Origin of the sequence: Sphingobacterium athyrii (assembly GCF_003071065.1) — a bacterium.
In the GTDB taxonomy this organism is placed as follows: domain Bacteria; phylum Bacteroidota; class Bacteroidia; order Sphingobacteriales; family Sphingobacteriaceae; genus Sphingobacterium; species Sphingobacterium athyrii.
The window spans coordinates 230,686-288,356 of the sequence record NZ_QCXX01000003.1; the positions used below are offsets into that span (position 1 = coordinate 230,686).

The window sequence follows — 57,671 nt, forward strand, 5'->3', positions numbered from 1 at the left end:
CTTATACGGGTGCGATTCTAAAAGTTGATCATACTTATGCTTTCTTTAGATTATTGATAGGTATACATATCAATTTGCTTCTCGGTAATGTCGGGTCGCATATCGTCCAGATAGCTACCGTTATCTTTTTGTTTGAATTAATATCCGGATTGATCTGGTGGTGGCCTAAACGGTGGAATAAGTCGACGCTGACTAAAAGTTTTAAGATCAAACGGAATGCGAACTGGAAACGAATAAACTTGGATCTGCATAATGTATTAGGCTTTTATGTCATTCCTTTTGCTTTGGTTTTGACGGTTACAGCGTTAGTGATCAGTTATGCTCCTGTAAAAGAAGCGGTATTTAAGATCGCTGGCGGATCGGGAAAAGAGAAGCCTATTTATAGGCTTAAGCACCCTGTTGATAGTACTAAAAATCAATTGCCTATGGAAGATCTTATTGCTCCATGGCGACCGGAATTACAGCATTTAGAGCAGCTGACTTCGACCTTACCTTCGTCACGTACAGGAGCTATCTTAGTCCGTCTAGAGAAAACGGCGACTTTACTCACTTTTGAAGGCTACCAGCAATTTGTGAACTCGTATTCAGGAGAAAAAATACCGATTTCTGATGCAGTGAGCAAGGATGATCACCTGCTCAATACCACCATTTCTTTGCATATAGGCGCTTGGTGGGGTATCATAGGAAAAATACTCACCTTCATCGTTTGCCTGATTTGTACGAGTTTACCCATTACTGGATTTATCATCTGGTACAATAAAAAGTTCAAGAAAAAGAAGTTTAAAAGACTAGAATACACAGCGGAAGCCCTTGAGGCAAAAAATAAAAATTAATCATTTATGGAAATCAGAAAGGTCAATCTACTGTCTGAGGTAGATCAGTTAAAGGAGTTTTGGAAGTTGAAAAAAGTGGCCGATGTCAATGACCATGTGGTCAATATCATCAAAATAAAAGGCGAGTTTGAAATGCATACTCACGAGCTAGGCGATAAACTGTTTTATGTATTGAAGGGTACTTTATTTATTAAATTTATCGATGGTTATGTGTCTGAAGTAAACACTGGTGAATTTGTTGTCATCCCCAAAGGATCGCAACATAAACCCTATGCGTCGGAAGAAACAACTATTTTATTTTTTGAATCGAAGTAGAATCTAGCACCACTATAAGTAAAAAATGAAATGCCTCCTATTGCGACAACGATAGCAGGCGTTTCTAATCATGTAGATAATAATGATCCAAATTTCAAAAAAATGTCCTTTTTACCCCTATAAGCGCGTACTCGCCTTATCATTATTGGTATTTTGTCTACTTGTGGCCTCGTCTATCTCTTTAACGATCGGTGTAGAGTCTATAGCGTTAGAAAAAATATTTTACAGTGATTCCAAAGAAAACGAGCTATTTTTCATCAGTCGGATTCCAAGAACAGTAACCTTGGTATTAACAGGAGCCGGACTTTCCATTTCCGGAGTCATATTGCAGCGTCTTACGCAGAATAAATTTATCTCGCCAACAACCTCAGGTACATTGGACGCTGCCAAACTGGGCATTCTATGTGGACTTTTATTTCTTCCAGAAGCAGCCTTACCGACCAAACTGATTTGCGCTGTTCTTTTTTGTTTTGTATTATCGGGAATTTTTACGTTTTCAATCAGTCACATTGTCAAAAGAAATACGATCCTTATTCCTGTTTTTGGAGTCATGTTTGGCTATACATTAAATGCTTTGACAAATCTTATCGGTGTACAGTTTAATATTATACAAAACATGGAAGGATGGATGGTGGGCAATTTTTCCAAGAGTCTAAAGGGGCAATATGAAATTATTTATATCCTTATTCCACTCTTTACATGTTGTTATCTCTATGCCTATAAGTTTACCATTGTGGGCTTGGGACGTGATTTTACCAAGAATGTGGGAGTGAATTATCGGCTTATCGTAAATATAGGTCTCATGCTGACCGCAGTCATGGTAAGCACCACGATATTGGCGGTAGGATCTATTCCTTTTATTGATTTGGTGATCCCTAATGTCGTTTCCATGATACATGGAGACAATATTCGTCGCAATCTTCCCTTTACGGCTTGTTATGGCGCGATCACGCTGGTGGTCTGCGATCTGATTGGCAGGTTGATCATATTTCCGTATGAGATACCTAGTAGTATGATTGTGGGTTCATTGGGCGCCTTTGTTTTTTTGATCATGTTAATTAAAAAAGGCCGATGAAAAATCCGTTAGTTTTCCTGTTTCCAACAGTTGTCTTGCTGCTGCTGCTGTTTGTTTTCTTTGATGTACCGTTGACTAATATGTTTATTTTGACAAGCAGGCTGCAGCGGGTGTTGGCATTGGTGCTCATAAGTGCTGCGATCGCCTACGCTACACTGGTATTTCAAACAATAGCGAACAATAAAATACTCACGCCATCTTTAATGGGCTATGAGCATCTCTTTGTTTTATTGCAGCTCGCACTTTTAATCTTATTTGGTGGTAATAGCCAATTTTTCCAATCAAAAGTACTGAGTTTCTTATTATCAACAGCAGTAATGATTCTGTACTCTTTTGTGCTCTACTTCGGATTGTTCAGAAGCAGAAAAAAGCAGATTTACTATATCTTGTTAATCGGTCTGGTACTTGGCGTTTTTTTTAATACCAGTACGCAATTTTTACAAATGACGATCGACCCCAATAATTTTGCTTACGTACAAAACGCGATGTTCTCGTCTATAGGACGGATCTCTTTGGAAACCCTTATGCTCGCTTCGTTTCTGATGGTATTGGTCTTTATCTACCTAGCCCGCTATCGGAATGTTTTAGATATTTTGAGTTTAGGGAGGTCATATGCGTTAGGTCTAGGTGTCGAATATGATAAAGTAGTACAAAAACAATTGCTCGGAATATCGATTCTTGTTTCTATTTCCACAGCACTGATAGGCCCGATAACATTTGTTGGAATATTTGTCTCGGGTATCACTTATCAGATATCCAAGACGGAAAAACATCGGATCAATCTTATCATAGCTTTTGCTGTCTGCATGATCTTGATGATCAGTGCCCAGTTTTTAATTGAGCATGCCTTAAATTATAAACATAACCTGAGTGTTCTTATCAATTTGCTCGGTGGTTTGTACTTTTTAATACTAATCCTAAAACTGCTTCGAAAATAAGATGATTGAAATAAATGCACTAAACAAAACATATGGTCAGCGCACGATTCTTAAAGATATTAATCTGAAGATACCCAAGGGCAAATTGATTTCATTGATAGGTCCGAATGGAGCCGGAAAGTCAACCCTGCTCGCTATTATAGCTCGTTTGGAAAAAGCTAATCGAGGGACTGTCACGATTGACGGTAAGGAAATCATGCGGTATACATTAACAGATTTCTCCACTAAATTGGGGTTCCTAAAGCAGCACAATAATTTTGAACTGAAACTCCGTGTAACAGAGCTGATCGCTTTCGGTCGGTTTCCGCATAGTCATGGCCGACTTCAGGATACAGATTTCGAAATCATTGACCAAACGATTGAACAGATGAATCTTTCATCTATCAGAAATGCTTTTATTGATGAAATAAGTGGGGGAGAACGACAACGTGTTTTCTTGGCGATGGTCATGGTACAGGACACAGATTATATCCTGTTGGATGAACCACTTAATAATTTGGATATGAGGCATGCTGTTGAAATCATGCAAGTAGCCAGGCGCTTGGTAAATGAATATAATAAGACGGTGATTATGGTGGTGCACGATATTAATTTTGCAGCCAATTATGCAGATGTTATTATCGGGATGAAGGGTGGAGAGATCTCTTTTATGGATACAGCTCATATCATGATGCGGGAAGATATATTACAGACTCTATTTGACATTGAATTTAAAGTGATGAGAGACGACACTCATATCATCTGCAATTACTATAACCTATAAGCAACAATAAATATTGAAGACCATGAATAGAAAAAATATAACAACATTATGTACTGCAGTGCTTCTTGCGCTGAGTGGTTGCAATAATCCTTCGGAGGAACAAAAAAATATAACTGCTCTGGTTACGATGATGCATGAGCTTGGTCAAACAGAAGTTCCTTCAAGGCCTAAGAAGGTGTTTGTTTATGACATGGGGACATTGGAGAGCCTTCAGGAATTGGGAATTCCGATCGCTGGTATTCCCAAGGATTTTGTGCCCCCACATCTCCTTAAATATAAGGATGACCTGGAGGTAGCAGATGTGGGTTCTATACTGCAGCCCGATCTCGAAAAGGTAAGTTCTTTGAATCCAGATCTTATTATTATATCTGCTCTACATGCAAATGATTATAAACAGTTATCGTCCATTGCGCCAACTGTTTCTCTGGGAGTCGATAACAATAATTATAAACAGTCTGTTTTCAATAATCTGAATCAGATTGGTGAAATTTTTGATATAAAGGAGAAAACTGATCAGAAGATTAGTACGCTGGAAAAAGAGATTGAAAATGCAACAAAAATAATTACAGCTCAACAGAAGAAAATCATGATTCTGCTTTATAATGCCGGCACTTATAGTGCTTTTGGTTCGAAATCGAGATATGGATTTGTTTTTACAGAACTGAAAAGTGAACCTGCAGATGAGAATAAAGAAACAGATATCCATGGAACTGTGGTTTCAAGTGAGTATATCAGTAAGGTAAATCCAGATGTCTTATATATAATCGATAGAAATGCCATTATGCCAAATTATAAGTTTAATAAAAATGAAATAGAAAATGTACTTGTAAAGCAGACAAATGCGTACAAAAATAGGGATATCTATTATTTGGATCCCAATATTTGGTATTTGTCCGGAGGGGGTATTTTTTCGATGAAACATATGATCGACGATATTTTACAAGGTTATAAGTAGTGTACTAGAAAATCGCACCCTCGCTGGTACAGCTAAGTGCGGATTTTATGCTGTGTCGAATGTGTGGGATAATAGTTGTTATTGAGCCCCCATCAGTCTGGCACTAAAGTATTTTTCAGAAATCTGAAAATTTCTTCCACGTAAATATAAAAATATATAAACATTGGAAAAGATAGTTTTGACGACATCATTCGTCGGTCCTTAGAAATCAGGAAAAAATACCAAGAGCTGGATTTAATAAATCAATCTCCTTCAGCGCTTCCTCATGAGATAGTAACTTGGCTTTTTTTGGATTAGTTTTGTCCGTCTCCTTTCTGTCGAGCTGAAAGAAGGGGAGAAATGCGATGAAAACGGTGTCATAATAATTTGAACGTAAATTTTATTTAGGGCGATACTATCACAAAATTATAAAAATAATTTTGTGAGGATTTTTTTAATTAATAATTTGAATAATATGAAATTATTTTTATATTAAACCAACCAAAAAAACATATAAAATTATTATGAAAACATCTTTAACAGACGAAGAGTTTTATGCGGGCTTATTGCAATTGCCTAAACCTACATATCCTTTTACTAATTTTATTCATCCGGATTTCGAAAAGCTACGTCAGGAATATTATAATTGGATTGATACAGAATATATCATTCATAGCAAAGAAGCCCGTGAAAAACATAAAAAGCATCATTTATGTGATATTGCTGCACGTGGCTGTCCTTTTCTACACGCTATTGATGAATTGTTGCCTCTTGCGAATTATACGGCAAATGGGGCAATGATGGATGACTATTTTGATAAATGTTCCCATGAAAAAATGCATAGTGTAATGAATAGCGCTTATGCATTATTAACAGGGGATGATCCAAATGAGCCAAAAGAAAATGGAATATTACATTTATTTTGGGTGCTCAGACAAGATGCTCTTAAGGTTGAATTTCCGAAACATTTATACAAAAGGTTTATAAGTTCAGTTAGGGATACTATTAAAGGTTTTGCGGAAGAAAAAATATATTACAGAACCAACTCAATTCCTCCGCTTGCAGTTTACCTGCTCAACAGAGAGGGCACAAGCGGAGTTTTACCATACTGTGATTATGCGGCAATGCAAAAAGATTATCGTCAGCTTCCTGATGAAATCTTTGATCATCTTTATATTAAACGTTATCGAACACTTTGCTGTTTAATAATCGCCATTCATAATGATATTATTTCCTTGCCGAAAGAGCTTCACAGGGAAGGTGATACTTTAAATCTAGTCAAAGTATTAAAACAGGAATACGGAATATCAATTCATGAGGCTTACATGAAAGCTCTTGAACTTCATAATGATTATTTAAACGAATTTTTATTATTACAGAATCATTTGCCTCCATTTGACGGTTGGGACAATATGGTATTAGCATACATTCAGGATCTTGGCGTAATGATATCGGGGATTTATGCCTGGCACACGCATGATACTTCCCGTTACGTTAACGGTGGTTATGTGGAAGGTGAATATACAAATGGTGGCGGATGATCTTCACAATCCTCCAGGAACAGATTACTGCCATGATTTTGGCTTTATTAGCCAATTACAATGAATTGGTTCTAGTATTTTTTATCAAATAACGTTTTTATGAACATACCTCTCAGACGGCAGGAGTGGACGGCAATATAATTTTGATTCCACTTCCATTGCGCTTCTCGACCGCATTTTCAGGAATAGGAGTTTATTATCCTGATAAAAGGGAAACGCAACGAATAGATATTGTCCCCGATAAGATGATATATCCCACAATCGATGGAACCTGAAAGCATCAAGATGAGGCACTACAGGCAGGTATTGATTTGATATTTAAGAGATAAGTCTTTTATCAGTTTTTTGGATTGATATTATAATGTGTATGGTTCTCCCTAATTTCTTGGTAAGCAATTTTATGGTTGGTCTAGATACCCCCAAAGTCAGCTTGTTGACCTATCTTTATTGTATATTTGTAGTATACTTAAGTACTAAATGGTTAAGATAACGATTACCTATCCATGGATATCTATACTATAAATAATATTGTGCTATATCGTAAATTAGATTGGACCTTGTCAGATGATTTCTTCTATCTAACACACATACCTACAGCCTTCGAGCCCTTTACGATACATCCGAACTACTATTCATTTGGCATCATCCACCAGGGTTCGATGAAGATCGAGATAGATAGCCAACAGTACAACATCGTTCCGGGGTCGTTTCTGATCTATCGTCCCGAACAAACCCTGAAAATAGTAGAAATAGAAGTAGAAACAGAGGGGGCATTTATACTGTTTACCAGGCGATTCATTCAAAATTTTCAGCCTTCTTTTGATGCATTTTTTACCAAAACCTTTTTACACAAAAATTTCGATTCTCATTTTATGATCGATAAAAACGATCATGATCAGTTGTCTACCATGTTTGGCAAGATCTTCGATGTGCTGTCTTCAATATATACCGACCGTTGGGAGATATCTGCCAGAAGTGTTATCTATGCTTTGATTAATGAAACCGATCTCATTCTAAAAAAGTATAAAAATTTTCTAAATCCCACTTCCAAAAAAGAAAGTTTAGTCATAAATAAGTTTAAACTCCTTGCGAAAGAAAATTTTTCAAATCGACTTCCAATCACATTTTATGTTGACAAGCTTAATTTAAGTGCGAGTCAATTGTATAAAATTTTTAAAAGAAAGGGACATATATCCCCATCTTCGTACCTTAATGAACTGTTGCTTCAGGAAGCAAAATTCCTTCTTTCCGATTCCGAGAATAATATTGGTGAAATAGCCGATAAATTGTCTTTTAGCGACATACATACGTTCAGCACATATTTTAAGAAGCAGACAGGCCTTTCTCCATCAGCATTTCGTTCTAGAGAATTCGATCGTACACAAAAAGACAAAAAATAAGTAGGTTTGAACAAACATTTTACAGCTGCGACTATCTAACTTTAATTATTAAATTGAAAAACAAAGATAGATATGAGCAGACTAAAAGGAAAAATTGCCATTATTACTGGTGCTTCTCAAGGTATGGGAGAGTCCCACGCTAGGGAATTTATAAGAGAAGGAGCCAAGGTCGTGTTGACAGATCTTAATGAACAACGTGGTGTAGCGATTGCAGAGGAATTAGGAGAAAATGCAATATTCATTAAACAGGATGTCACCAAAATTGAAGATTGGGAAAAAGTTGTTGCCGAAACGGAAGCTAAATTTGGACATGTGAATGTTCTTGTCAACAATGCGGGTATCCTAGGGCCTATCAAAACAGTCACCGAAATATCCGTAGAAGACTATTTAAAAGTAATAGAAATTAATCAAAACAGCGTTTTCTGCGGAATGAAATATACGATTCCTTCAATGTTGAAAGCGGGCATTGGTTCAATTGTAAATATTTCATCTGTTGCCGGAATAGTGGCGATTCCCGGGTACCCAAGTCTCGCGTATATGGGCAGTAAGTTCGCTGTACGGGGACTGACCAAAGCTGCTGCTGTAGAGTATGGGAAGAGCAATATCAGGGCAAACTCTGTACACCCCGGCTATATCAAGACTCCGATGATGGTCGAGGCGACTGATGAAGATGGAGGCGGTGCTGGAAATGTTACGCCTTTGGGTAGAATGGCGGATGCCAAAGAGGTTAGTGATCTTGTCATATTTCTAGCTTCCGATGAGTCTTCTTTTCTTACAGGTACAGAGCAGGTTATAGACGGTGGTATGAGTATTCAATAAAAAGCATGTTAAGTATTTACAAAGCCAGATAGGGTAATAAAGCTTTGGTTGAACAGGAAAAAAGGGTGGGTGGCATATCGTATCTGCCCTTTTTACCGTTAAGCCCAACATATAGTATAAAAGTACTAGATGTCCGAGTCGTTGTAAGGATAAGTTTTCACAGTCTTACACCAAACCATGTACTCGAGGGCGGGGTGTTGACAAGACCCCATAGAGAATGCAATCCTTCCACAAATAACAAAAAAGGGAGAAGAATTGCTAAAAGTTGTAGACGATCTTTATAAATGGGAACTCAAGTATCAATTGACCTTCAAAAAGCTCTCGATTTGAGCCAAACTTTCGGGGTCTAGTAGACCAAAAATATATCGTTCGTAAATTTCAAGACTCTCCATGACTGCCCCATTTCCCTAGGATTACCTGAATTTTGCTTTACAAAATTGAAATCATCTATTACGGATAAGGTCGAGCCATCACATCATAGTTGGTTGGAATAACCGGGAAACTGACGCAAAAAAATATTTCTGACTACAACATAGCCACTTTTGGCTACACTTATCAGCCCTTCAGGCCTGAACTTTGTTATCATAAATAATTATTCGACATGAAAGTATTTGTAACAGGCGCTACAGGATTCGTAGGAACAGCTGTAGTTCAGGAATTATTAGAAGCCGGTCACGAGGTTCTGGGACTGGCAAGATCAGAAGAATCTGTAAAGAAATTAATTGACGCGGGAGCAGAGCCCCACCATGGTGACTTGACAGATTTTGAAAGTTTAAAGTCTGGAGCCAGACTTTCCGACGCTGTTATCCATTTGGGCTTTGTGCACGATTTTGGCCGTTTTCAGGAAATGTGTATTTTAGACGGTGAAGTGATCGGAGCTATTGGAGATGCTCTGATTGGAACTGAAAAGCCCTTTCTTATCACTTCGGGTACTGCGTTGTTTTCAAAAAATGGAATTACCACGGAGAAAGACCGACTCGTAAATCACCCACATCCAAGGATTGCTACCGAAAATGCGGCGGACGATCAGGTTGCAAAAGGTGTAAATGTTGCCGTCATCAGATTATCTCCTTCTGTGCATGGTGAGGACGATAAAATAGGTTTTGTTCCACTGTTCATTAGAATAGCAAAGGAAAGAGGTGTTTCAGCCATCATTGACGACGGGAATAATCACTGGCCAGCTGTGCATCGCTTGGACGCTGCGAGGCTTTACCGCTTGGCTCTGGAAAAACCTTTTGAAAATGGAACCAGATATCACGCAGTAGCCGAAGAGGGGATTCAGCTTAAAAAGGTGGCTGCTGAAATTGCCGAACGTCTGCGTATACCTTTGGTTTCTTTGAATCCCGAAGAAGCTGAACAGCATTTCTCCTGGTTTACACATTTTGCAAAGCTGGACAATCAAAGCTCTAGCGCTTGGACCAGGAAAGCGCTGGATTGGAACCCGGTTCATCCAACTTTACTGGAAGATTTAAAAGGTCCGTATTACTTTTCTGAGCATCAATAATTTGTATTTTTGTACTTGTGCATTTTAAATAAAAAATCTGTAAAATAATGTCCAATACTACACTGATAAGACTAAAGTCCATTTCCGAATTTCATAAACTTCGGGGTCTGCCGGCACCAAAGCATCCACTGATCAGCGTGATCAATTATGAAGATATGACCGAGCAAGCCAAGGTCGGAAAACAGAGCTTGCTATTCGATTTTTATATGATTTCGGTCAAACGGGATATGGACCACAAGTACAGGTATGGACAAAAAGATTATGATTTTGACGAGGGTGTGATGTTCTGCATGGCACCGCATCAGGTGTTAAGTATAATACGCGAAGAACACGGAAAGAATCCTTCCGGATGGATGCTGATGATCCATCCGGACTTTCTCTGGAATACGCCACTTTCTATTTCGATCAAAAGATATGATTTTTTTGATTATTCGGTTAATGAAGCACTGTTCCTATCAGAAGACGAGGAGCTAAAAATGGAACAGATCATCGAAAACATCAAGCAGGAATATCAGAGCAATATAGACCAATTCAGCCAAGACATCATCATCTCGCAATTGGAGACCATGTTTAATTATTCCCAGCGTTTTTATCAGCGACAGTTTATCACACGGAAGAAAGCCAGTCATCAGTTTTTGGAAAAGCTAGACATCTTTCTTAACAAATATTTTGAAGGAGAATATATCATTCAGAATGGATTGCCTACGGTACAGCTGCTATCTGAGAAACTAAATATGTCAACACAATATATGCGGGGCCTTCTCAAATCGCTGACAGGACAAACTACACAACAGATAATCCACGAGAAAGTGATCGAAAAAGCAAAAGAGAGACTTTCCACAACTGAGCTTACCATAAGTGAGATAGCTTATGAGCTGGGCTTTGAACATTCACAATCATTCAATAAACTGTTCAAAGCCAAGACCAATATTTCACCTATGGAATTTCGCAAATCTTTTAATTGATAGTAACAAGGCTTAAAGAGTCGTGGCTTAAGCTGCGCTCAAAGGGCATATTAACACAGGACGGTCTATTTATTGAACTCTCTGCATGGACGGGATGATATATATCTAACCAAAAAGGCGGCTAATTTTTACAACCATTTGGTGACTTTCTTTTCAGAAGCACCAAATGGAATGCCATGAGAAATTAAACTATTTCTCATGGCATTCCATTTCTATTTTTGATCGGCTTGCTACCACCTACAGTCGGCGCTTTTCCAAATTTCTTCTTAAAGGCATTAGAAAAATGGGACAGGCTCTCGAACCCAAGATCGAGATAGATAGCTGATGGCTTTTTGTTCTTTCTTTCAATTAAATGCCATGCCTCATTCAACCTTTTATCTTGCAGCCACTTACGTGGCGGCATGCCGAAGGTCTTCTGAAAGTCCCTTTTATACCCTGAAAGGCTCCTCCCAGTGAGTTGTGCAAACTTTTCAACAGGGACATTAAAATAAAAATTGCTCAGCATAAATTTTTCCAGATCTATTTTATAAGGCTCCGAGAAATCGAACAAAAAGTCACAAAGCGCTGGAACAGCTAACAGCATCAATTTAATTCCTTCTTTCACCTTTAAAAGTCCCATTTCGTCAGTCATTTCATCACCAGAGCTTCGGGCATAGGGAATGATCGACTGAAAATAGCCGGTGAGAAATGCATTATTGGGGAGGCATATGTTCGGAGGTCCGGTGTATTTACCCTGAGCTTCCATTTTTTCCTCCAACGCGATCCGGCGCATCAAATCTTCCTGCAGCGATATGACGATAGTTTCATAATGACCACTTGGTCCAGGTGTTTTAGTTAACGTTCCCAGCTGATTTTTCTGGATTAGCAATACTTCTCCGGCAGATATGTTTACATTCTGCTCTGAGGTTTCGAGAACCATCTGACCTGAGACCTGCAATACCAGGGTGTGATGATTCCAGACGCATGCTTTCTCTTTCCGTTCTGAAGAAAGGTAGGAGTAGAATATCACGCCGGGAAGAATTTCTGCTGGACTTTCCATTTATCTTTGTAGGTAAGTACCGCCTTTGATGGCACCCATTGCAAATGTACTATTTAAAATGTTCATCTCCTGTGGTGTAAACACAATTTCCATTGCGGCGATATTTTCAGGCAACCTTGATCTACGGCTCATACTCACCAATGGCATAATATTGTCGCCCTGTTCTTTCACCCACGCAATCGCAAGCTGTGTAGGGGTGACATTTTTAAGGTGAGCGATTTCTTTTAATACTCCAACTTTTTCAAGATTATGGACCAGGTTATCACCCTGAAAACGGGAAAAGTGATTTCGATGGTCATCGATAGGAATTGGAGCTTGCAGATTGCCGGCTAATAGGCCTTCAGCCGTATTGGCAAACGCTACGACACTAATCCCTAATTCTTTAGCCGCCGGCAACAGATTACTTTCGATCTGACGGTCAGCCAAAGAATAACCTATTTCCAGTGCACTGATGGGATAAATGCTGTTGGCTTTACGAAGCTGATCAGCGGTGATTTCTGATACGCCAATATGACGTACTTTACCTTCCTCTACCAGGCCGGCAATCGTTCCGATGATATCTTCTATTGGCACGCTGCCATCCATTCTGCTAGGCTGGTATAGGTCGATGGTGTCAATGCCCAGACGAGTTAAAGAATAGTTGACAAAGTTCTTGATCGCTATAGGATGGAGATCCAAGCCGATCCAATGGCCGTTATGGAAAATAGCACCGAATTTGACACTGATAAAAGCATCATTCCGTCTTCCTTTAATGGCTTTCCCAATAAGCATTTCGTTGTGGCCTGCACCATAAAAATCTCCGGTATTCAGGAAGTTAATCCCGCTGTCTAAAGCCTGTTGGATGGTTGCAATGCTTTCGGTTTCATCAGGCGTAGGCCCGCCCCATATTGATGACATCCGCATACATCCCAGACCAAGTTTTGAAACCATAGGTCCATTTTTACCCAATTGAATTTTAGTGATTTCTGACATTTGATTGATTATAATGTTATAAGACAAAGGTCTCTATTTAATAATCAAGTCGCTTTCTTCTACGGTTCAATTTACTTGCCTGTATGGTTCATTGGCAACTTCGCAGCTGTTTTCTTTGAGATGTGTTAGCAGCCCTAGCTCTTCTTCGATTTCCGGTTTTGTCCTCCAATTGTGCTTATAAACCCTAAATACATAAAGTTTAGCCTGATCCTCTACTGCATATAAGTGATTCATTGCAAGCCGGATTATTGCACATTCCGACATGTCGCTCAGTCTATATTGTGCTTGAATAAATTTGCAAAGTTCATTTGGGGAAAGTGTACTGTTTATTGTCGGAAATTGATCGGTCATGTTTTCTTTATCTGTCTGTGTGCAAAATAAAGCCTTGATATGCAACTGAATGCCAAATATAGGTAATTTCCAAATAACCCTAAAAATTGTCCATTGCCTTTTCCCGAAATTACAATACTCAGTTCGTAATCGAAGAGATGCGAAAACAGTAATACGAAAAACAAAAAGTACTTTTCATCGATTAAATATGAATATTATACCATTTTAGATAAGCTTAAAAGGCGAGAGCTATGTGGAACGGATACAAACGCATCCTACTTTGTCTTTTTAACATAACTATAGGTGAATGCGATTTCCGGAATGGATAGATCCCAATTGGAAATTTCCGCTGTGATTAGATCAGGATATTTTTTCGCAATATCCCTTAAAGAATTTCCTGTAGATTTTCGAAGGTATTCACTTGAATTGCTTTTATTCACGCTGATCAGTTCAATGGCTTTTTTGGGATTATCTTTAAAATAGGGTCTACCCGTCCAGATCCGCAATCCTTCAGTTACAGCACGACATACATTGGGGTCTGCATCATTTATCCATTCTTCAATCTCACCCAAAGAATTATCATAACCGTTATCCTTACAGTATTGATCAAAAGCTTTTGCTATTATTTCCTGAACCTGCCAGCTCTTATCCGATTGTGCCTGATTTTTCAAAATTTCAAGGCAGGTTGAATCTTTTACAGCAAGATAGCCCAATATAAAAACTGATAGGCACCTGACTTGGTAAAATTCACTATGCAATAGCCCGAGCGCAATTTTTTTGCATTCCTGGGCAGTATGACTGTCAATAATTTTAATAGCTTCCTGATCGAATGGCTTAAAACCATGTTGGACCTTTTTAATTCTTTCGATTATTTCCTCCATTTATCAAGAGTTGTTATTATAGATTTCCAAGGCCTGGATTAGCGATGTATTAGCTCCTTTAAGACCATATACTAACTTTATCGATGAAACCCCAAGCAGCCTTTTTTTCCTAAACCTCATCTTCCAGTTTAGCGTTATAGCGACACATTAGATTTTCATGACTTACATTGATATACATTTTCCCATTTACAAGGAAAGATAATCCACGAAACATGCTCTTTTCTTCAACTTCAATATTTTCTTCTATGGCAAGTCTTTCACGGCCCCGGTTGACAAATTCATTGTTATGAGCCATCTCTTCAGTTTGTCTGTTATTTAAAGTTACTTAAAAACTTTGGTTGTCTCGAGATTCTTCATTATAAGGATTTGAAGAATTATAAAAAGACAAGTTTGTTGATACTTACCAGAGAGAAAGTTGAAATTGAGAAGGGAAACTTGAGAAGCAGTTTACCGCAAAAGTAGACCGTTTTATTACATTATTTTGCTTCTACGCCTGTTATTTCTATAAGACTGATGATCCGGTAGGAGACACTGGAAACATTATAGATCTAACACAGGAAAGGGATAATGCCTTTTAAACCCGACTTATCCTTAATTTTTTATATTAAATAAACAAGTTCTGATGCTATGCTATCAGAAAATTAGCCTTTTTTTAATGATAATGTTAAATTTGCGAGCTGGAATTAAGTAAGCTATAGTGGCAATAATAAAATAAAAAGGACAAAAAAGGTGGTGCATGACTGACATATTAATAAATTACCTTTCCTCAACGAGAGCACTCTCAGAAGCGGAAATCAACTTTTCAATACAGTTCTTTAAACCAGCTCATTTAAAAAAGGGAGCGTTTTTTATTCGTGAAAATGAATTCTGCAATCATATTGGATTTATCGCTAGTGGTGCTGTCAAAGCCTACGCTATTGACCAGCAAGGAAAAGAAAATATAACTTGCTTCAAATTTGAAAAAGAATTTACCGGCTCTTTTCCGGAGTTTGTCACGCAGGAAAAATCCAGAAGAAGTATCCGTACTGTTGAAGATAGCTTAATCTATAAAATCAGTTATCCTGATTATCAATATCTACTTGCCCAGGTGACCGCCCTAAATGGAATTTTAAAATCAGTGATTGAACAGGAGTATAAACAAAAGGAACGTTATCTACTAAACTACAATAACAGGTCAGCTTTGGACAAATACCGTCAGGTTCTTTCTTGCGACCCTACGCTCGTCCAACGTATACCGGTGCAAGACCTGGCATCATACCTTGGTATCACGCAACGGTCGCTCACAAGAGCGAAAGGACAAATCTCAAAAATCAACGTATTATAGGACAAATGTCCTTTTGCTTTAAGGATCAGTGAGCTAGATTTGTACGCAAAAACTATGTTACATCAAATAGCTACTGAAGTATTCCATATTCCGCTCATGCCAAGAAACAGTATCAACTGTTATATTATCGAAGGTGTATTGGTAGACTCAGGAATAAGGAGTTCATATTCGACTATAAAGAAAGTGCTTCAGGAAATAAACGTTTATCAACATGTACTCACACATGCACATGCAGACCACCAAGGGTGCAGCGATCAGATATGTGCTGAATTTGAGATACCTTTACTCTGCCATCCCAACGAAGTTTTCAGAACTGAGACGGGGATGGTAACCATGGACTATCCAACGCAGCACCATTGGATAGCAAAACTTCAACAAAGATACTGGGCAGGCCAGGGACATAAAGTTGGACGGACAATCGTTGAAAACGATAAAATTGGAGACTTTCGGGTAATAGAAACTCCCGGACATTCCGCAGGTCATATCTCTTTATTCCGTGAGCGCGATGGTGTACTGATAATGGGAGATACGGCGGTAAATATGAACCTCGTCACAACAGCAGTCGGCTTACGGCTTCCACCAAATATGTTCACAACGGATCAGCAGCTTAATATCAAATCGCTCCAGAAGTTAGCACAGCTGACCCCCGCTATGATTTGCTTCGGGCATGGACCGGTTCTGCGAAATAAGGATCGGAAGTTTGAGCAATTTGTGGCTCAATGTAGTTATCATCACTAAAGCGCCTTATTTTTCTTTAGATAAGATCCGTTCGACAGCGGGCTAGTGTTCGTTACTAAGCCTTTATGTCAGCAGGAATTTTTGATAAAGCAAAAATTCCTGCTGACATAGAGATTTTAGAAATGTCAACTTAATCCGACGCCGACTTTACATGAAAAACCATTAAGGTTCAGTTAGCTGGTGATGCCTTTATGGAGTTCGCACTCGTTGCTGTAATCCATTCTGTTCAATAAGTAGAATCGTTTTTCGACATATTAATATCGTTGAAATTCTAATTTGGTACTCATTTTAAAAAATCTTCTTCTACCAGCGCGTTATTTAAAAATACACCTGTATTATTGCCTGTTGATACAGCATATGATACAGCACGTAGCGGATTAGTGTTGTCTCCACAAGCGAATATGTTATCCACTGTCGTTTTCTGAAATGCATCTACTTTGATAAGTCCCTGTTCTGTCAATTCACAGCCCAATAATTCGGGGATTTTACAATGTTGTTCAAATGGAGGTCTAGCATAGATGACATCTAATTTAAAAATTGAATTGTCTGAAAAAGTTATTTCTTCAACTACGCCGTCTGTATGTTTCAATGAGGCTATCTTCTTCTCAACTATTGAAATATTGTGTCTTTTGATTTCATCGGTCTGCTCTTGTGTCAGCTCCGATTTTCCATTGGTAAATATCGTTAAATCCTTTGTCCAGTTATTAATAAGTCGGGACAAGTGAAATGCACCATATCCATTTGCCAAAATCCCTGTTTTTTGATTTTTCACTTCATATCCATGACAATAAGGACAATGAAGTACTGTGATTCCCCAGCATTCAGAAAACCCCTTAATGTTCAGCATTTTGTCTTTTAAACCTGTTGCAAAAACAAGTTTTCTAGCTGAAAATATTTTACCTGATTGAGTTGATAACTCAAAGCCCTTATCAGTTTTCGTTGCACTAACAGCAAGGTCTGTCAAGAATTTTACAGTGTCGTATTTTAACACTTGATCTTTTGCCTTTCTCCCAATAACGCTTGGTTTTTCTCCGTCCTGCGTCAGAAAGTTATGTGAATGAGGTGTTTGTCGGTTACAGGGCAAACCGCTATCAATAATTAAAACATTTCTTAATGCTCGTCCCAGAGCCATCGCTGCCGAAAGGCCTGCATAGCTACCGCCAATTATGATTACGTCAAAATTTTTGTTATCTGTCATTTCATTAAAATTTAAAATGATGTTTATCCTTTATTTCCAACGGTCTGCTTAGGTCGTTGGTTTCAGGGGTCCCATCGCTTATCTGATCTTCGCGAAGATTAGCTATGATCTCCCTATTATTTTCTGGTCTGTCCGTCTCCATACTTGTAATATTTATTGGTTGCTAAATGTTCAAAACCAATTCATCTATTGTTTATTTGTATTAAACAGTGTTCAAATATAGTGAAAATATATTTGTTTTAACAAAATAGATAGATTGAATTTTTAAATAGCTCAGGCTGTAATACACAACTTTAAACTAAATAAATAACTGAATTACTTCAATATATGGTGTTTTGCCGCAGATATCATAGTGAAGTGTAAAAAAAAATTGGATAATTGAACACTGTTTAATATATTTGCATCATAAAATTAATTTCAACATTTAAGAAATGAAAAAAGCATTAATAACTGGAGCAAGCGGAGGCATAGGTTTGGAAATTGCCAGACGTCTTTCCCAACAGCATTACCAATTGACCTTAGTGGCAAGAAATGAACAGAAATTGAAATCTGTTCAGGAGCAACTTGGGAGGGAAGCACATCAGATTCTTGTAGCAGACCTTACCATAAAAGAGGATATTGAGAAAGTCAGTAAGCACCTTACTGAAAATAGTTATGATCTTCTTGTTAATAACGCAGGAAATGGTTCTTATGGAAGGTTTACAGAGATACCTATTGGAGAACAGTTAAATACCATGACACTGAATATGGAGGCATTGGTATCCTTGTCTTATGCATTTTTAAGTAAAGCAGTATCAGGAAATGCGCTGATCAATATTGGGTCACTACTGGCTCATTCATCTTTACCTGGTGGAGCCGTGTATGCAGGAACAAAAAGCTTTGTTGCCAACTTTTCGGAGTCACTCTGGTATGAATATAAAAATAAAGGTATCTTTGTATCAGGCTTTAATCCCGGTGCTGCAGATTCTGATTTCCATTCGAACTCGGGCAGTGACACAAGTGCATTTCCAAGTTTTGTCGTATCTAGTGTTTCTGAAGTTGCCGACGAATTTATGAAGGCATTGGCAGCAAGAAAAAAGCCAAGAGTAATACAAGGATTTAAAAACCGAATGATGCTATTTGGGTTTAGGTTTCTCAGCAGGAAATCAACAATTAATATAATGGGTAAAATTAGTCCGGGGCTTAAGGCTTAAATTTTAAAGCCAAAAAAAAATTAAAATGAGTATAGCAGAAAGAAAACAGGAAGAAAAACAGGAAATGCACCAGCGTATCTTAAATGCGGCACGCAAAATATTTCTTGAAAAAGGATATGAAAAGACCAGTATGCGCAATATTGCCAATGAGATCAATTATAGTCCTGGCAGTCTCTATTTTCATTTTAAGGATAAAACCGAGATTTTTCAGGAGCTTCAAAAAGAAGGATTCACGTTGCTTCTAAACCAGTTGAAAGTGCTGAACAGCGTAGCAGATCCATTTGAACGACTTAAGGCATCGGGACGTGTGTTTATTCAATTTGCGCAGGAAAATAAGGATTACTACAACCTCATGTTCATGGTGGAGGAGACCGTAAAAAATCCTGCTGAAACTAGGTTCACAATTGCGCAGGAAGCCATAAATCATATGTGTTCTATGATCCGCGATTGCCAACAACAAGGTAAATTCATAGAGATGGATACAGACTATTTTACATTTATGGTGCTTTCCGCAATGCATGGAATTTGTGCCTTGTTTTGCAAGGACCGTACAACAAGTTTTATAAACAAAACAAATGAAGAGCTGATGGAAAACGGCTACGCATGTTTTGTTGCTTTGCTCGAAAAGAGCTAGGCACTTTTTTTTATTATTTTATTGAACAGTGTTTAAATTTATTACAGTGATTAAATTATATCAAAAACCTAAATTACTATGGTCGATTTTGTTGACCATGGTATTGATCACTGCCCATCAGAGCTGGGCGCAGGGTAGGCTTGACCTATACATAAAAGAGGGTCTGGAATCAAACCAGAGTATAAAACAGCAAAATTTTATGCTGGAGAAAAATGTTTATGCGCTCTCGGAGGCGAAAAGTATGTTTCTACCAAATATTGCCTTTTCAACAACCTATACCAAAGCCGATGGCGGACGGACAATCGATATTCCTGTGGGCGATATGATGAACGGTGTGTACAGTACACTAAATCAGTTAACAGGAAGCAATTCGTTTCCGCAATTGCAAAACCAGCAGGTATTGATAAACCCTGATAATTTCTATGATGCAAAATTTCGCATAACCCAACCAATTCTGAATGCAGAGCTCAATTATAACAAAAAGATTAAGACAAAGCAGATCGGCCTCCAAAAAACGGAAGTGCTACTTTATAAAAGAGAATTGGTAAAAGAAATTAAAGTAGCCTATTATAATTATCTGAAAGCGACCAATGCTGTAAAGATCTACCAATCTTATTTAGCATTGGTGCGTGAAGGGGAGAGAGTCAACAGGAAGCTATTGGATAATGGTAAGATTAACCGGACAGCCTTGGTCCGAAGCCAAAATGAGGTTTCCAAAATCGAGGCTTCGATCGTGACTGCTATAAAGACGCAAGAATCGGCCAGGTATTATTTTAATTTCCTTCTTAATCGCCCACAGACAGAAAGTATTTTAATAGATGAAATAACCGCCTTGCCGGATCAGACCGCTCTAATAGGTGAAGATATCGGTAATCGCGAGGAGCTTTCCAAACTTAAAATCGCCAAGGGTATCAATGAAGACCTGACGGGACTTGCAAAATCATACCTCGTTCCAAAGGTGGGAGCCAGTTTGGACCTGGGTTCGCAGGCATTTGACTGGAAATTCAATAATAAGAGCCGCTATTACCTTCTTGGCGTTTCTTTAGAGTGGAACCTTTTCGGATTTGGGAGAAACAGCAGCCGCATGAAGCAGACCCTTGCCGAGCAGCAGGCAATTTCATCCCAGACCAACTATGTGCAACAACAGCTTCTTACAGAGCTTAAAGTGCGTCAGGCCAGTATGGAGAGTGCTGTTGCTGAATTTCGGGCAGCCCAGAGCCAGTTAAAGACAAGCCAGACCTATTACAATGATATATCAAAACTATATAAGGAGGGGATGGCAATATATATTGAAGTGCTTGACGCCCAGAATCAATGGGTAGATGCCCAGCTGCAGGCCAATATCGCTCTATTCGATACATGGATAGCATTTACTGCCATTGAACGCGCCAACGCTAGTTTTAACATACAATAATTTTAAAAATGAAAAGGATACAATTTACAGTAATTTCGGCAGCCCTATTGCTGTCATCGTGCAAAGAGCACCCCAAAAATACAAATCCGCTTGGCGAACCAGATATCATTGCCGTAAAGGTATCCCCTGTGTCGTCCTTCCGTGTTCCTACCTCGGTACAGGTAAGCGGGTTGGTCAGTACAGAAGACCAGGCAAACTATTCTTTTAAAATAGGCGGTGTCATCAGCCGTATATTGGTCAATGAAGGAGACTTTTTCCGCAAAGGACAATTATTGGCAACGTTGAATACGACCGAAATTTCAGCCGGGCTTTCCCAGTCAAGCCTAGGTGTGGATAAAGCCCAACGCGACTATGACCGTGCAATGAACCTTTACAAAGACAGTGTCTTTACGTTGGAACAGCTGCAAAATACAAGAACTGCACTTGATGTCGCCAGAAAAGGAAAAGAAGCCGTGGCGTTCAACGAGCGCTATGCAAAGATCTATGCCGCCTCGGACGGCTTTGTCTCAAAGAAGGTCGCAAATGAAGGAGAAGTGATTGGGGGCGGAATGCCGGTGTTACTTACTAATACCATACAGCAGAATGCCAGCTATCTTCTCAAAGCAGGTGTAACAGACCGTGAATGGTCAAGTATAAAAGCAGGACAGGCTGCAAAAGTTACATTAGATGGTTTCCCTGATCAGCTATTCGAGGCGACGGTATACAGAAAATTGCAATCGGCAGACCGAGAAATAGGCTCTTTCCAGATAGAACTAAAATTGAAACTCCATAACGTTGCTCCTCCCGTAGGCATGTTTGGGAAGGCCGATATTGAGATAGATGAGGTGGAGAATGCAATCGTGATCCCCTATAATGCATTGGTCGAAGCGGACGGAAAAAAAGGATACGTATTCACTATTGTTGGCGCAGACAAGGTAAAAAAGATTCCTGTAAACATCATGAAGTTTGAAACGGATAAAGTGTATCTAAGTGACAAAATGGACGGGATAAACCAAATTGTCATTTCCAACAGCGCCTACCTGAACGAGCAATCCGTAGTCAAAATTATCAAGTAAACCCACATCATAATGAAAATAACAAATTTTGCCGTTAAGAACTATCAGTTCACCCTGATCATGTTCGTTCTTTTCGCCGTAGTGGGGTTGCTCACGCTGTTCACTATGCCGAGATCGGAGGATCCGACAACGCATCCGCCGCAATATGTGATCACGGTCATTTACCCGGGAACCAGTCCAAAAGACATGGAAGAACAGGTGGTAAAACCGATTGAAAATAAAATATACGGGCTTGAAAATATAGAAAAGATACTTACTTCTGTTGAAGATGGTGTTGCCGTAATACAGCCTAAATTCAAATATGGCGTCGATGTCGACAATAAATACCAGGAGATATCTACCGAAATAAATGCGCTAAAGAACAGTGAACTCCCAAAAGATATCTATCTGATCAAAACGGAAAAAGTAGCATCCTCCGATGTAAAGATCATCCAAGTGGCTTTGGTTTCCAATGCTGCATCAGCTAAAGAACTTAGGGACAAAGCCGATCTGCTTAAAACAGCGCTGGAAAAGATTACCGACCTTAAGGAAGTTAAGTATACCGGAGTTCCTGAGCAGGAGATACGCATAGACATGCAGCTGGATAAGCTAGCCCAGCTAAGGATACCCTTAAATCTTGTTGTCGGGAGCTTGCAAAGCGAAGCTGCCGATATCCCTGGGGGAAGCGTTAACCTCGATACCAAAGTTTTCAACGTGAAGACCAGCGGCAAATTCAAGAATGTCGAAGACGTCGCCAATACAGTTATATATAACGCCAACGGGAAGATTATTTATTTAAAAGATGTCGCCGAAGTTAGCTATAAGGATGGTACCATCAACCATATTACCCGCCTTAATGGTCACCGCTGTGTGCTCGTGACAGCAGCCATGAAAGACAATGTCAATATTAGCAAGGTCAAGGAAGAGTATATCCCAGTGTTGGAAGCATTCCAGAAAGGACTTCCGGAAAATATAAAAATGATCAAAAACTTTGACCAGGCGGACATGGTTGCCCAACGTTTGGGACACCTGGGATTTGATTTTGCGCTGGCGATCGTGCTGGTCGTTATCACGTTGTTGCCACTGGGATTCAGGGCATCATTGATTGTTATGATCTCCATTCCGTTATCACTCGCCTTGGGTTTGATAGCGATGAACATGCTGGGCTATTCACTCAACCAATTAAGTATTGTTGGCCTGGTGGTGGCATTGGGGCTGCTGGTAGACGACAGTATTGTTGTCGTCGAAAATATAGAAAGATGGTTAAGAGAGGGGTATTCCATTAAGGATGCCGTGTTAAAAGGGACAAAGCAGATAGGTAATGCAGTTGTAGGATGTACGGCTACTTTGGTCATAGCGTTCCTGCCGCTTGCTTTTTTACCTGATGCGGCAGGCGAATTTCTCCGAAGCTTGCCGATGGCGGTAATGACAAGCGTATTGGCATCCATGCTGGTTGCGCTTACCTTGGTTCCATTTCTTGGCAGCCGTATATTAAAACCCCATGCACATAGCGGCGGTAATTACTTCCTGCAGAAGCTACAGCAGTTTTTGAGCTATTCTTACCGCAGTATCATGCCAATCGCACTCAAATGGCCAAAAGTAACCGTAGGGATCTCAATCGCGCTTAGTGTTTTTGCATTTGCCCTCTTTCCATTGGCAGGATTCAAGCTTTTTCCAACATCAGAAAAGCCAATGTTCCTGATCAATATCAAACTGCCATTGCAGGCAAACATCCCTGAAAGCGACCGCGTCACCAAACTCGTGGAGCAGGAACTGAAGAGCCATAAGGAAATCGTGTATTATACCTCCAATGTCGGCAAAGGTAATCCGCAGATTTATTACAATGTACACCAGCAGGACATTAAGCCCGATTTTGGACAAATATTTGTTCAATTGGGCGACGATACCGGCCCAAAAGTCAAACAAGAACTGATAAAGACCCTTAGAAAAAAATTCATTGATTTTCCCCATGCAAGAATTGAAGTAAAGGATTTTGAACAGGGCACACCGATTGAGGCGAACATTGTTGTCAGAGTTTTCGGGGATAATCAGGACACCTTGCGATCCCTATCTTTTAAGGTAGAGGAAATTTTAAGGAAGCACCCCGGTACCTTCTTTGTGAACAACGAGCTAAATTCGTACAAATCAGATGTCAAGGTTTCAATAGACAAGGAAAAAGCGCGTACCCTTGGTGTATTGACCAGTGATGTAGACATGGTTATCCGTATGGCAGTAGCCGGCGTAAATGTTGGTGACTACATCGACGACCGCGGCGATTCAAGGAATGTGATCATTACCCTACCACGAGAAAAGTTTTCAGATCTCAATGTGCTCAAAGGACTTTATGTCAACAATATCCAGGGAACACCGATACAGGTTGACCAGATTGCTACAATAGGTTTTGAAACATCTCCGACGGCAATCAACCATTTTAACAAATCGAGGTTTGCCAAAGTGACATCATTGACTAAAGACCACGTGTATGCCAATGATATTTTAAAGGACATCGTTCCACAGCTTGACAGATTAAAGCTTCCGCCGGGGTACTATTATAAATTGTCGGGTGAGGCCGAGTCCGAAGGCGATGCCCTGGGAGGCAACTTTCTTTCGGTCATATTATTAAGTGGCTTCCTTTTTATTGGCGTGCTCCTTTTACAGTTTAAGAATTTCAAGGGGATTATTATCGTATTATCCATTATCCCGTTGGGTATATTGGGCGGTGTTATAGCGCTCCTTTTAACCGGCAATCCGATGTCCTTGGTTTCGATTATCGGTTTTATCGGGTTGTCGGGAATACAGGTCAAGAATTCGTTGCTCCTCGTGGATTTTACAAACCAGCTTAGGGTTGAGGGCCACTCCTTGGATGAAGCTATCCATATAGCGGGTGAGACACGGTTTTTACCTGTTGTGCTTACATCTATTACCGCTATCTGCGGATTGATACCTATTGCATTAAATCCCAATCCGCTTATTGCCCCCTTGGCGATTGTACTTATTGGCGGGCTTATAAGTTCAACAATCCTATCAAGGATTGTAACACCTGTAATGTACAGGCTCATTCCACCACAGATCGAAATTGAGGAAGATACAGAAGATAACGAAAAGTAATGAATACACTTTTCAAAGGCAATGCAGGAGGCCAGTCTCTTATTTAGTTCATATGGGGCTGGCCAAATGTTTCTATCGTACACTTTGTTTTTAGTTATACTAGCAATTCTTTGTCGTCAAAAAAATAAGCTGGTTATTATTACTCTATAAAAGTGCAGAAAAATAAAGGCTGTTTCTTAATTAAATGATTTTCGAAATTCTGAGGGAGAAAATTTGGTTTTAGATTTGAATATCCTACTAAGTGATTGTAAATGCTCAAAACCTAATTCGTAAGCAATTTCACTGATCGACAGATCTGTTGTTGAAAGTTTTTCTTTGGCTTTTAAAATCAATTTGTCGTGAATGTGTTGCTGAGTGGTCTGTCCAGTCAATATTTTAAGTAATCCACTTAAATAATTAGGCAGTAAAGCAGAAGAGGATACATACAAAAAACAAAATATTGGAAGGAGAAATAGTCCATGTATGCTCACCTCTGAATTGATGGAATTTCGTAAAGATCTATTTGATGAATAAAAAGTAAAAAAGATCTGAAGGATATTCCATGTCGTATTTATACTCCGCTTTGGTGAAAAAGTATTCAGGGAGATATATTTGCGCTTTCGAGTAATCGGAAAATAATCAATATTGATTATTTCATTTATGTTTTGAATATTTGAAGTAGGAGCTAATCACTGGATAGACGGAGTACTTAAAAATCCTGGACCTCCACCTTCATATGTTGTTGTAGATGCAAAATATATACAAGCTGGTCCCAATACATTAGTTGATTGAACTAGACAAATATCTAATCAATGGATTAGCGATAGATCGGCAAATACGATTTCCAGACAAGCCTAATATTACGCAAACAGGTTACGGAAGGATAACAGGAAAAGTAGATGCAAATCGAAAAACTGTAATTGGATATTTCAATTTCGACAGATATATCACTAGAGAAAATGCTGGCAAATAGCCTTAAAATCAAATAAGACAAGAAAAAAATATGAGAACAAATTTAAAAGATAAGGATTATTTTGATAGTTATATTACGCTAAATAAGGAAGATATCGAATTTTATGAAGAGGGATTAAAGTCGGGAGCGACTGCAAACGATAGAATTCCTGCGGTGAAAAGACAAATTTTTACAACGGGGCTTCATACAGTAATTGCTAAATATTCTGCCGGATATCCTGTTCAGGAAGTTGAGACTGATTTTATAAAAGTTATCGAATCTTTAAAAGAGGGCTGGCAAGGCGAGGGCAAAAATATACAGTTTGATGATTATATTTTGATGCTATGGATGCTTTCAGTGGCAATTCTTTTAGACATCGATGATGCAGAGTTTAGAAAAATAATTACGGTTTTAGAGGAAAGTGGTTATAAAGACGGTATTTATGATATCATTATTTCGTCTAAGTTTTCTGACAAGAATACAGTTTCAGACCTCACTTATCCCAATGAATTTGGTTTTCTGAAAAATTTTTATGCAACAAAAAATATAGAAGATCTAAAAAACTATTTGGACAAAGCTTGGTACAAAAAAATGAAACCTACATACTGGTTTGATAATAATAAAAACAAAAATGAGGTTTTCTTCGGATATTGGAGTTTGGAAAGTGCAGCTTTTGTGAAAATATTAGATGTAGAAGATTCGTCTCTGGAGAACCAACAATATTACCCTTACGATTTGGTCCACTGGAAAAAATAGCTATGGAAACTTACAGACAGATCATCAACATTATTGTAAAAGATTCAGGCGACAGAGAAATTATTATGAAAAAACTTTCTGAAGTTACTGCTGATCCCGCCTTATACGAAGATTTCTTCTTCAGAACACCATATGAAGATCAAGATATCACAAGGTTACAGATGATCGATTTGCTTATTGAAAAAGGATACGCATTTGAAATCGACTGGAAAGAAAATTATACAACGGCCAAAAAAGAAATTCAAAAAATATCAACTAAGCTTGATGTTTCTCTCCCTATAGAAGACGATGAGGATCTTTATGATTTAGAGCCGGAAATCTTTTTTTTGAGAGTTAGTTCATTATTGGAGCGTAAGGGTTATTCAATTTTTGATGTTGATATTGACAGTAATAGTTATGTCATCATTCTTGCTGATTCTGATTTTGCTGAAACAATTACATCTTTAGACTCAAGAATAAAGAAATATTAAATTATGATAGAGATACATCAAAAATTTTGGTTAGTCTTCTAAACTTTATATGTGTGATTTATACAGATCCTTTGAAAATCTGCAACATTCAAAAGTTAAAGGACTTCAGTCAAGATTCAGATATCCCTAATTTGGTTCATTGCATTAAAACAGAACTTCTCGTACTATGAGATTTATTTTCAAGATGATGTTCCCGAGTCTGTTGTAAATCTGAAAATCCAGATTTGAGATATCATCATTGACGAATTCCCACCTAGCGGCATTAGTTGATTTTGTAAAGAAGAATTATCTCATCATCGAAAACTGTCTGAAAAGTTTTAAGCGGGAGCAGTGTCTGTGTTCAGTAAAGGTCAGAGAAAGCGGAAAGCCAACATTTGGACATTTACAACAGTTTATAAAAGAACAGTGGATTGATTATATCATATCAGAGAAATGTATGAGTTTTGATGGACTAACAGATAAAGAGAGATTATCTATTAGCGGACTAGTATTTGAGTATGAGAAGGCTTTAATTGACGATAATGCAAAAGCGATAAAAATTTTGAAAGCATTGAACTTTGATAAACCTTCGATTGACATAATTATTGGATAAATAAACATAACGCTAACCAGCACCTATGGAATTAAATGAAATAAAAAATATACAAGATTTCCAGCGATTTCTGTTTCAACAAAAGAATGAAAATTTTGTTCAGCCTGATGATCCCAATTATTCAAGAACAATTTGTGGAACCGATTTCAGATCTGAAATTCTGTATGTTCTACCATCAACTGAAACATTAGAAAATATCCGGTTTTATGACAACCTGAAGTTTATCACCATCAATAACTATAAGATTGATAGTAAAAATCTTGATGCATTAAAAAAGTATAAGGATAATTTAATAAATGTTAGCCATTTACATATTTGGAACATCAAACAAAATGATCTGGATTTAATTTCATTGTTTCCAAATTTGACACATTTATTCATTTCACATGTCAAAAAAGCTGACTTTTCATTTAACCGCTTAGACGAGCTAACGAATTTGAACACGCTTTGTCTTTTAAGTCTAAACAAAGTAGCAGACTTCAATTTCTTGCCAAACGCTACAAAATCTAGAATTAAAAACCTTTCGTTAACTTATACATCAAATCTTAAAAGTTTGAATGGGATTGATAAGTTCGAAAACCTTGAACACTTATCGCTCTTTGCATCAACAACAGAAAGTAACAAAAAAGTAAGCCTTGACGATTTATCAGGAATTGAAAACCTAGCAAAACTTAAAACATTTGAAATTGCTTATTTTCGGTTTGACAATAGGGAAATGGCCAATAGACTTTCGTTTTTAAAAGAATTAAAGGAGTTTATTATTGATAATATCAAATATGAAAATAACTAAAGAATGTGTTTGAATGAAATTATTGGATCTTTTCAAAATATTTAGATGAAGACAAATTGATCGGTTTACTGTTATTAAAATACATCCAAAAGAGTGTAATTTACAAATGAAATTTATCCAATTTCGTTAGTTTTATAAGGATGAACATATTTGTGAAAATTGAATTTGGAAATGGGCAAATGATCCGTTCACAAAGGATAAAATACCAGATAAAAATGGACAATTCGATGTCTTTTGAAAATGGTAGAGGGTATTAATAATTATGATGCTTACGAAGAATTTGAAGATCTCAAGCAGTTTGAAATGTATTTGTAGGATCGGAAGAAAGTCATAAGATAAGTTCCCAAATTGGTTTCAATATGCTGTTAATAAAATTAATGAATAAGATTTTTTTGTAAAAGTTAGCCAGCCTCTAATAAAAGACACACAATTTTATGGAAGAAGCTAAAAGATAAAACGCGTATTGATTTTAACGGCAATTATTTTTTTATTGCCATAGCTTATTGTTTCCACTTTACTTTTCCGTTATGGTCATACATTTCGATAGAAGGGTTGCCTAGACTGTCAACCTTTAAAACAATTCTCGGTACTTCATTATTATCTTTCATCACCAAAGATGCATTCCCGTTTTCCGTTAGCAGGTTGATGCGGTTGATATTATGTCCAGGCTTACCGGATAGATCTTTATCGTTAATCAATAGACCAGCCCTGAAATAATTGTCATGTTTATTATCTTGTGCCAGGATACCGATGGCATCGGCATTCTGATAATCAAAAGCCAGTGCATTCAGATTAGTCTCCTCATTATCAGTGATTGCAAAACCGCCTCTTTCGTCGCCGTTTTTATCGAAGAAAATCAGGCCTGCAGGAGAATAAGCCCTTTTGTACGTTTTGCCGTTGATAATGGGTTGCGGAATGTTATCCGTGTTTGCAATAACGATACGGTTTTTTCCCGATCTGTCCTTGATATCTATTCTTTCCGCGTTTAGGTTTTGCTTGTTGTTTAAATAAAAGTAGGTTGCACAAGCCATCAGTACGATATTGGAAAGAATAAGAGCAATTAAAAATATTTTTAGTGTTTTAGAAATTGTTTGCATAATTTAATATTCGTTTTTAGTTATTACTTTCTTATATTGAGTTAGTTAAGTAGTTATACTTTGTGTTTTATTCCAGATTAACACCCCATAATCTGCATTATTTTTGCTTTTTATAAGGCAAAAATAATGTGTGGTTTCGAGGATACCCTTTACATAGGTTGAGTGCAATGAATTTTTTATCTGGTCAGTTCTTTCCGTATTCTGCTCAACTGTGTCGGGGTGATGCTCAGGTGCGAAGCAATATATTGTAGTGGAATTCTGTTGTCTATTCCCGGATGCGTTTGCAGCAATTTTAAATACCTTGTAGTCGCACTTTCGGTCAGTAAGGAAATTTCTCTTTCTTCATTAATGACTATCCATTTTTTCTCCAGATAAGCAATGTACAGGTTCTTTAATTCATCATTTTGATTAATGGCAGCTCTTGTTTGATGGTAGGGCACACATACCACTGTGGTATTTTCAATAGCTTGCAGTGTAAATTCGTTGGGGGTTTTTATGATTGCCGAAAATCTGGTACTTGCAAAATCTCTCTCCAAATAAATCCATTTATTCCAGACAGCTCCTTTTTCATCTATAAAATAGGAGTTTAAAGCACCTTGACACACAAAGAAAATGTCATTGGCGACACGCCCTTCTCTTATTAAAACCTCATTTTTTTAAATTGCTGAATGTATACAGTGTCGGCCAATAAATCAAATGCCTTATCCGAAATAGGATACACGTTCAAAAGAGCTTCCTTAAAGTCTGTGAGATATTTTTCTGTTTCCGTCATTTGCTGTAATGGGATTATGTGATGATACTACTTTCAAATAAATATAACGTATCTTTTAAATAGCTAAAATTGTTTTTTTCTTTTTGGTAAATAATCCGTTATCTTTCCGGGCGTTGAGCCTATACCGACGGAAAGACTTATATGCTGCATCTCCCAGTCATGTGCGCTATGATAGATCTGGCCACAACAAAATCATTTTTTCCTACATTTTTCAGCCATTTGTGCCTGACCGTCGCCTTAATTAAAATTCGACACGAAAGTCCTTGTTACAGGCGCCACAGGTTTCGTTCGAACAGCAGCAGTACAGGATTTGGGGAAAGAAGTTAGAAGTAAATTACAATATTTTGGATAATAATGCTTTTTTTTATTGAAATATAAAAGCAGATATATGTATAACTACAGAAAATGAAATTTTAAACTTTGACGGTTCATATTTATTTAAAATTTAAGTAATATTGAACTGTGAAAAACAAGGTAAAGCAAGAACTCAATAAACAAGATTTCATTGAATCTTTTCGTGAAGGTGAAAGGGGAGGTTTGAAGTTCTTGTACAAAACCTTTTATGCTCCAATGTGTTATTTTCTCGAAAAAATGAACTTGGATAAAGTTATTATAGAGGAAATTGTCCAAGATGTATTTTTTAAACTATGGGAAAGACGTGACGATTTTAATCATTTTGAGTCGATCCGGAGTTTTTTATATACAAGTTGTAGAAACGCAGCAATTAATCGGATTCAACAAAAGAAGAGATTACAACAGCTTGCTGATATCTATGCCACACAGGCTGATCTGATAGACTTGCCTGTCAGCCATCAAATGATTTATCTAGAAACGCTACGTGAAGTTCACAACGCTATAGAGACCTTGCCAGAACAGTGTCGGCATGTAATTTACAAGCTGGTCGTTGAAGATTTAAGTCCACAAGAAGTTGCGGTTTCCCTAGGTATTACCACAAGCACGGTTTACAATCAAAAGAAAAGAGGCATTGAACTTCTCAGACAAAGACTTAAGCCTGACCAGTTTTTTTGTCTACTTTTACTCCTGTTGTATTATTAGGATGTAAATTATAAACTTGATTTCCAATTGATTATAAAAATATCTTTCATCTCTTTAGAGAAACGAAATCAAAATATTGTTTTAAGTATATAAAGCAATATGGAGCACACACCCGAACATATCATCTATTTATTGAGCAAATCAAAACTTGAGGTATTAAGTGATGATGAACAATCACAGCTAGAATCTTGGCGCCTTAAAGCCGCTCCGAACCGAGAGGTATGTGATATGTTGGACAACAAGGAGATGCTGGCCAGAGATTTGGAAGTTTTGTCTACTTATGATTGGGAAGCATCCTTTGAAACTTTCGAACAGGAGTACCTGAGTACTCCGAAGATTATATTCCCTTTCAGATGGATTTGGTCATATGGCATCGCTGCTGTACTCATTGGCACCTTAACCTTATTCTTTGTTCGTTACCTGAGGGACGCAGGATATCAGGCAAATCCAGATGTAAAAATCCTTCCCGCCAAGACCGCTGGTACAATCTACTTGAAAAATGGAGATTCGATCGCTGTTACGCCTAAAGATACGGTGTTATCTTTAGCTGCTCCATCTAATATCGGGGGGAAGGGGAATGATAGCTTGCTTATTTCTACACCCAAAGGTGGTAAAATGGCTGTTCTATTACCGGATGGGACTAAAGTCTGGATGAATGCCGAGACCCAGTTGGATTATTACGAAATGGATAGTCTCAGACAGGTACAATTGATCGGTGAAGCTTATTTTGAGGTCGCAAAAAGTTATGTCCTTTCAGAAGAACATCCAAAATTGAAACCATTTATTGTTCAAACCGGAAATATTCAAGTGACAGTATTAGGTACACATTTTAATGTCAAGGCAAATCGAAATCTAAGTGATTTTAAAGCTACATTATACGAGGGAAAAGTAAGGGTTCAGCAGGGCGAGAGGCAGATTATTTTATCCCCTGGTGAAGAGGCTTATATCAATACGGGCCATATTCAAAGTAGAACCATAGATACTGAAATCGGCAATGCATTGAAGGATGGTTATTTTATATTCAACTCAGAACCACTGTCTGTTATTATGAAGGACATTTCTGTTTGGTACAATGTCAACGTGGTTTACCTTGACAATGAGATAAAACTGGAAAAATTTGAGGGAATGCTATCTCGTAATAGCCGTTTAAAAGAGATTATCAATGTATTAGAAAGTACTGGAAAAGTTAATTTCAAATTTAAAGAAAATACAATTTATGTAGATAAAAAACAATCTAAATGAAAAGACGAAGCCCTATACGCTTGCAACAAATAGGGCTTCTGGTCAAGCAATTCTAACTGTAACTGAATTTTAATTCTTAACCTAAAACAAATGTATAAAAATTATGCAGAAGTTTGTCGTGCCCTACACGACCAAACGGAAATTATGAAAAACAGCGATCGCACAGACTTTTGGGGAAGGTCGCATTGGAGGGGAAACATTATGCGTATATCGCTTACAACCATTATGATGTCCTGTTGTTTGCTTCATGTCGGAGCTAAAACTTATGGACAGAGTGTATCTATTAATGAAAAATCTGTTTCTTTGAGAAGAGTCTTTTCGACAATCAATAAACAGACAGGCTACTCCTACGTATGGGCAGCAAAGACTATTGATCCAGATACGAAAGTTCAGCTCAATGTTGAAAAAGGAACATTGAATGCAACACTTGAAAAATTATTGAATGATCTGAATCTTAGTTTTGAAATTAGGGGAAAGATTATCGTTGTACATGAAAAAGCCCAACAAGGGAAAATTGTTTCGGACCACAATAGTCTATCGGATCAAAAGATACTGATCAAGGGCTTTGTCGTTGATGATAATAATCGTCCATTACAAGGTGCGACCATTCGTGTAAAAGGTTCACCGCAAGGTACGACTACAGATCAAAATGGATATTTTGAAATAAGTAGCGTCAGTGCGAAGAATTTATTAGAGATTACGATGGTCGGATTTTCACCACTTTCATTGCCTGTGAAATCTGATCTTGGTAAGATTATGCTGCAAGCAATAGATGCGCAATTGCAGGAGGTCAACGTAACTGTAAATACCGGGTACCAAAAAATCAGTAAAGAACGAGCTGCTGGTTCCATCGCACAAGTCACTGCGAAAGATATGGAAGGACGGCTGCAACCAAATCTTTTGGATCGGATTGATGGCTTGCTTCCCGGCCTGAATCTGATTCGAAATACAGCTAGCCCTCAGAATAGTAAAAACAATTTGGGTATAGAAGTGCGAGGCCGTTCAACAATCAACGCTCAAGCGGCTCCTTTGATCGTCGTTGACGGTATGCCTTATGAAGGAGACCTCACTGCTATCAACCCCAATGATATTGCTTCTATAACTGTTTTAAAAGATGCTTCAGCGGCATCAATCTACGGTGTACGATCGTCCAATGGAGTTATCGTCATTACAACAAAGATCGGTACAGCTGGTAAATCAAAAGTCGATTATACCAATACCTTGTCTTTTCGCGGGCTGCCAAGTCGCAATTATCTGAATAAGATGAGTAGTGCTGAATTGGTGGATTTTCAAAAAGAAATGTTTGATTATCGTTCTGGCGATTATGCTGCGATAGACCCCAGAAAGGCTATGAATGACGTATACAGAATTCTCTATAACAAGAAAGGTGGTGTTATCTCAGGGGAGGAAATGGAGAAACAGTTGGATATTTACCGAAATAGAGATCGTTTTGGTCAGATGGGCGAATTCTTAAATACGACTCGGTTTGACCAACAGCATAATTTGGCGATCTCCGGCGGTTCGGATCGTTACACCTATCACTATTCGCTTAACTATACACAACCTGGTGACTATAACAAAGGAAAGCCCACCAACAAAGAGGTGGGATTTAGTTTGAAAAATAACTTTAAGTTTACTGATTGGTTTAATTTAAGAGCGAATATTCTAGGGAAAAATCAAAATAGAGAGGGAGACATTGGTTTCAATTTTTACGACAATTATATTGGCGGCAAAGCTTCATATTATCTTCTCCGTAATGAGGACGGTTCCGCTTCCCAGTGGTATAACTCAAAATCTCAATTTGAAATAGACCGATTAAATGGGCTAGGCCTGGAAGACGAAACTTATATACCACTAAATCATGTTTCTGCTGTACATGAAAAGTTTTATAATAAATATCTCAATTTAAATTTTGCAGCAAACTTTAAGATCATTAAAGGGTTGGAATTCGACTTATCTTATCAGAGTGAAAGGACCGAAGGTTATAATGGAACATTAAATAGAAAAAGATCACAATTGGTCAGTGCCATGGTCAACGATGCTACACAGATAGGAAAAGATGGATTAATAAAACGCAATATTCCCCAGGGAGGACAATTTTCAGAACAACGTAATGATGTCAATAGTTATACCTTACGTGGTCAGTTCAACTATCAGAACTCCATCCATGATAAACATGAAATCATTGCCATAGCAGGTGCTGAACGCAGACAAATTAATAATCGATATACCAATATCTATAAATATGGCTATGATGAAAGCAGTTTAGTTTATAAAGGAATTAACGAAGAGTTGTTCGGAATCCAAATTCAAAATACACAAGCACTGTTCAATAGCTATACCATTTCCAGAAATAAAGATGAGGGCTTCCGCGATGTGATTGATAGATTTGTTTCTTTTTATGCTAACGGATCTTATACGTATAATCAGAAACTTACCTTGAGTGGAAGTATACGTATGGATCAATCGAACCTGTTCGGAACCGATATCAAAAATCAATATAAACCGCTGTGGTCTGTAGGGGCGTTGTATCATTTGCCAAAAATAGATTGGCAGCCGCTAGATCGCTGGTCTCTGCGAATGACCTATGGCGTGAACGGGAATGTACCGAAAGATAACGGACCTTATCTGATTTCGCGGGTCAGTAATAGTTTAAACTATTTTAATGGTGAAATGCAGGCCTATATTGCTTCGCCACCTAATCCGCTGTTACGGTGGGAGCGGACAAGTGTATTCAACGTTGGACTTGACCTTTCCCTATTCCATAATAGACTTTCCACTTCTATAGACATTTATAACAAAAAAACGACAGATCTTTTGGGAAATACCCCATTAGATCCAACATTGGGATGGGATGTCGTGCTGCTCAATTATGGGGATATGCAAAATAGGGGTATTGAATTGGGGCTTAACGGCAAAATTATTCGGCACGAAAAGTTCAGCTGGAACAGTACCTTGAATTTCAGTTACAATAAAAATGAGATCACGAATCTGTTTGTCGAGCAGAATACGCCTTACTATTATTATTATGCTCCGCAAAACCGTGTCGGTATTCCGATGGGAAGTTTATATAGCATCGATTATGCTGGCTTGAACGATAAAGGAAGACCCTTGGCAAGAAAGGCTGACGGCAGTTTGGTTGAGAATACACAGCAGCTGACGGTCGACGATCTCATTTATGAAGGAACGACAATTCCGCCGTATAATTTTTCTTTAAGAAATGGGTTTAGCTATAAAGATTTTACCTTTTCCTTTATGTTTATTTTCAATGGGGGCCATGTGATGCGCGGTGTTCGACCAGAGTTCTTGAGCAAATACGCCGAACTGAATTATAACAGTAACTTCGATAAGCTTTGGTTGAATTACTGGAAAAAACCGGGGGATGAAAATAACCCAGATATTGCTCCTGCTTTCATTTCAGCGGCCTCCGGAAATATCTCAGATATCTATAATGCAGCACATAAGTTTGTTCAAAAGGCAGATTATATTAAGTTGAGAGATGTTTCACTATCCTATAATTTTCCAGGTAAATGGGTTGTACCGACCAAACTGAGTTATATCCGATTGACAGGGCAGGTATTAAATGCTTGGCGCTGGGCCGCAAATAAGGATAATCTCGATCCTGAAGTCTGGACCGGATTTAGTTCGGTAAGTAGCCCAAGTAGGGGAGTATTGGCTCCAGTGGTATATAATTTAGGCGTATCTGTAGGATTTTAAAAAAGGAAAACATAATGAAAAAAATATATATTGGATTGTTATTTGGCTTATTGACTTTGAACAGCTGCAATAAGTACTTAGATATAAAACCCAAGGGGTTCACGATTCCAGAAGCTCTTAACGATTACAAGTTATTATTAAATGACCAGTCGTTGGTACGTGCCTCTCCCGTTTATCCAAACTATCTGGCGGATAACCTCCAATCGGGTGATCCACAGGATGTGCAGTCCGCAGCTAGTTTTGATTACTATGATTATGTCAAAAAGCAGCTATACAGTCTTGCTCATGGCGCAATATTCGAAGATGGCCAGTATGACCCCTATTGGGAAACGGCATATAGCCATATCTTTACTTACAACGTAATTATAAATAATGTACTAACTTCATCCGATGGTTCGGAGGCTGAGAAAAAAAGGATATGGGCTGAAGCAAAAATTGGCCGTGCATTTGAGTACCTAAGCCTGGTCAATATCTATGCTGCCCATTATAACCCAGCTAGTGCGGATAAGGACTTAGGTGTACCGTTAGTTTTGCAAGAAGATATAAATCAAAAATATGAACGTGTGTCAGTACAGGTTATCTATGACCAAGTATTAAAAGATCTTAATGAGGCACTTCCTAATTTAAGCACAACACAATCAAATAAATTTCAGGCAGTACGCTTCGTGGGATATTCTTTTTTGAGTCGTGTTTACCTGTATCAGGGGAAATTCAAAGAGGCTTTAGAGAATGTCAAGCAGGCCCTAGCCAATAATAGAAATTTGATCGACTATAGCTTATATACAAATAAGGACAAAACAACATGGGGAAGGGTTTGCTTAAAGACGGATAATACAGTACAATTCCCAGATTCAAGAACCAATATTGAAGCCGTATGGTCAAGATTAGGTACAAGTTCATTGGGGACACAAAATGCTGAATTTTATGCATCGAAAGAACTGATAGATACTTATGCCAAAGATCTTCCAGCTGGAGCGAATGACAAGCGCTACGAATTATTTTTCTGTCGCGATCAAGCCTCCTTTGGCCCTAATTTAGTCAAATTTCCTGGACGTGTGCTTTATGCCCCATATGTTGAATTCAGTACAGGATTTAATACGCCAGAATTATTTTTGATCGCAGCGGAAGCAGCAGCGCGTAGTGGAAACACTGTAGAGGCTTTAGATTTCTTGAATACGCTAAGAAATAGTCGTATTGAAAATAATAGGGCATTGACAACTAGTGATCCGAAAGTGGTGCTACAGTTGGTTCTAGAAGAAAGACGCCGTGAGATGCCTTTTACGGCTTCTGATAGATTGATTGACCTGAAGCGTTTGGTTATTGCGGACAATTATAAGAAATCAATTAAGCATCCACTGGCCGATAAAGTATTTGAGATGGAATCAACAGACCTTAGGATGGTACTTCCTGTTCCGCCAAAAGTGCTTTCCTTAAATCCAGGAATTCCTCAGTATGAACGATAAAAAAATATAAATGCTTTTACCTGATCAATCTTTGCCGATCATACGCAAAGATTGGTTCGAAGTTTTAAAAAATACTTTCATGAAGAAACTGCTATTAACATCGCTGGCCTTTGTACAGTCTGTAATATTGCTGGCACAAGAACATATACAATTCCAAAAGCTAACTTTTAGCGAGGCGAAGGAATTGGCAAAAAAAGAAAATAAACTGATCTTTTTAGATGGTTTTACCTCTTGGTGTGCACCCTGTAAATGGATGGAAGGCAATGTGTTTTCACAGCCCGAAGTTGCGGAATACTTTAATTCGAAATTTATTAATACCAAGTTCGATTGTGAGGTAGGTGAGGGAGTGGACATTGCAAAAAAATATCAGATAAAAAGCTTTCCTACCTATTTGTTTCTCGACGGACAGGGGACATTAATCTATAGAACACAGTCCCGTATGGAGGCTGATCTTTTCCTAAAGCAGGCGCAACAAGCGAATGATCCTAATTATCAGATTCCGAATCTACGCAGGCAGTATGATCAGGGAGCTCGTGAATCTAACTTTCTATTGCGCTACATAAAAGTTATGGAACAAACGGACAATAAGGCTGCAAATGATGCAAAAAAAACGTTGGACAGTGTTGCCACTGATGAGTTCTTACGAAGTCCAAATGGTTGGGAAACGATCAAAATGATGGCACAGCGTATAGATGACCGTTACGGTAAATTTTTCGAATCAAACAAGACGTATTTTAAAAGCATAGCCTTGGCAACAGAATTTGAAAATAAGGAAATACAGCTCTTGCGGTATGCGATGTATGGTTACATCCGTGATAACAAAGCCGACGAATTTAAAAAGGGGCTGACCTATTTTGAAGAGTCAAATAAACCGGAGTACAAGATTGAGGCCGCAATGTATCAGGTTGAATGGGTCGCAGCTCATGGTACAGAAAATGAGTTTGTTTCGTTGACTGAAAACTTGCGGAAAGGGCTCCTAAAAGACGAGGATGAGAAGCTTAGTTTTATTGCCCGACGTAATGCCAATGCAAAAGGAGATGTCGCTAAACCTGTTATCCTTAAACAATGTTATATCTTGGCAAAACAGGCGGCAGAGCTGAATCCATCAAGCTATTCCAATCAGGGTACCTTGGCAGATATATGCATTGCATTGAAGAAAAAGAAAGAAGCGATCAAAGCGGCAGAAGCCGCGAGAGGTTTAGCCGAGCTGGAAACTTCAAAAATCATTAAACTGGCAGATGCGCTATTGGAGCGTGCCAAAGCACTTTAACAATCAACATGAAAAAAATATTTACAGCAGCTCTTTTGAGCCTATCTATGATTGGAATTGTCGTTGGACAAAAACAAGATTTTCAGCTGGATTTCAACGGACAGATCCATTCTTCAGAGGCCAAGGTATTTGTGCGCTATTTTGTTGGTCAAAAACTGAAAATAGATTCTGTCAGTTTAAAATCTTCAAATGTAACTTATAAGGGGCAAATCGATGAGCCTATGCAAGTTATGTTGTTTTATTCTAAAGATGGGGCTTCCTTCTTCAACAAGAAGGGAGGCCCCATGCAGCGTCTTACATTTTATGTAGACCCTCTTGAGGCCAATACAGAAATAGCTATTAAAGATCCTTTTGAATCATCTATTGTAAAAGGGGGGCAACTGCAGGTTGCTTATAAGAAATATCAGGATTATCTACGTCCCTACGAAAAGCAATTGGTCGCTCTGCAATCCCGACGTTCTGATTTGTATCAGGATAAAAATCGAAACGAAGAAGCAATGAAGCAAGTGTCAACTGAGGTCGAAAAACAAAACGAACTGCGTGTACAGGCACAGCGTAAATTTATTGTCGAAAATCCGGATAATTATTTTAGCTTACTGGCACTTCAGGAGGTAGCGCGGTATGGAAGTGATGTCAGCCTGATTGAACCTATGTTTCTCAAATTATCTGCTAACTTGCGAAAAACAGCAATAGGAGAGAAACTTGAAGGGGAAATCTTGCTTGCCAAGAAATTGGGGATTGGACAACCAGCACCGGATTTCGGACAATTGACACCAGATGGTCGATTGCTGAAATTATCGGATTTCAAGGGCAAATATGTATTGTTGGATTTTTGGGCTTCTTGGTGTGGTCCTTGTCGTGCAGAAAACCCACATTTAGTTGAAATCTATAAGCAATTTAAAGGACCTGCTTTTGAGATTTTGGGGATCTCACTTGATAAACCAGGAAAGAAAGATAATTGGACAAAAGCCATCGAACAAGATGGTTTGAAATGGCCACAGGTATCCGATCTAAATGGTTGGCAAAATAACGCTGCCCAGCTATATGGTGTTCAGGCTATTCCACAAAATTATCTAATATCCCCTGAAGGTAAGATCGTAGGCATTAATTTAAAAGGCAAACAACTAGCTGATAAACTTGCGGAATTAATTAAATAAGGAAGATTTTTATAGATACTACGATGTTCTTGAGCGACCATATCTTCCTTATGTTTATTTCGTTTGTCAGTTTGTATTTAGCAGATTGCATACATTGTGGGATTATGATTGAAACGGTCCTACGAACCGTTAGAAATGGAAAGGGATAAAAAGATAAACATTCCAAAATCAAAAAATTTTACCTTCAAAAAAAGAATTGCCAATCTTTTTCAATTCGGCAGTCGTTCTAAAACAAATAATTAAACGGCTTAATTTTTGTATTCTTTTTCACCAAAATATTAATCCTTTTTAAACATTAGATCATGGCAGATAGCAAATTCAAAAAAGTCAAATCCGACAGAAACTAAGTCAGCGGATCAGAAAATTTCGAAATCCACGATGCTTCACATTTACATTATGACTTTTGCCTCGAAATGGATGGTGTTATAAAAAGCCAGGCTTTGCCGAAAGGTCTTTTCCATGGACTCAAAAGTTAAAAGACTAACGGTGATGGTGGAAGATACTTTATATGATAAATCTAGTTTGCATCGAAATGAATCTCTGGAACAGTCCGGTCAAGAAGCCCGAACATCCTACATTTTGCATAATAGGCAATTGATAGATTTTCGAAATAATATTTTAAAAACGAGCAAGATGCTCCAATAACAACAAATAATTTTAGCGCATTTTACTAATGGATTTTACTGTAGAAATTAAGGATATGATCGCGATGGTTGTCTCAATATTATGTGGTGGGGCAATCGGTTTTGAGCGTGAATACAAAAATAAGTCTGCTGGTTTTCGTACAATAATTTTAATTTCACTCGGGTCGACCATTTTTACGATAGTCTCTCAGCATGGCGCACAGACAGACGACCGAATTTCGGCAAATATCATAACAGGGATAGGTTTTATTGGTGCGGGTGTCATTTTTAAAGATAAAATTTCAGTACATGGTTTGACAACTGCTGCCGTAATCTGGACTTCGGCGGCAATTGGAATGACAGCTGGGATAGGTTACCATGCCTTAGCACTTTGTCTGACACTTATTACACTTGGAGTTTTGTTAATGGTTACCAGGGTAGAGCGAATAATTGCGCAGTTACAAAAGGAGCAGTTCTTGAGTGTAACTTTTCGTGATCCCAACTTCCATCAAATTGAAAATCTTGAAAGTGTTTTACAGGCAAAGGGGCTTATTTTAGAACGTATAGAAATTGCGAAAGACGACGATCATTTGATAGTAATATTTAAAGTATCTGGTAAAAAAGAGCTATTGGTAGAGATGAGCGAAACACTTGCCACGCGACTGGAAATCATCAGTTTTTCTTAAATGCTCTTAGTCTGGGTATACTGAAGCGTATTGACCCTTCAAAATTGAATTAGATTTAGGTTGATTGCTGGAAACCAAAACGAATGAGTCAGATAATACAATTAATCAGATTGTACCAATGACGTTAACAGAATAAAAAACAGCGCGATTCCATACCGAAGAACTTCTTAAACAAGAAGATCCTCTGTTGGGAAAATCGTTCCATGCAGGGATTCCTGCTTACAAAGCAGATAAGTTTGAGTTCCTAAAAAGTCGTCTTGACTCTTAGGTGTAAACGCAAAAAGCTGAGGTTTATACTTCAGCTTAAACTAATTAGTACATCGCAGCTAAGTAGTTATTTTCAGGTACTTAATTTGGCCGTTAGACAACTTGAAATGATATTTTAAAGCAACGGGACTACCGGGAAATGTACCTGAAATCTCCGCTGATAAGATGTTTTCGCTTTCATTAAGATCTAATGGCGTCATAGTTGCCCTGTATTCTTTGTTGGCTATATTAATCCAGTTTTCAATTTCAATTTTTCCATTGTGTGTTTTTCCCTCGTCAAATACTTTTGCATCTTCAGTAAAACAATTTGCGTAAGCCGCACTGTCAAATTCGTTTTGCGCCTTCACTAGTTCGCGGATAACGATTGGTAAATTCATGTTTTCCATTATTTAGATGATTATTAAATGGTCGGTACTGTTCCACCGTCAATTACATATTCTGTTCCTGTGAGATAACTTGCTCTCGGGGAAACAAGGAAGCCAACAAGTTCAGCTACTTCTGCAGGTTCAGCAGGTCTCCCGAAAGGAATTCCTCCCAATGCATCCATTACGCCCTGTTGCGCTTCTTTTACGGTACTATTGGAGTTTTTTGCAATATCGCCCAACCAGGCCTCTGATGCAGTGGTATTTATCCAGCCGGGCGAAACCGTCAGTACACGAATGCCTTTAGGAGTAACTTCGTTTGATAAGCTTTTGCTATAGTTTCTCAATCCTGCTTTTGCCGTTGCGTAAGGTAACGTTGAATCATACAGAGGTAGTTTGCCCTGAATAGACGCAATGTGGATGATCACTCCGTTTTCGCGTTCTATCATTTGCGGTAAAAAGCCCCTGTCCAGACGAATTGGAGCCAAAAGGTTAGCCTGTAGTGTAGATTCCCAATCCTCATCGCTAAGCACAGCGAACCCGCCTACAGGCGTAGAAGATCCACCAAGGTTGTTTATCAGGATATCTAGTCTGCCATAGCTCGAAAGCACTTCGCTCACTACTTTTTTTGCTCCCTCTGCTGTACTCAGATCGGAGGCAATGAAATGCAGATTGCTGTTTTCTAGTTCGGGTGCATTTCTGGCGGTAATGACAACTGTTGCACCAGCCTGTAGCAGCCTTTCCGCAATAGCTCTTCCAGTACCATTTGTACCTCCTGTTACCAAGGCAATCTTGTCTGATAACTCATTGTTGAAATTAAATTGTTCCATTTTTATGAATTGTTTATAGGACAAAATTGGGGTATAAAAACAGCCTGTACAAGTACGGAGTTACGATTCATATAGGGATAAATTTATCCTCTATTGTACAAATCGGAACATACCTTTAATTTTGAAATATGTATGAGAGAAAAATAACTCCGAATCTGAACTGCGGTCTTGACTTGATAGGTGAAGTGCTTTACGGCAAATGGAAAATACGACTGCTCTGGTTTATTGAACAAGGTCACAAAAGACCCAGTGAATTGCAGCGTAAAATACCGGATGCCTCTCGACGGGTACTGAACATCCAACTGAAAGAACTGGAGGATCATGAGCTTGTCATGAAGAAAATATATCCAGTCGTGCCACCTAAAGTAGAATATTCGCTCACAGATTTTGGGAAGAGTTTGATTCCGGTAATTTCCGCATTGGGACGCTGGGGTGATCAACACGAAGATAGACTGAGGAGAGTAATCTTAAAAAGAATTCCAAGATAAGTGGAGGGAAATATCGCTACAGCCATTTCACGAATGTACCCATTATGATGATGCGTCATTAGACTTAGTTCCTCAAAACCCATCATCGTTTCAACATTGTTTTCCGTTGTGGATATATGGACGAAATATGTATTTAAGTTTCATCCTCTTACAACTAAAGCGACCAAGCAACTTTAACCCATCTTTATTTAATATTTATAATACCTTAACTTTAACTTTACCTTGATGGATTACTTTTGGGCATGCAACATATAAAGCCTATCAAATCTGCTGATCAGAAAAGCTTCAATATCGTATTTGAAAAGTACCATCGTCAGATCTACGGTTTCGTACAAAAACGGACACAATCAGACTATATTGCACAAGAAGTTACCCAATTGACCTTTATCAAACTGTGGAATCAACGGGAAAAGCTCGATGAAGAACTGAGTATCCTGGTGCAGTTGTTCGGTATGGCGAGACAGGTCATGATAGATCTCCTACGCAAGGAAGCTACACGTTTCAAATATGAAGGCCAAACGGCATCCACTCCCTTTACAGATAGTCTGATTCGTGCGATAGAAAACAAGGACCTTTTACGAATGATGGAAAAAGATATTCAAAATATGCCAACCATGCGCCGCAAGGTGTTTGAACTGAGCCGCAAAGAAGGACTTTCCCACAAAGAGATAGCGGCACATTTTTCTATTTCTACAAAAACAGTGGAACAGCATATCAGTAAGGCGCTTCTTCAACTCAAACAGCACCTATATTCGATTACGCTGTAAGTCCTCCATGTTAAGGATTAGGTTCTATTATTAAATAATTATTAAGTAGTAAGGGATATCGTGCTGGCCTGCGTAATAGGAGTATGAAGCATGATAAAAAGAAAAATCAAATCCGTAAGACGATCTGGAAAATGCCTTTTTTGGTCGACGAGCTGTTTAAGGATGAAGACTGGAATAAATACGAAACTACCGATCTAGAGGAAAAAGTCCCTAGCGAAGAGATGAAACTGCTAGTCCAAACCGCAATTGATAATCATGAGGAGTGCCGTGACCGCAAGTTACGCCTTAAATATAAAACCATACGATATCTAAGTTATACCGCGGCGGCGGCGATTCTCTTCTTCTTTTCCTTCCATTTTATTACCTGGTGGACAAAAGACAAGTTGTTGCCGTCATCCAGTAAAGTAGCTGTTGTGGCAAAGCCTAAGGCTTTGAAAGATACCAGCTGGACATTGATCGAAAATAAAAACCGACAAAGTGTGTTGCTCGATCTGCCCGATGGGTCTCATGTTCGTTTATTTGGGCAGAGTTACATTCGTTATGTAAAGGATTTTACTGAAAATGTCCGTGATATTGAACTTGTCGGTAGAGCTTACTTTGATATAGCGTCTGATCCTAAACGTCCTTTTTCGGTGATTGCTGCTGGAACTAAAACAACCGCTCTCGGGACCTCTTTTACGATTAATACGCGATTGAAGCATAAAACTGTGACTGTTACATTGCATACAGGCAAGGTGTTGGTGTCCTCTCTGACAAATCGTTTTAAACAAGTCTTTCTTGACGGCCCGGGCCAAAAGCTGCGAGTGGATAAGTTGGGATTGACTCAAGTGGACAGACCCGGTAAGGACGTCATAGCGAAAACTTCGGATTTGGCTTCGGCTGACTTACTAAATCTGAAAAATACACCAATGCCGGCTGTTTTACAGGCTTTAGAAACAGCATTCAAAAAACAGATTCATTTGGGTGACAACAATATAGCCGCGATTCATTATACAGGTGAAATCGATGTGAGCAAAGACAATTTAAGAGATATCCTCACAACAATCTGCTTAATCAATGAATTGCGCTTTGTCGCGAATGAGGATGGCAGCTATACCCTTTACAAACAAGAAAATACCATTACCGAACATATAAACAACTAACAGATATGCTCAGAAAAACAAATCCACGAAAAAAGAATCTGCTAATTTTTGCGTTGCTTTCTGCCGGGCTTTCCCAGGCATATGCGCAGCAACAGGTGAAAGGAGCTGTACAAAATGAAAAAGGGGAATTCCTCCCGGGGGTCAGCGTGAAGGCAATTCAGGTTAACGGTAGCCAGCGTGTGACCACAAGTACAAATAGTCAGGGTTTATTCCAATTCCAGAATTTAGTGGAACAAGCAGGCTATCAATTTGTATTTTCGGCTGTAGGATTTCAGTCCGATACACTATCGGGGTATGTCGTCGAAGCAAGAAAACCTTTATCGCTAAGCGTTAAGCTTCAGCAGAGTTCGGTTAAACTGGACGAAGTTGTCATCGGTTACGGTCGCGTATCAAGAAAAGATGTGACAAGCTCGATCACGACCGTTAAAGCTGAAGACGCTAATGTAGGGGTGTTTACTTCACCTGCGCAGATGCTGCAAGGTAAAGTTGCGGGCCTAACGATTTCGACAAATAATAGTAATCCCAATGCCACCCCTTCCATCAGTCTAAGAGGAGCATCAACATTGCGCAGTGGTGAAGCCATGGAACCTTATTATGTGATCGATGGGGTGCCCGGAGCTTCCCTGGCATTGGTGGCCCCTGATGACATCGAATCCATTGACGTGCTTCGAGACGCCTCAGCAACTGCTATTTATGGTTCCAAAGCCGCTAATGGTGTTATTATCGTCACAACGAAGCGCGGGAAATCTGGGCAAACCAGCATCAATTATAATGGCTATTTGGCGATCGACAAGGTTGCTAAGCATTATAAGATGATGAATGCAGCGCAATATCGGTCGTATGTCAATGACAATGGCTTTTCGATGGAACCTGCTGACGACTTAGGTGCAGATACCAATTGGGAGCGTGCGGTGGAGCGAATAGGGATATCCAACAATCATAATATTTCTATTCTCGGGGGTGGCGACCAAACTCAGTATAGTATTAGCCTCAATACCATAAAAAATAATGGCGTCATCAAAGGTACTGATATGGGGCGCCAAATCGCCCGTGCATTTTTGCAAACAAAGGCGCTCAACAACCGCCTGACAGCTTCTTTCAACATCAATGCCAGTATCACCAAACAACATGACGTACTTGCTTTAAATGACGGACTCAGTGTATATGATGCTATGTATTATTATCTGCCTGTCTCACCGATCAAAAATACCGATGGGTCCTGGTTTGAAAAATCAGATCGCTCCCAATACGCTAATCCGCTTTCACTGATTGAAGAAAATACAAATTTCTCCAAGAATAAAGTCATTCAGGCACATGCCAAGTTGGGCTATGAAATCCTAAATGGACTGACATATAACATGGACCTGTCTCTACAGAACAGACAGTTCAACAATGCACAATACTATTCAAGTTTATCAATGGCAGCCCGCAACCAAAACGGGAAGTCCATTCGTGCTGCAGTGGAGGATGAACGCAGGGTAATGGAAATGAACTTAAGGTATGAAAAGACATTTGCTGGAAAACATAAGTTGTCCGCGCTGGCCGGCTACTCCTGGGAAGAGAATAATAATAACGATGGCTTCCAGTTGACAACGTCGGATTATTACAACGATGATCTAAGTTATTATAACCCGGGAATGGCCAATGTAGTTGATCTACTCGGGTTTGGAAATTATTATTTGTCTACTTTGCGTATGATATCGGTCTATGGTCGTGTAAATTATGCTTACAATAGTAAATACTTGCTGCAGGCAACTGTAAGACGTGATGGCTCGTCGGCCTTTGGTACGAACAACCGTTGGGCCACATTCCCTTCGGTATCTGCGGCATGGAGACTATCTGATGAATCTTTTATCCGTGAAATGGGGATTTTTGACGATCTCAAGCTACGTGCAGGATATGGTGTGAGTGGTAATTCGCTCGGCTTTGACGCCTTCACCGCACAGAGTGTACAAGGGGCATCCTCTAAGTTTTTTGATTATGTAAGTGCGGCGGGCCTAATCAGTCCATTACGTACGCTGCAGGTACTGCGCAATAGCAATCCTAATCTCAAATGGGAGACGACCAGCATGGTCAATCTCGGAATGGATTTCAGTGTTTTAAGCAATCGTCTGACAGGTTCGTTGGAAGTGTATAAAAAGAAGACAAGCGACCTGATCTATGACTATCAAGTCAGTCAATCAAAGTACATCTATCCGGTCTTGACAGCAAATGTCGGAGAAATTGAAAATCGTGGAATAGAACTGACGATGAATGCGAAGGCGATAGATAAACAGTTTTTTAAATGGAATACCGGACTGGTTGTGTCGCACAATACGAACAAGGTTGCCAGTATTGCCAATGAACAGTTTACTAAGGATTATATTGAGCTTTCGGATCTTGGTGGGGCAGGACAAAGTAATTTATTTCAGCAGCGTTTGACTCCGGGAGCTCCGATAGGACAATTCTATACATGGGAATGGGCGGGGTACAATGATAAGGGGATTTCAATCTTTTACGTTCATGATAGCAAAACCGGTGGGAGAACCGGTGAGACAACAACTACGCCACAGAAGAAAGATCAGGTAGTCACGGGAAGTCCCCAACCCAAGTTGACTCTCGGTTGGAGTAATGACCTGTCTTACAAAAATCTTTCATTGACCGGAATGTTTCAAGGAAGTTTTGGTCAAAAGATCCTGAACGCCACTCGAGCGCGTCATTCGAATGTGGTCGGGAATGCAGGGCAGAAAAATGTGCTTGCCAGCGTGTTGGAGACAGAGCGCATGACGGATATCAATGCTCATTATCTATCAGATCGGTATTTAGAGAACGGAAGTTTTTTGCGGTTAGCTTATGTGACCTTAGCCTACCATATTCCGGTCAAAAATATTCCTGTTAAAAACTTACGTGTTTATGCGACGATGAACAATGTGTTTGTCCTAACAAAATATAAAGGTATTGATCCAGAGGTAGGGCTGGGCGGACTGACGCCGGGAATCGACAACCGTCAGACTTATCCACGTACACGTACGTTTATGTTTGGACTTAACTTTAATTTATAGCGGACCAGGTATTGGACGAACCTGCCGTTTCCGTAAATGTATTGATGCTACTGTGAAAATTGGGTATTTCCGATTAAAGGGCATCATAAACTTAATGGGTTCATGAGATAAACAAAAAGCATTTATGAATCTAAAGAGATAAATACAAATGAGACATTATTTACATATGAAATCAAAACTTATTATCCGATTATTTGCGTTGTCGGCTCTAGCTATTTCGCAATTTTCTTGCACTGACTTGGACGTTGATATAAAATCACAACATACGGAGTTTCCAAACACTGAACGTGCTGCCGAAGCCATTTTGGCTGATGTATATGCTGCCTATCGCGAGGCTTTAGGTCGTGATCATTGGATGATACAGACTTTGTCGGCCGATGAGGCGGTCAGCGTAGCTATTGGCACCGACTATTACGATGGTGGACGTTACCGTGAATTCCATGTGCACAACTGGACTGCGGATAACGGAATGCTACCGAGCATCTGGAACGCTGCGTCTACAGGAATCACATTGGCCAATAACGCCATCACGCTATTTGGATCGGATAAAGAACAGTTTACAGCACCTGCGCGAGCCATCCGTGCCTACTATTATTTTATATTGATGGACAATTTTGGGGCAGTTCCATTGATCACAGGTCCGATCGACGCTGTACCTGCGCGAACGGACCGCGCCGATATCTGCCGTTTTATCGAGTCCGAATTATTGGCTGTAAAAGATTTGCTGCCAACAACAGTTTCGGTAGCAACTTACGGGAAAGCAACGAAGTATATGGCTGAGGCTTTATTGGCCAAACTGTATCTCAATTGGAATGTATATATGACTGCTGATGTCACCAATTACACATCATCCATGCCAAATGAGAAGTTAAATGCAGTGGTAGCAATGTGTGATTCGATCATTGCTTCCGGTCAATTTAATTTGACTAGCCATAAGTTTATGGAGAAATTTCGCCCAGATAATGGCTACCAAGTGAAGGATTTTATCTTCGCTGTGCCCTATGACCGCGAAAAACAGCAGGGCATGACCTATGCCAGGTTCTGGATTCACCGCAGTGGACAAAACCAGTTTGCATCATTACCTCAAAGTGTAGGTGGGACGTTTCGGGTATTGCCCACCTATTTGGACAAGTTTAGTTTAGAAGGTGACGAGCGAAATGCATCTTACATCGGTGGTAAACAATATTATTGGTCAAATTATGTTGAGGACAAAAAACGTCCTTTCATGATCAAGACCTCCAAACGTGGTATAGACCAAGATTATAAAGGTGCTGATGCTGATATGCAGTTTGACTGGCAGCTCGAAACCACCAGAGAAATTACCTTGCGTCCAGATGGTGCGGCCACGTTGAATGCAGGAAACGACCAGAAGGGGCGTTCGATGGGATACCGTTCCATCAAATTTTATATGGATGTTGCAGTAACGTCGGCCAATCAGCGGAATCAGAGCAATGATGTTCCAGTGTTCCGCTATGCGGATATTCTACTGATGAAAGCTGAAGCTATACTTCGTGGTGCTACCGCGACCAATGGTCAGACTGCACAATCCTTGGTTAATGAGATTCGTAGCTATGTCAATGCACCGGCACTGACGGTGGCTCCAAGTCTACAAGATGTATTGGATGAGCGTGCAAGGGAGTTTGCCGACGAATCCTGGCGTAGAAATGACTTGATCCGTTACGGCAAATTTGAAGATAACTGGGGATTCCGATCGCTTTATCCGGCAGGCATGAGCGAGAAGTTCCGTCGGATCTTTCCGGTGCCAACGACCGTTTTAAATGTAAACACCCACTGGCAACAAAATCCTGGCTATTAAAAATCTATCGATGAAACGCAGAACTTTTATGAAAAATTCCCTGGGCACGGCGATTGCAGCCGGCCTTGGCGGAATTTCGCTCGACAGCTTTGGAGCCGTAAAACCGACCCAGCTAGAGAGCGAAGATATACAACAGCTTTTGAGACCCAAAGATGCCTTTGATCTTCATTTTTTAGCTGTAGGAGACTGGGGACGCAACGGTGCCGACCATCAGTTGGCTGTAGCGGAGCAGATGGGCCGATGGGCCGATCAGCATCCCAATGACTTTATCATTTCTACCGGTGATAATTTTTACCCTTCCGGTGTGGTCAGTGAACATGATCCCCTGTGGCATTATTCATTTGAAAATATCTATACCGCATTTTCGTTGCAATGGGACTGGTATCCAATCCTAGGTAATCACGATTATAAATCAGATCCCGACGCGCAGGTGCGCTATAGCGGTATCAGTAGGCGCTGGAAGATGCCTTCGCGTTATTACAGCAAGACATTTACGCTCAAGGACGGGAAAAAGGTACTGATGGCTTTTATCGATACCAACCCGATGATCCCTGAATTTTACAGCAACAGCGAGTATGGACCACATGTGGTGGGGCAGCAGCCCGAGAAACAGCTGGCCTGGCTGGATCAGCTACTGGAAGATTCGGATGCACATTGGAAAATTGTCGTCGGCCATCATCCCCTGTATACGGCAGGACCGCGTACGGCGAATTATGATACCCTGGCAGTGCGAAAAGTCTTGGAGTCTCTCTTTGAAAAACGGCGCGTAGATATCTATCTTTCAGGGCATGAACATTCGTTGCAGCACTTAAAAGTTGAAGGTAAGATTTTTCATCAGTTTATTTCGGGGGCGGGACCCGAGGTAACACCGGTCAAAACTGACCTCCCGTACAGCCGTTTTGTGAAAGACCAGTATGGGTTCTTCTATTTTTCGATCAGTTCAGATGAAGTTAAATGTCAGATTATTGATCACCAAGGGCAGGAGTTATATCTATTTAACATTTTTAAATCTAGTTCTTAGGATCCTTCAATGTTATGATAAATAGGAAGAATTATAATTCGGTTCAATTTAGCTGAATTCTATAATCTATACATTGTAAGGATAACATAATTCAGTTTTAATGCATTTGGGTGAATGTAAAATCTTTTTTATTTTCAATCGTTAAATTTAAGACATAAAGTGCAGCCTAATCTACTGCGCTTTTGTTCTAACAATTGAAAATTCAGTCCTTACAGACTTGATTCAGAAAAACCCGAAAGCGATGTTGAATTTAGAGCCTGCTATGGAGGAACTTAAAAATCAAGCTTGCATTCTTTTCAGAAAAGACAAATCATTTGAATTGCGTTGGACAGGAGCTTTTGGATATTACGATCTTTCACTTTCATCACAGGATGCAAAGCTCGTAGCTGTAAACGAACTTATCCAACGTTTGAATCCGGAACAGGCTATACTGGCGTTTTAAGAAATGGTGCTGAACCGTCGTAACCAAGCAATGAATGAATTTGAAGTATTGGATAGCCTCCGTAAATCTGGTCTGGCAGATACAGCAAATTATCTCCATGCATTACTTTAAAAATCCCACGAAATAAAATAATACCCTATCGAAGCTTTTTAACTCGTCAAGAGTGCATGATTCGGCATGAAATAGAAAATTGATATAATGAGCGCAGAAGAAATAACATAAAATCTTTGGAATCTCTGTAATGGCCTTTACACTGTCTAAGGTAAACATTATACTCGATGATCTATTCATGATTAGTATATTTCCGAGGACTGATAAAAATGTTGAAAAATTAAATGAAATACGCATTCGCTTTATTGGTCTGCCGAAGTAAGGATTGGGAATTATATCTTTTGGGATTTCTCCCTTTTCACTGATGTAGCCAAAAAAAAATCTCAATCTTTTTTTTAAGCTAAAATTCTAGACCTTCATTTCAGTAGTTTGAAAATCCGACTACAACATTTACCAATTGAACTACTTTTTACAGAGCAGCAATAGGAAATTTTGTACTTGAGAATTAATTCAGTTAGATTTCTAGAAAAACAACTAGATAAATAAAAATGAACAGCAATGCAAAGTATTAAAGGAAAAGTAATTGCCATTACAGGAGCCAGTAGCGGAATAGGTAAAGCCATTGCGCTGGAGTTAGCAAAAAAAGGTGCAAAGGTTGTTTTGGGTGCAAGACGAACAAAACAATTGCAACAACTGGTAGAAGAAATCAAAAATACAGGTGGTGAAGCCATTTTTGCACAAATTGACGTAAAGTATAAAGCTGATTTGGTTCGGTTGATCAATACAGCAGTTGATAAATTCGGAACAGTAGATGTCATCATAAACAACGCCGGTGTCAGTCAATTAAGCCGTATTGACGAGTTAGATACAGATGGCTGGGAAGAAATGATAGACATTAATCTGAAGGGTGTCTTGTACGGAATGGCAGCTGCAATTCCCATTTTCAAACAACAAAGATCGGGACATATCATTAATATTATATCAACATCAGGAATAAAGATTGTTCCAATGCAGGGGGTTTATGCAGGTACAAAAAATGCGGTAAGAACTATCGCAGAGGCATTTAGGCAAGAATCAGATGGAACGATAAGGATTACTGGCATTTCGCCAGGTGTTGTAAAAACTGACTTTGCTGACAGTATAAAGAATCAGGAAATGAAAACGATTATCACACGGAATATGGAAAATTTGGCCATTAGCCCCAATGCCATTGCCAAAGCGGTTAGCTATGCTATTGGTCAACCCCAAAGTGTGGAAGTTGGTGATATTGTGATTCGTCCGTCGAAACAAAATTGATTAAATTCGTAAACGAAATGCAGCAACAGCCTAACATCTATCAAATTAAAAGTATATCGCAATTGATGCGGTTATTGGAACTTCCTGCGCCCTTACATCCGTTGATCGCATTGGTAGATTACTGTAAGATGCCGATGGAATCTTTTCTCAAAGGGCAAAAACTGAGTCTTGATTTTTACAAAATTTCGTTTAAACCTACATTTACAGGAAACATCAAATACGGGCAGGGCTACTACGATTTTGAAGAAGGCGGATTGGCATTTTTGAAACCGAAACAAATCGTTTTCTCACCAGAAGAAACTGAAAGCTATGAAGGGTTCGCTTTGTATTTTCATCCGGACTTTATCCGAAATTACTCACTAGGGAAAAGAATTCATCAATATGGATTTTTCTCTTACAATGTTTCTGAGGCCCTGTTTTTATCGGCAAAGGAAAAAGCTATTGTAGCCAATTTATTTTCTACAATAGCACATGAATTATCAAATAACATTGACGGTTTCAGTCAGGATGTTTTAGTATCACAATTAGAGTTACTTTTGAATTACAGCAACCGTTTCTACAACCGGCAGTTTATTACAAGAAGGACTGTCAATCATGAGATCATAACGGCGTTGGATAAACTTTTAAATGATTATTTTGAAGATGGGAGAAGTTTAAAGGAGGGTTTACCGTCTGTGAAATATATCAGTTCGGAACTAAAGCTTTCACAACGGTACCTCAGCGATATGTTACGCTCATTTACAGGGTTAAGTACACAACAATATGTTCAGAATGTAGTCGTGGAAAAAGCAAAAGAAAAATTATCAACAACAAATCTGTCCGTTTCAGAAATTGCCTATGAATTAGGTTTTGAGCATTCACAGTCCTTCAATAAACTTTTCAAAGCAAAAACAGATTTTTCTCCGTTGGAATTTCGACAATTATTTAATTAAATGGGGACACTGTATCATAAAATGTATTTCCTGTAATTCCTTTTTTTTACGCTCGATATCGGCCATTTCGGTATCTGTCTGTGAGCTTAGCGATACATATTCACCAGCCGCCATGGATAAGGCTCCAGCAATCAGGCCAGCTACTGTAGCCAATACGATAGGTTCCCTTGAGATGCTGGCCGTGGCGACCCCGATAGCTAAACTGGAAATTGAGATAACACCATCGTTCGCACCAAACACAGCGGCTCTGAGCCAATTACCAGGGTGGATGTAATGATTATCAAGATAGTTATCGATCGTTATCAAAATTCTTATTTTATTAAATTGACTTAAAAAAAGTGATGTATATGGCACTGCAGCAAATTACAAGAATGTACTTCAATCTATTTGTATCAACTTTTGATTTTCTTTAGCTGTTGATTAGCTTATATTAAAAATACGAAATAAATTCTGCCCAGCTATCCTTTTTATGCCATGTAAATGAAATTGTATTATCGATATTGACCTCTCCCCAAAAAAAACTGGGCTATTTAAAAGTAGAGAATTCGGTGAGGAATTACTAATTTTAAAAGTGAGGAAAAGCGATGAAAAAATCAAAGTTTACCGAAGTTCATAGACATGAGGGTGCTTTAATTTATAAACATTAAAATAATGATACAACAAACATTTGCATACAAAGCAAAGGAGATTTTAGAATCAGACGACAATGTGATTGGTTTGGCAATTGCAGGCTCCTGGCTTACCAATGAAATAGATGAATTCTCAGATCTTGATTTAATTTTGGTGACGAGACAAAGAATTTCTAGCGACAGAAATCTTATGTTGGACTATGCTAAAAAGTTGGGGAATTTTGTATCTGGATTTACAGGAGAGCACGTCGGAGAATCAAAATTATTGATTTGTCTTTATGACGCGCCTCTTTTACACGTAGATATTAAATTTCTAACAATTGACGAATTTCACGTCCGTATTGAAAATCCAACTTTGCTAATCGATAAAGATAAACAACTTGAAAAAATAATTTCTCAGACAGTTGCAAAGTTTCCCTATCCAGATTATCAATGGATTGAAGATCGCTTTTGGACTTGGGTCCATTACGCTTTGTTAAAAATAGGGCGGGGAGAATATTTTGAAGCATACGACTTTATGGCATTTTTACGGACAGTTGTTTTTGGCCCATTATTGCATATTAAAAATGGCAATTTACCCCGGGGTGTTAGGAAAGTCGAAACAGATTTATGCCCCGCAGATCTCGAAAAACTAAAACTCACTATTCCAACGTATCATAGGCAATCGTTATTAGAAAGTTTGAGAAATGGGGTGGTGTTATACAGACAATTAAGGAGAGATCTTTTTGACAGTAACGTGATCTTACATAGCGACACAGACAAGAAAGTAATGAACTATTTTGAAAAAATCGAAGGCAGAAGATAAATTAGGACTTGGATGGCGTTTAGACTTAACGCTTTTTACGCTCGGTCATGTCTAGTGCATTACTTCACACTACCAATCCTATCGAAGGAAGGTAGATTTCCAAATATAATGTGTGTAAGAACTAATATGCAATAAAAAATCTAATTTAAATATTAGATGCGGCAGCTTTTCCAAGAGTTTTTTAAGGTTTGAAGCAGAATACATCCTGCGGAAAGGGTATCTATTGAGCGAAAAGCTCCTCAATAATCCCTACGTTAACGTCTGACTTTACTTGGCGCAATGCCAAACTTTTTCCTGAAAGCATTACTGAAGTGCTGTAAGGAACAGTATCCCAATTCAAACGCTATTTCAGTTGCTTGCTTATTGCCCTCCAACAGATCATTTTTTGCCCGATCTAAACGTAAGTCAGATAAATAGGAAAAAGCAGTTTGATTAAATATTTCCTTAAACCCTCGTTTTAGTTTATATTCATTGACACCAACTATTTTTGCCAACTCTATTAGTGTTGGTGGAGAGTCTATATTTTTAACCAGATAATCACGGGCGTATACAATTCGCTCTTTATCATAATCATGTTTTATGTATCTTGATTTTGAAGATTGCAGGTTATTTAAAGACTCTGCCTGCAAAACAAGTAACTCAATAGTTTTCGAAAGAAGAAACAGTCTCTTTAATCCACCGGAATAATCACAACTCAAAATCGAATGGATACAGGTTTGAATTGGCAGGTCAATATTTAGACTAGAACTTGAAAAAGCAACCGGAGTTCCCGAAATTATTTTATCAGCAAACAGCTTTAGGGATTCGTTTCCATCTTTTGAAATTGTTAAAAAAGAATCTTTTTGAAATTGTACCATAAATGACTTCATCTGCAAACCATCAAATTTCATTTTACCATTAGCCTTGGTACCATAGAATAAATTGTGCTGATTACCATTTAATTCAAAGGTATTGCTCATTCCGTCCTGTATTATTGAAGTTCTTCCTTGCAAATTAAAGTGCATGGTTACCAGCTCTGAATCTCCTTTCCAATCCAATTCGGTCGGTTCATCAAGATCAGTTTCGGAATATAAAATCTTAATACCGTCAAACAGCCATTGTTTAGCATTTAGTTGTCCAAAAGGAATATTCGTTTTAAAGGTATTTTCTTTAAAACCATGATCACCAAGGTCATTTTCATCAAAGGCTACTTTAAAAGCCTTTTTTTCATTTTTCAATTCAAATCCCATTGCACCCTAATTTACCAGTTTAACTCCTTTTTTTGCAAGCGTATTTTTTGATAGCACGGTACTTTTGCCAAGTGCTGTAATGTAAGAAATAAATTTAAGAAGTTTAGACAAATGAGAAACACATACCAATACCCAAAAGCTACCCGATGGCTATTTTATTCAATCTGTGCTTACTTTATTATGAATGGAGCCCAGTTGTGGGAAACTGCTATAATGGTTCCTGCATGGACAGCAGCCCCACCTTCTTCATTTATTTTTTTTCAAAATCCTTACGGATTGGATTTTAAAATGTTTTGGATAATAATCCATGGAATTCATGAAACGGTACTTATTACAGCGTTGATTTTTAACTGGAGGATAAAGAATCGTAGAAAATTAATGTTACTGCTTCTTGTTGCCCATATTGTAGTTCGGATATGGACATTAACTTATTTCGCGCCTCTTATCACGGAATTCCAGCAATTACCATATAGTGATACCCTTGATATAAACTTACAGGAAAAAGCAGCTCAATGGCGCAATTTAAATTATGCGCGCGTGGCCATTTTTTTTGCATTGAACTTTCTACTGATATTTGGATTAAAAATAAGAGAGGAAAACAATGGATAAAAAAGTACTCGTTATTGGTGCTGGGGTAGCCGGGCCCATACTAGCTTTACAACTAAAGAAAATAGGTTTTGATGTTGAAATATTTGAATCGAGATCAGAAGATAATGCCAACGAGGGAGCCTTTTTGGGCCTTACACCCAATGGTTTGAATGTATTGAAAGAATTTATTGATTTAAAACTGCTTAAGGAAGATTATACCCCAGGATCAATGAAGTTTTTCAATTCTAAAGGAAAGCAAATAGCAAAACTCGATACGGCCTATCAGAAACAACAATACGGTGTAGAAACAATTCAGATCAAAAGAGCAAACCTCAATAAATACGTTCGGTTAGCTGCTAAGGCAGCCGGGATAAAAATATGGTACGACAAA

53 protein-coding genes and 2 pseudogenes (2 of these 55 only partly in view) are annotated in these 57,671 nt (G+C 38.7%); 42 read left to right on the forward strand and 13 right to left on the reverse strand.

All coding sequences use genetic code 11. From position 1 onward, the window contains the following. The 11 genes from DCO56_RS11485 to DCO56_RS11535 all read left to right on the forward strand — a co-directional run. Positions 1–833: the 3' portion of a PepSY-associated TM helix domain-containing protein gene (locus DCO56_RS11485; protein WP_108633919.1), read on the forward strand. Its footprint begins 355 nt before the window's first position; 833 of the gene's 1,188 nt are visible here — the last part of the coding sequence; its start codon lies off the left edge, out of view; it ends in the stop codon at positions 831–833. 6 nt (positions 834–839) lie between these two features. Then, positions 840–1,148: a cupin domain-containing protein gene (locus DCO56_RS11490; protein ID WP_108633920.1), complete on the forward strand. Its 309-nt coding sequence runs from the start codon at positions 840–842 to the stop codon at positions 1,146–1,148. Between the two features lie 82 nt (positions 1,149–1,230). Beyond that, entirely contained in the window at positions 1,231–2,223 is a 993-nt protein-coding gene (locus DCO56_RS11495; protein WP_108633921.1) for an ABC transporter permease, read from the forward strand. After that, a complete protein-coding gene (locus tag DCO56_RS11500) occupies positions 2,220–3,161 on the forward strand; it encodes an iron chelate uptake ABC transporter family permease subunit (RefSeq protein WP_108633922.1) in 942 nt (313 codons plus the stop codon). The genes DCO56_RS11495 and DCO56_RS11500 overlap by 4 nt, the downstream gene beginning before the upstream one ends. A 1-nt stretch (position 3,162) precedes the next feature. Continuing rightward, the gene (locus tag DCO56_RS11505) at positions 3,163–3,924 is read left to right on the forward strand and encodes an iron ABC transporter ATP-binding protein (RefSeq protein ID WP_108633923.1); all 762 of its coding nucleotides are present in this window, start codon (positions 3,163–3,165) and stop codon (positions 3,922–3,924) included. A gap of 22 nt (positions 3,925–3,946) precedes the next feature. Next, on the forward strand, positions 3,947–4,879 hold the full coding sequence (locus DCO56_RS11510) for a siderophore ABC transporter substrate-binding protein (RefSeq protein WP_108633924.1): 933 nt from the start codon (positions 3,947–3,949) through the stop codon (positions 4,877–4,879). A 503-nt stretch (positions 4,880–5,382) separates the two neighbouring features. Next, positions 5,383–6,399 carry a terpene synthase family protein gene (locus DCO56_RS11515; RefSeq protein WP_108633925.1) on the forward strand — a complete coding sequence of 339 codons (1,017 nt, stop codon included), beginning with the start codon at positions 5,383–5,385 and terminating at the stop codon, positions 6,397–6,399. Positions 6,400–6,902: 503 nt separating this feature from the next. Continuing rightward, complete coding sequence (locus tag DCO56_RS11520) at positions 6,903–7,799, forward strand: AraC family transcriptional regulator (RefSeq protein ID WP_108633926.1); 897 nt, start codon at positions 6,903–6,905, stop codon at positions 7,797–7,799. A gap of 72 nt (positions 7,800–7,871) precedes the next feature. Continuing rightward, the gene (locus DCO56_RS11525) at positions 7,872–8,618 is read left to right on the forward strand and encodes a glucose 1-dehydrogenase (protein ID WP_108633927.1); all 747 of its coding nucleotides are present in this window, start codon (positions 7,872–7,874) and stop codon (positions 8,616–8,618) included. 601 nt (positions 8,619–9,219) lie between these two features. After that, positions 9,220–10,122 carry an SDR family oxidoreductase gene (locus DCO56_RS11530; protein WP_108633928.1) on the forward strand — a complete coding sequence of 301 codons (903 nt, stop codon included), beginning with the start codon at positions 9,220–9,222 and terminating at the stop codon, positions 10,120–10,122. 47 nt (positions 10,123–10,169) lie between these two features. Beyond that, the gene (locus tag DCO56_RS11535) at positions 10,170–11,087 is read left to right on the forward strand and encodes a helix-turn-helix domain-containing protein (protein WP_108633929.1); all 918 of its coding nucleotides are present in this window, start codon (positions 10,170–10,172) and stop codon (positions 11,085–11,087) included. A 196-nt stretch (positions 11,088–11,283) separates the two neighbouring features. Here the strand turns inward: DCO56_RS11535 and DCO56_RS11540 are convergent, their stop codons facing one another. The 4 genes from DCO56_RS11540 to DCO56_RS11560 form a co-directional block, all read right to left on the reverse strand. Then, positions 11,284–12,126: a helix-turn-helix domain-containing protein gene (locus DCO56_RS11540; RefSeq protein WP_108633930.1), complete on the reverse strand. Its 843-nt coding sequence runs from the start codon at positions 12,124–12,126 to the stop codon at positions 11,284–11,286. Further along, positions 12,127–13,098 carry an aldo/keto reductase gene (locus DCO56_RS11545; protein WP_108633931.1) on the reverse strand — a complete coding sequence of 324 codons (972 nt, stop codon included), beginning with the start codon at positions 13,096–13,098 and terminating at the stop codon, positions 12,127–12,129. A 605-nt stretch (positions 13,099–13,703) separates the two neighbouring features. After that, entirely contained in the window at positions 13,704–14,309 is a 606-nt protein-coding gene (locus DCO56_RS11555) for a DNA alkylation repair protein (RefSeq protein ID WP_108633933.1), read from the reverse strand. A 109-nt stretch (positions 14,310–14,418) separates the two neighbouring features. Then, on the reverse strand, positions 14,419–14,604 hold the full coding sequence (locus tag DCO56_RS11560) for a TfoX/Sxy family protein (protein WP_108633934.1): 186 nt from the start codon (positions 14,602–14,604) through the stop codon (positions 14,419–14,421). A gap of 441 nt (positions 14,605–15,045) precedes the next feature. On the opposite strand from DCO56_RS11560, the gene DCO56_RS11565 reads away from it, so the two are divergent. Beyond that, positions 15,046–15,633: a Crp/Fnr family transcriptional regulator gene (locus DCO56_RS11565; RefSeq protein WP_108633935.1), complete on the forward strand. Its 588-nt coding sequence runs from the start codon at positions 15,046–15,048 to the stop codon at positions 15,631–15,633. A gap of 54 nt (positions 15,634–15,687) precedes the next feature. Further along, entirely contained in the window at positions 15,688–16,371 is a 684-nt protein-coding gene (locus DCO56_RS11570; protein WP_108633936.1) for an MBL fold metallo-hydrolase, read from the forward strand. 283 nt (positions 16,372–16,654) lie between these two features. Here the strand turns inward: DCO56_RS11570 and DCO56_RS11575 are convergent, their stop codons facing one another. Then, the gene (locus DCO56_RS11575; protein WP_108633937.1) at positions 16,655–17,569 is read right to left on the reverse strand and encodes an NAD(P)/FAD-dependent oxidoreductase; all 915 of its coding nucleotides are present in this window, start codon (positions 17,567–17,569) and stop codon (positions 16,655–16,657) included. 4 nt (positions 17,570–17,573) lie between these two features. Then, positions 17,574–17,711, reverse strand: a complete 138-nt coding sequence (locus DCO56_RS29275; protein WP_181390527.1) for a hypothetical protein — start codon at positions 17,709–17,711, stop codon at positions 17,574–17,576. A 289-nt stretch (positions 17,712–18,000) separates the two neighbouring features. On the opposite strand from DCO56_RS29275, the gene DCO56_RS11580 reads away from it, so the two are divergent. Genes DCO56_RS11580 through DCO56_RS11600 form a run of 5 tightly spaced genes read left to right on the forward strand, consistent with a single transcriptional unit; the run spans position 18,001 to position 24,952 of the window. Further along, positions 18,001–18,762, forward strand: coding sequence for an SDR family NAD(P)-dependent oxidoreductase (locus tag DCO56_RS11580; protein ID WP_108633938.1), 762 nt, complete (start codon positions 18,001–18,003; stop codon positions 18,760–18,762). A gap of 25 nt (positions 18,763–18,787) precedes the next feature. Next, positions 18,788–19,396 carry a TetR/AcrR family transcriptional regulator gene (locus tag DCO56_RS11585; RefSeq protein ID WP_108633939.1) on the forward strand — a complete coding sequence of 203 codons (609 nt, stop codon included), beginning with the start codon at positions 18,788–18,790 and terminating at the stop codon, positions 19,394–19,396. 46 nt (positions 19,397–19,442) lie between these two features. Continuing rightward, positions 19,443–20,810, forward strand: coding sequence for a TolC family protein (locus DCO56_RS11590; protein WP_108634528.1), 1,368 nt, complete (start codon positions 19,443–19,445; stop codon positions 20,808–20,810). Positions 20,811–20,818: 8 nt separating this feature from the next. After that, positions 20,819–21,865, forward strand: coding sequence for an efflux RND transporter periplasmic adaptor subunit (locus DCO56_RS11595; protein WP_108633940.1), 1,047 nt, complete (start codon positions 20,819–20,821; stop codon positions 21,863–21,865). Positions 21,866–21,877: 12 nt separating this feature from the next. Further along, on the forward strand, positions 21,878–24,952 hold the full coding sequence (locus tag DCO56_RS11600) for an efflux RND transporter permease subunit (protein ID WP_108633941.1): 3,075 nt from the start codon (positions 21,878–21,880) through the stop codon (positions 24,950–24,952). Between the two features lie 176 nt (positions 24,953–25,128). Here DCO56_RS11600 and DCO56_RS29750 read toward each other — a convergent pair. After that, positions 25,129–25,353 (reverse strand): annotated as a pseudogene (locus DCO56_RS29750) (helix-turn-helix domain-containing protein); the annotation flags it as partial. A gap of 581 nt (positions 25,354–25,934) precedes the next feature. On the opposite strand from DCO56_RS29750, the gene DCO56_RS11610 reads away from it, so the two are divergent. The 4 genes from DCO56_RS11610 to DCO56_RS11625 all read left to right on the forward strand — a co-directional run bounded on the left by DCO56_RS11610 (position 25,935) and on the right by DCO56_RS11625 (position 28,491). Next, positions 25,935–26,639: a PoNe immunity protein domain-containing protein gene (locus DCO56_RS11610; protein WP_108633942.1), complete on the forward strand. Its 705-nt coding sequence runs from the start codon at positions 25,935–25,937 to the stop codon at positions 26,637–26,639. 2 nt (positions 26,640–26,641) lie between these two features. After that, a complete protein-coding gene (locus tag DCO56_RS11615; protein ID WP_108633943.1) occupies positions 26,642–27,109 on the forward strand; it encodes a DUF6630 family protein in 468 nt (155 codons plus the stop codon). A gap of 238 nt (positions 27,110–27,347) precedes the next feature. Then, positions 27,348–27,701 carry a hypothetical protein gene (locus DCO56_RS11620; protein WP_108633944.1) on the forward strand — a complete coding sequence of 118 codons (354 nt, stop codon included), beginning with the start codon at positions 27,348–27,350 and terminating at the stop codon, positions 27,699–27,701. 25 nt (positions 27,702–27,726) lie between these two features. Beyond that, positions 27,727–28,491 (forward strand): hypothetical protein, encoded by a 765-nt coding sequence (locus DCO56_RS11625; RefSeq protein WP_108633945.1) that lies wholly within the window; start codon positions 27,727–27,729, stop codon positions 28,489–28,491. Positions 28,492–28,991: 500 nt separating this feature from the next. On the opposite strand, the gene DCO56_RS11630 is transcribed toward DCO56_RS11625, so the two are convergent. After that, a complete protein-coding gene (locus DCO56_RS11630) occupies positions 28,992–29,588 on the reverse strand; it encodes a hypothetical protein (protein WP_146191033.1) in 597 nt (198 codons plus the stop codon). Between the two features lie 176 nt (positions 29,589–29,764). Beyond that, positions 29,765–30,232 (reverse strand): annotated as a pseudogene (locus DCO56_RS11635) (Crp/Fnr family transcriptional regulator); the annotation flags it as partial. Positions 30,233–30,822: 590 nt separating this feature from the next. On the opposite strand from DCO56_RS11635, the gene DCO56_RS11640 reads away from it, so the two are divergent. The 8 genes from DCO56_RS11640 (at position 30,823) to DCO56_RS11675 (ending at position 41,574) form a co-directional block, all read left to right on the forward strand. Further along, a complete protein-coding gene (locus tag DCO56_RS11640; protein ID WP_108633948.1) occupies positions 30,823–31,416 on the forward strand; it encodes an RNA polymerase sigma factor in 594 nt (197 codons plus the stop codon). A 99-nt stretch (positions 31,417–31,515) separates the two neighbouring features. Beyond that, complete coding sequence (locus DCO56_RS11645) at positions 31,516–32,658, forward strand: FecR family protein (RefSeq protein ID WP_108633949.1); 1,143 nt, start codon at positions 31,516–31,518, stop codon at positions 32,656–32,658. A 90-nt stretch (positions 32,659–32,748) separates the two neighbouring features. Beyond that, the gene (locus DCO56_RS11650; protein WP_108633950.1) at positions 32,749–36,375 is read left to right on the forward strand and encodes a SusC/RagA family TonB-linked outer membrane protein; all 3,627 of its coding nucleotides are present in this window, start codon (positions 32,749–32,751) and stop codon (positions 36,373–36,375) included. Between the two features lie 14 nt (positions 36,376–36,389). Next, positions 36,390–37,838, forward strand: coding sequence for a RagB/SusD family nutrient uptake outer membrane protein (locus DCO56_RS11655; protein WP_108633951.1), 1,449 nt, complete (start codon positions 36,390–36,392; stop codon positions 37,836–37,838). Between the two features lie 79 nt (positions 37,839–37,917). Continuing rightward, a complete protein-coding gene (locus DCO56_RS11660) occupies positions 37,918–39,108 on the forward strand; it encodes a thioredoxin family protein (RefSeq protein ID WP_181390528.1) in 1,191 nt (396 codons plus the stop codon). 8 nt (positions 39,109–39,116) lie between these two features. Beyond that, complete coding sequence (locus DCO56_RS11665; RefSeq protein WP_108633953.1) at positions 39,117–40,265, forward strand: TlpA disulfide reductase family protein; 1,149 nt, start codon at positions 39,117–39,119, stop codon at positions 40,263–40,265. Positions 40,266–40,636: 371 nt separating this feature from the next. Next, on the forward strand, positions 40,637–40,741 hold the full coding sequence (locus tag DCO56_RS29980; RefSeq protein ID WP_342749296.1) for a DNA polymerase ligase N-terminal domain-containing protein: 105 nt from the start codon (positions 40,637–40,639) through the stop codon (positions 40,739–40,741). Positions 40,742–40,938: 197 nt separating this feature from the next. Further along, on the forward strand, positions 40,939–41,574 hold the full coding sequence (locus tag DCO56_RS11675) for an MgtC/SapB family protein (RefSeq protein WP_108633954.1): 636 nt from the start codon (positions 40,939–40,941) through the stop codon (positions 41,572–41,574). 326 nt (positions 41,575–41,900) lie between these two features. Here DCO56_RS11675 and DCO56_RS11680 read toward each other — a convergent pair whose 3' ends face one another. Both DCO56_RS11680 and DCO56_RS11685 read right to left on the reverse strand, forming a co-directional pair. After that, entirely contained in the window at positions 41,901–42,218 is a 318-nt protein-coding gene (locus DCO56_RS11680; RefSeq protein WP_108634529.1) for a Cif family virulence factor, read from the reverse strand. A 23-nt stretch (positions 42,219–42,241) separates the two neighbouring features. Beyond that, positions 42,242–43,033 carry an SDR family oxidoreductase gene (locus DCO56_RS11685; protein WP_108633955.1) on the reverse strand — a complete coding sequence of 264 codons (792 nt, stop codon included), beginning with the start codon at positions 43,031–43,033 and terminating at the stop codon, positions 42,242–42,244. 128 nt (positions 43,034–43,161) lie between these two features. Here DCO56_RS11685 and DCO56_RS11690 point away from each other — a divergent pair, with 128 nt between their 5' ends. From DCO56_RS11690 to DCO56_RS11730, 9 genes are all read left to right on the forward strand, one after another. Then, on the forward strand, positions 43,162–43,521 hold the full coding sequence (locus DCO56_RS11690; protein WP_108633956.1) for a winged helix-turn-helix transcriptional regulator: 360 nt from the start codon (positions 43,162–43,164) through the stop codon (positions 43,519–43,521). A 242-nt stretch (positions 43,522–43,763) separates the two neighbouring features. Further along, on the forward strand, positions 43,764–44,288 hold the full coding sequence (locus DCO56_RS11695) for an RNA polymerase sigma factor (RefSeq protein WP_108633957.1): 525 nt from the start codon (positions 43,764–43,766) through the stop codon (positions 44,286–44,288). An 83-nt stretch (positions 44,289–44,371) separates the two neighbouring features. Next, positions 44,372–45,430 (forward strand): FecR family protein, encoded by a 1,059-nt coding sequence (locus tag DCO56_RS11700; RefSeq protein ID WP_108633958.1) that lies wholly within the window; start codon positions 44,372–44,374, stop codon positions 45,428–45,430. A gap of 5 nt (positions 45,431–45,435) precedes the next feature. Continuing rightward, positions 45,436–48,471 (forward strand): SusC/RagA family TonB-linked outer membrane protein, encoded by a 3,036-nt coding sequence (locus DCO56_RS11705; RefSeq protein WP_108633959.1) that lies wholly within the window; start codon positions 45,436–45,438, stop codon positions 48,469–48,471. Positions 48,472–48,637: 166 nt separating this feature from the next. Then, complete coding sequence (locus DCO56_RS11710; RefSeq protein ID WP_108633960.1) at positions 48,638–50,287, forward strand: RagB/SusD family nutrient uptake outer membrane protein; 1,650 nt, start codon at positions 48,638–48,640, stop codon at positions 50,285–50,287. A gap of 10 nt (positions 50,288–50,297) precedes the next feature. Next, entirely contained in the window at positions 50,298–51,308 is a 1,011-nt protein-coding gene (locus DCO56_RS11715; protein ID WP_108633961.1) for a metallophosphoesterase, read from the forward strand. Between the two features lie 241 nt (positions 51,309–51,549). Continuing rightward, positions 51,550–51,750 (forward strand): hypothetical protein, encoded by a 201-nt coding sequence (locus DCO56_RS11720; RefSeq protein WP_146191035.1) that lies wholly within the window; start codon positions 51,550–51,552, stop codon positions 51,748–51,750. A gap of 609 nt (positions 51,751–52,359) precedes the next feature. Further along, positions 52,360–53,097 (forward strand): SDR family oxidoreductase, encoded by a 738-nt coding sequence (locus DCO56_RS11725; RefSeq protein WP_108633963.1) that lies wholly within the window; start codon positions 52,360–52,362, stop codon positions 53,095–53,097. A gap of 17 nt (positions 53,098–53,114) precedes the next feature. Next, positions 53,115–54,029, forward strand: a complete 915-nt coding sequence (locus DCO56_RS11730) for a helix-turn-helix domain-containing protein (RefSeq protein ID WP_108633964.1) — start codon at positions 53,115–53,117, stop codon at positions 54,027–54,029. Here DCO56_RS11730 and DCO56_RS11735 read toward each other — a convergent pair. Next, entirely contained in the window at positions 54,018–54,335 is a 318-nt protein-coding gene (locus DCO56_RS11735) for a VIT1/CCC1 transporter family protein (protein ID WP_245935828.1), read from the reverse strand. The two genes, DCO56_RS11730 and DCO56_RS11735, sit on opposite strands and share 12 nt — an antisense overlap. Before the next feature lie 345 nt (positions 54,336–54,680). Here DCO56_RS11735 and DCO56_RS11740 point away from each other — a divergent pair, with 345 nt between their 5' ends. Beyond that, positions 54,681–55,463, forward strand: coding sequence for a hypothetical protein (locus tag DCO56_RS11740; protein ID WP_108633965.1), 783 nt, complete (start codon positions 54,681–54,683; stop codon positions 55,461–55,463). A 254-nt stretch (positions 55,464–55,717) separates the two neighbouring features. Here DCO56_RS11740 and DCO56_RS11745 read toward each other — a convergent pair whose 3' ends face one another. Beyond that, positions 55,718–56,692, reverse strand: coding sequence for a helix-turn-helix domain-containing protein (locus DCO56_RS11745; protein ID WP_108633966.1), 975 nt, complete (start codon positions 56,690–56,692; stop codon positions 55,718–55,720). A gap of 180 nt (positions 56,693–56,872) precedes the next feature. Here DCO56_RS11745 and DCO56_RS11750 point away from each other — a divergent pair, with 180 nt between their 5' ends. After that, the gene (locus DCO56_RS11750; RefSeq protein WP_219929374.1) at positions 56,873–57,301 is read left to right on the forward strand and encodes a transposase; all 429 of its coding nucleotides are present in this window, start codon (positions 56,873–56,875) and stop codon (positions 57,299–57,301) included. Beyond that, positions 57,294–57,671: the 5' end (the start) of an FAD-dependent oxidoreductase gene (locus DCO56_RS11755; RefSeq protein WP_108633968.1), read on the forward strand. The gene runs 810 nt beyond the window's last position; 378 of the gene's 1,188 nt are visible here — the first part of the coding sequence; it begins with the start codon at positions 57,294–57,296; the stop codon falls past the right edge of the window. The genes DCO56_RS11750 and DCO56_RS11755 overlap by 8 nt, the downstream gene beginning before the upstream one ends.

Coding starts and splice junctions, on each gene's coding strand:
- DCO56_RS11570 (WP_108633936.1), top strand. CDS start 15,688: ATGTTACATCAAATAGCTACTGAAGTATTCCATATTCCGCTCATGCCA.
- DCO56_RS11700 (WP_108633958.1), top strand. CDS start 44,372: ATGAAGCATGATAAAAAGAAAAATCAAATCCGTAAGACGATCTGGAAA.
- DCO56_RS11580 (WP_108633938.1), top strand. CDS start 18,001: ATGAAAAAAGCATTAATAACTGGAGCAAGCGGAGGCATAGGTTTGGAA.
- DCO56_RS11535 (WP_108633929.1), top strand. CDS start 10,170: ATGTCCAATACTACACTGATAAGACTAAAGTCCATTTCCGAATTTCAT.
- DCO56_RS11615 (WP_108633943.1), top strand. CDS start 26,642: ATGGAAACTTACAGACAGATCATCAACATTATTGTAAAAGATTCAGGC.
- DCO56_RS11685 (WP_108633955.1), bottom strand. CDS start 43,033: ATGGAACAATTTAATTTCAACAATGAGTTATCAGACAAGATTGCCTTG.
- DCO56_RS11585 (WP_108633939.1), top strand. CDS start 18,788: ATGAGTATAGCAGAAAGAAAACAGGAAGAAAAACAGGAAATGCACCAG.
- DCO56_RS11505 (WP_108633923.1), top strand. CDS start 3,163: ATGATTGAAATAAATGCACTAAACAAAACATATGGTCAGCGCACGATT.
- DCO56_RS11690 (WP_108633956.1), top strand. CDS start 43,162: ATGTATGAGAGAAAAATAACTCCGAATCTGAACTGCGGTCTTGACTTG.
- DCO56_RS11525 (WP_108633927.1), top strand. CDS start 7,872: ATGAGCAGACTAAAAGGAAAAATTGCCATTATTACTGGTGCTTCTCAA.
- DCO56_RS11565 (WP_108633935.1), top strand. CDS start 15,046: ATGACTGACATATTAATAAATTACCTTTCCTCAACGAGAGCACTCTCA.
- DCO56_RS11650 (WP_108633950.1), top strand. CDS start 32,749: ATGTATAAAAATTATGCAGAAGTTTGTCGTGCCCTACACGACCAAACG.
- DCO56_RS11710 (WP_108633960.1), top strand. CDS start 48,638: ATGAAATCAAAACTTATTATCCGATTATTTGCGTTGTCGGCTCTAGCT.
- DCO56_RS11645 (WP_108633949.1), top strand. CDS start 31,516: ATGGAGCACACACCCGAACATATCATCTATTTATTGAGCAAATCAAAA.
- DCO56_RS29275 (WP_181390527.1), bottom strand. CDS start 17,711: ATGGAGACGGACAGACCAGAAAATAATAGGGAGATCATAGCTAATCTT.
- DCO56_RS11630 (WP_146191033.1), bottom strand. CDS start 29,588: ATGCAAACAATTTCTAAAACACTAAAAATATTTTTAATTGCTCTTATT.
- DCO56_RS11715 (WP_108633961.1), top strand. CDS start 50,298: ATGAAACGCAGAACTTTTATGAAAAATTCCCTGGGCACGGCGATTGCA.
- DCO56_RS11595 (WP_108633940.1), top strand. CDS start 20,819: ATGAAAAGGATACAATTTACAGTAATTTCGGCAGCCCTATTGCTGTCA.
- DCO56_RS11665 (WP_108633953.1), top strand. CDS start 39,117: ATGAAAAAAATATTTACAGCAGCTCTTTTGAGCCTATCTATGATTGGA.
- DCO56_RS11750 (WP_219929374.1), top strand. CDS start 56,873: ATGAATGGAGCCCAGTTGTGGGAAACTGCTATAATGGTTCCTGCATGG.
- DCO56_RS11745 (WP_108633966.1), bottom strand. CDS start 56,692: ATGGGATTTGAATTGAAAAATGAAAAAAAGGCTTTTAAAGTAGCCTTT.
- DCO56_RS11720 (WP_146191035.1), top strand. CDS start 51,550: ATGTTGAATTTAGAGCCTGCTATGGAGGAACTTAAAAATCAAGCTTGC.
- DCO56_RS11490 (WP_108633920.1), top strand. CDS start 840: ATGGAAATCAGAAAGGTCAATCTACTGTCTGAGGTAGATCAGTTAAAG.
- DCO56_RS11575 (WP_108633937.1), bottom strand. CDS start 17,569: ATGACAGATAACAAAAATTTTGACGTAATCATAATTGGCGGTAGCTAT.
- DCO56_RS11540 (WP_108633930.1), bottom strand. CDS start 12,126: ATGGAAAGTCCAGCAGAAATTCTTCCCGGCGTGATATTCTACTCCTAC.
- DCO56_RS11740 (WP_108633965.1), top strand. CDS start 54,681: ATGATACAACAAACATTTGCATACAAAGCAAAGGAGATTTTAGAATCA.
- DCO56_RS11495 (WP_108633921.1), top strand. CDS start 1,231: ATGATCCAAATTTCAAAAAAATGTCCTTTTTACCCCTATAAGCGCGTA.
- DCO56_RS11510 (WP_108633924.1), top strand. CDS start 3,947: ATGAATAGAAAAAATATAACAACATTATGTACTGCAGTGCTTCTTGCG.
- DCO56_RS11560 (WP_108633934.1), bottom strand. CDS start 14,604: ATGGCTCATAACAATGAATTTGTCAACCGGGGCCGTGAAAGACTTGCC.
- DCO56_RS11705 (WP_108633959.1), top strand. CDS start 45,436: ATGCTCAGAAAAACAAATCCACGAAAAAAGAATCTGCTAATTTTTGCG.
- DCO56_RS11545 (WP_108633931.1), bottom strand. CDS start 13,098: ATGTCAGAAATCACTAAAATTCAATTGGGTAAAAATGGACCTATGGTT.
- DCO56_RS11660 (WP_181390528.1), top strand. CDS start 37,918: ATGAAGAAACTGCTATTAACATCGCTGGCCTTTGTACAGTCTGTAATA.
- DCO56_RS11730 (WP_108633964.1), top strand. CDS start 53,115: ATGCAGCAACAGCCTAACATCTATCAAATTAAAAGTATATCGCAATTG.
- DCO56_RS11625 (WP_108633945.1), top strand. CDS start 27,727: ATGGAATTAAATGAAATAAAAAATATACAAGATTTCCAGCGATTTCTG.
- DCO56_RS11520 (WP_108633926.1), top strand. CDS start 6,903: ATGGATATCTATACTATAAATAATATTGTGCTATATCGTAAATTAGAT.
- DCO56_RS11555 (WP_108633933.1), bottom strand. CDS start 14,309: ATGGAGGAAATAATCGAAAGAATTAAAAAGGTCCAACATGGTTTTAAG.
- DCO56_RS11725 (WP_108633963.1), top strand. CDS start 52,360: ATGCAAAGTATTAAAGGAAAAGTAATTGCCATTACAGGAGCCAGTAGC.
- DCO56_RS11610 (WP_108633942.1), top strand. CDS start 25,935: ATGAGAACAAATTTAAAAGATAAGGATTATTTTGATAGTTATATTACG.
- DCO56_RS11500 (WP_108633922.1), top strand. CDS start 2,220: ATGAAAAATCCGTTAGTTTTCCTGTTTCCAACAGTTGTCTTGCTGCTG.
- DCO56_RS11655 (WP_108633951.1), top strand. CDS start 36,390: ATGAAAAAAATATATATTGGATTGTTATTTGGCTTATTGACTTTGAAC.
- DCO56_RS11600 (WP_108633941.1), top strand. CDS start 21,878: ATGAAAATAACAAATTTTGCCGTTAAGAACTATCAGTTCACCCTGATC.
- DCO56_RS11675 (WP_108633954.1), top strand. CDS start 40,939: ATGGATTTTACTGTAGAAATTAAGGATATGATCGCGATGGTTGTCTCA.
- DCO56_RS11695 (WP_108633957.1), top strand. CDS start 43,764: ATGCAACATATAAAGCCTATCAAATCTGCTGATCAGAAAAGCTTCAAT.
- DCO56_RS11530 (WP_108633928.1), top strand. CDS start 9,220: ATGAAAGTATTTGTAACAGGCGCTACAGGATTCGTAGGAACAGCTGTA.
- DCO56_RS11680 (WP_108634529.1), bottom strand. CDS start 42,218: ATGAATTTACCAATCGTTATCCGCGAACTAGTGAAGGCGCAAAACGAA.
- DCO56_RS11515 (WP_108633925.1), top strand. CDS start 5,383: ATGAAAACATCTTTAACAGACGAAGAGTTTTATGCGGGCTTATTGCAA.